Source organism: Aeromonas sp. 25-AL00135, from assembly GCF_054052385.1.
Map to the genome: position 1 here is coordinate 1 of NZ_JBSTYQ010000011.1, position 55,441 is coordinate 55,441.

The 55,441-nt window shown below is 59.3% G+C and carries 51 protein-coding genes and 7 tRNA genes; 29 read left to right on the forward strand and 29 right to left on the reverse strand.

Going from position 1 to position 55,441, the window contains the following annotated elements; translation table 11 throughout:
• Positions 1-11 precede the first annotated feature (11 nt).
• From ACW5XC_RS11645 to yjjG, 3 genes are all read left to right on the forward strand, one after another.
• Positions 12-88, forward strand: a tRNA-Met gene (locus ACW5XC_RS11645).
• A 171-nt stretch (positions 89-259) separates the two neighbouring features.
• Entirely contained in the window at positions 260-1,750 is a 1,491-nt protein-coding gene (locus ACW5XC_RS11650) for a M17 family metallopeptidase (RefSeq protein ID WP_042055445.1), read from the forward strand.
• Positions 1,751-1,773: 23 nt separating this feature from the next.
• Entirely contained in the window at positions 1,774-2,454 is a 681-nt protein-coding gene (yjjG, locus tag ACW5XC_RS11655; RefSeq protein WP_042055441.1) for a pyrimidine 5'-nucleotidase, read from the forward strand.
• Between the two features lie 116 nt (positions 2,455-2,570).
• Here the strand turns inward: yjjG and ACW5XC_RS11660 are convergent, their stop codons facing one another.
• The 3 genes from ACW5XC_RS11660 to dusC form a co-directional block, all read right to left on the reverse strand.
• Positions 2,571-3,290 carry a substrate-binding periplasmic protein gene (locus ACW5XC_RS11660; protein ID WP_080771411.1) on the reverse strand — a complete coding sequence of 240 codons (720 nt, stop codon included), beginning with the start codon at positions 3,288-3,290 and terminating at the stop codon, positions 2,571-2,573.
• A gap of 160 nt (positions 3,291-3,450) precedes the next feature.
• Positions 3,451-3,819, reverse strand: coding sequence for a TraR/DksA family transcriptional regulator (locus ACW5XC_RS11665; protein ID WP_019445807.1), 369 nt, complete (start codon positions 3,817-3,819; stop codon positions 3,451-3,453).
• A 97-nt stretch (positions 3,820-3,916) separates the two neighbouring features.
• Positions 3,917-4,861: a tRNA dihydrouridine(16) synthase DusC gene (gene dusC, locus ACW5XC_RS11670; protein ID WP_042055437.1), complete on the reverse strand. Its 945-nt coding sequence runs from the start codon at positions 4,859-4,861 to the stop codon at positions 3,917-3,919.
• Between the two features lie 123 nt (positions 4,862-4,984).
• Here dusC and ACW5XC_RS11675 point away from each other — a divergent pair, with 123 nt between their 5' ends.
• The 5 genes from ACW5XC_RS11675 to nfo all read left to right on the forward strand — a co-directional run bounded on the left by ACW5XC_RS11675 (position 4,985) and on the right by nfo (position 10,411).
• Positions 4,985-5,362 (forward strand): YbaN family protein, encoded by a 378-nt coding sequence (locus tag ACW5XC_RS11675; RefSeq protein ID WP_042055435.1) that lies wholly within the window; start codon positions 4,985-4,987, stop codon positions 5,360-5,362.
• A gap of 134 nt (positions 5,363-5,496) precedes the next feature.
• A complete protein-coding gene (gene apt / locus ACW5XC_RS11680; protein WP_005352403.1) occupies positions 5,497-6,042 on the forward strand; it encodes an adenine phosphoribosyltransferase in 546 nt (181 codons plus the stop codon).
• Positions 6,043-6,214: 172 nt separating this feature from the next.
• A complete protein-coding gene (gene dnaX, locus ACW5XC_RS11685) occupies positions 6,215-8,806 on the forward strand; it encodes a DNA polymerase III subunit gamma/tau (protein ID WP_042055431.1) in 2,592 nt (863 codons plus the stop codon).
• Between the two features lie 114 nt (positions 8,807-8,920).
• Positions 8,921-9,250 (forward strand): YbaB/EbfC family nucleoid-associated protein, encoded by a 330-nt coding sequence (locus ACW5XC_RS11690; protein ID WP_005333445.1) that lies wholly within the window; start codon positions 8,921-8,923, stop codon positions 9,248-9,250.
• A gap of 318 nt (positions 9,251-9,568) precedes the next feature.
• On the forward strand, positions 9,569-10,411 hold the full coding sequence (nfo, locus tag ACW5XC_RS11695) for a deoxyribonuclease IV (protein ID WP_042055429.1): 843 nt from the start codon (positions 9,569-9,571) through the stop codon (positions 10,409-10,411).
• Positions 10,412-10,504: 93 nt separating this feature from the next.
• Here the strand turns inward: nfo and ACW5XC_RS11700 are convergent, their stop codons facing one another.
• A complete protein-coding gene (locus tag ACW5XC_RS11700; protein ID WP_042055426.1) occupies positions 10,505-11,410 on the reverse strand; it encodes a LysR substrate-binding domain-containing protein in 906 nt (301 codons plus the stop codon).
• A 102-nt stretch (positions 11,411-11,512) separates the two neighbouring features.
• On the opposite strand from ACW5XC_RS11700, the gene ACW5XC_RS11705 reads away from it, so the two are divergent.
• The 4 genes from ACW5XC_RS11705 (at position 11,513) to ACW5XC_RS11720 (ending at position 15,955) form a co-directional block, all read left to right on the forward strand.
• Positions 11,513-12,505: a TDT family transporter gene (locus ACW5XC_RS11705; protein ID WP_042055422.1), complete on the forward strand. Its 993-nt coding sequence runs from the start codon at positions 11,513-11,515 to the stop codon at positions 12,503-12,505.
• 258 nt (positions 12,506-12,763) lie between these two features.
• The gene (gene lpxM / locus ACW5XC_RS11710) at positions 12,764-13,753 is read left to right on the forward strand and encodes a lauroyl-Kdo(2)-lipid IV(A) myristoyltransferase (RefSeq protein ID WP_042055448.1); all 990 of its coding nucleotides are present in this window, start codon (positions 12,764-12,766) and stop codon (positions 13,751-13,753) included.
• A 150-nt stretch (positions 13,754-13,903) separates the two neighbouring features.
• Complete coding sequence (locus tag ACW5XC_RS11715) at positions 13,904-14,899, forward strand: LpxL/LpxP family acyltransferase (RefSeq protein ID WP_042055420.1); 996 nt, start codon at positions 13,904-13,906, stop codon at positions 14,897-14,899.
• A 195-nt stretch (positions 14,900-15,094) separates the two neighbouring features.
• On the forward strand, positions 15,095-15,955 hold the full coding sequence (locus ACW5XC_RS11720) for a PA4780 family RIO1-like protein kinase (RefSeq protein ID WP_019445814.1): 861 nt from the start codon (positions 15,095-15,097) through the stop codon (positions 15,953-15,955).
• A 61-nt stretch (positions 15,956-16,016) separates the two neighbouring features.
• On the opposite strand, the gene ACW5XC_RS11725 is transcribed toward ACW5XC_RS11720, so the two are convergent.
• Both ACW5XC_RS11725 and ACW5XC_RS11730 read right to left on the reverse strand, forming a co-directional pair.
• Positions 16,017-16,541, reverse strand: a complete 525-nt coding sequence (locus ACW5XC_RS11725; RefSeq protein ID WP_042055417.1) for a GNAT family N-acetyltransferase — start codon at positions 16,539-16,541, stop codon at positions 16,017-16,019.
• A complete protein-coding gene (locus ACW5XC_RS11730) occupies positions 16,538-17,776 on the reverse strand; it encodes a GGDEF domain-containing protein (RefSeq protein WP_042055415.1) in 1,239 nt (412 codons plus the stop codon). The genes ACW5XC_RS11725 and ACW5XC_RS11730 overlap by 4 nt, the downstream gene beginning before the upstream one ends.
• A 25-nt stretch (positions 17,777-17,801) precedes the next feature.
• Between ACW5XC_RS11730 and ACW5XC_RS11735 the strand changes: the two genes are divergently transcribed.
• On the forward strand, positions 17,802-17,930 hold the full coding sequence (locus ACW5XC_RS11735) for a hypothetical protein (RefSeq protein ID WP_265339895.1): 129 nt from the start codon (positions 17,802-17,804) through the stop codon (positions 17,928-17,930).
• A gap of 109 nt (positions 17,931-18,039) precedes the next feature.
• On the opposite strand, the gene ACW5XC_RS11740 is transcribed toward ACW5XC_RS11735, so the two are convergent.
• Entirely contained in the window at positions 18,040-18,534 is a 495-nt protein-coding gene (locus tag ACW5XC_RS11740) for a prolyl-tRNA synthetase associated domain-containing protein (protein WP_042055413.1), read from the reverse strand.
• A gap of 166 nt (positions 18,535-18,700) precedes the next feature.
• Between ACW5XC_RS11740 and ACW5XC_RS11745 the strand changes: the two genes are divergently transcribed.
• Positions 18,701-21,127 (forward strand): DNA polymerase II, encoded by a 2,427-nt coding sequence (locus ACW5XC_RS11745; RefSeq protein ID WP_042055412.1) that lies wholly within the window; start codon positions 18,701-18,703, stop codon positions 21,125-21,127.
• 74 nt (positions 21,128-21,201) lie between these two features.
• Entirely contained in the window at positions 21,202-21,453 is a 252-nt protein-coding gene (locus ACW5XC_RS11750; protein ID WP_042055411.1) for a DinI family protein, read from the forward strand.
• 171 nt (positions 21,454-21,624) lie between these two features.
• On the opposite strand, the gene ACW5XC_RS11755 is transcribed toward ACW5XC_RS11750, so the two are convergent.
• The 5 genes from ACW5XC_RS11755 to dcuC all read right to left on the reverse strand — a co-directional run bounded on the left by ACW5XC_RS11755 (position 21,625) and on the right by dcuC (position 28,085).
• A complete protein-coding gene (locus ACW5XC_RS11755; RefSeq protein ID WP_042055410.1) occupies positions 21,625-22,488 on the reverse strand; it encodes a DUF2927 domain-containing protein in 864 nt (287 codons plus the stop codon).
• Between the two features lie 26 nt (positions 22,489-22,514).
• Entirely contained in the window at positions 22,515-23,018 is a 504-nt protein-coding gene (locus tag ACW5XC_RS11760) for a M48 family metallopeptidase (RefSeq protein ID WP_005333421.1), read from the reverse strand.
• Between the two features lie 144 nt (positions 23,019-23,162).
• On the reverse strand, positions 23,163-24,806 hold the full coding sequence (locus tag ACW5XC_RS11765) for a hypothetical protein (RefSeq protein WP_042055405.1): 1,644 nt from the start codon (positions 24,804-24,806) through the stop codon (positions 23,163-23,165).
• Between the two features lie 188 nt (positions 24,807-24,994).
• On the reverse strand, positions 24,995-26,641 hold the full coding sequence (locus ACW5XC_RS11770; protein ID WP_042055402.1) for a bifunctional metallophosphatase/5'-nucleotidase: 1,647 nt from the start codon (positions 26,639-26,641) through the stop codon (positions 24,995-24,997).
• A gap of 91 nt (positions 26,642-26,732) precedes the next feature.
• Positions 26,733-28,085 carry an anaerobic C4-dicarboxylate transporter DcuC gene (gene dcuC, locus ACW5XC_RS11775; RefSeq protein WP_042055401.1) on the reverse strand — a complete coding sequence of 451 codons (1,353 nt, stop codon included), beginning with the start codon at positions 28,083-28,085 and terminating at the stop codon, positions 26,733-26,735.
• Positions 28,086-28,280: 195 nt separating this feature from the next.
• Between dcuC and ACW5XC_RS11780 the strand changes: the two genes are divergently transcribed.
• A complete protein-coding gene (locus ACW5XC_RS11780; protein WP_042055399.1) occupies positions 28,281-28,745 on the forward strand; it encodes a hypothetical protein in 465 nt (154 codons plus the stop codon).
• Between the two features lie 183 nt (positions 28,746-28,928).
• Positions 28,929-29,525 (forward strand): DUF922 domain-containing protein, encoded by a 597-nt coding sequence (locus tag ACW5XC_RS11785; protein WP_042055397.1) that lies wholly within the window; start codon positions 28,929-28,931, stop codon positions 29,523-29,525.
• A 95-nt stretch (positions 29,526-29,620) separates the two neighbouring features.
• On the opposite strand, the gene mnmC is transcribed toward ACW5XC_RS11785, so the two are convergent.
• Entirely contained in the window at positions 29,621-31,639 is a 2,019-nt protein-coding gene (mnmC, locus tag ACW5XC_RS11790; protein ID WP_178378361.1) for a bifunctional tRNA (5-methylaminomethyl-2-thiouridine)(34)-methyltransferase MnmD/FAD-dependent 5-carboxymethylaminomethyl-2-thiouridine(34) oxidoreductase MnmC, read from the reverse strand.
• A 90-nt stretch (positions 31,640-31,729) separates the two neighbouring features.
• On the opposite strand from mnmC, the gene fabB reads away from it, so the two are divergent.
• Positions 31,730-32,941 carry a beta-ketoacyl-ACP synthase I gene (gene fabB, locus ACW5XC_RS11795; protein WP_005336905.1) on the forward strand — a complete coding sequence of 404 codons (1,212 nt, stop codon included), beginning with the start codon at positions 31,730-31,732 and terminating at the stop codon, positions 32,939-32,941.
• Positions 32,942-33,200: 259 nt separating this feature from the next.
• On the opposite strand, the gene ACW5XC_RS11800 is transcribed toward fabB, so the two are convergent.
• Positions 33,201-34,886, reverse strand: coding sequence for an aspartate:alanine antiporter (locus tag ACW5XC_RS11800; RefSeq protein ID WP_005336899.1), 1,686 nt, complete (start codon positions 34,884-34,886; stop codon positions 33,201-33,203).
• A gap of 137 nt (positions 34,887-35,023) precedes the next feature.
• On the opposite strand from ACW5XC_RS11800, the gene ACW5XC_RS11805 reads away from it, so the two are divergent.
• A complete protein-coding gene (locus tag ACW5XC_RS11805) occupies positions 35,024-35,188 on the forward strand; it encodes a hypothetical protein (RefSeq protein ID WP_155397229.1) in 165 nt (54 codons plus the stop codon).
• 471 nt (positions 35,189-35,659) lie between these two features.
• On the opposite strand, the gene ACW5XC_RS11810 is transcribed toward ACW5XC_RS11805, so the two are convergent.
• Positions 35,660-35,735, reverse strand: a tRNA-Asn gene (locus tag ACW5XC_RS11810).
• Between the two features lie 133 nt (positions 35,736-35,868).
• On the opposite strand from ACW5XC_RS11810, the gene uvrB reads away from it, so the two are divergent.
• The 3 genes from uvrB to ACW5XC_RS11825 all read left to right on the forward strand — a co-directional run bounded on the left by uvrB (position 35,869) and on the right by ACW5XC_RS11825 (position 38,962).
• Positions 35,869-37,881 carry an excinuclease ABC subunit UvrB gene (uvrB, locus tag ACW5XC_RS11815; RefSeq protein ID WP_019445830.1) on the forward strand — a complete coding sequence of 671 codons (2,013 nt, stop codon included), beginning with the start codon at positions 35,869-35,871 and terminating at the stop codon, positions 37,879-37,881.
• Positions 37,878-38,135 carry a YkvA family protein gene (locus ACW5XC_RS11820; RefSeq protein ID WP_005360976.1) on the forward strand — a complete coding sequence of 86 codons (258 nt, stop codon included), beginning with the start codon at positions 37,878-37,880 and terminating at the stop codon, positions 38,133-38,135. Before uvrB ends, ACW5XC_RS11820 begins: the two co-directional genes overlap by 4 nt.
• Positions 38,136-38,314: 179 nt before the next feature.
• Positions 38,315-38,962 (forward strand): DedA family protein, encoded by a 648-nt coding sequence (locus ACW5XC_RS11825; RefSeq protein ID WP_041202713.1) that lies wholly within the window; start codon positions 38,315-38,317, stop codon positions 38,960-38,962.
• Between the two features lie 70 nt (positions 38,963-39,032).
• On the opposite strand, the gene ACW5XC_RS11830 is transcribed toward ACW5XC_RS11825, so the two are convergent.
• The 3 genes from ACW5XC_RS11830 to nhaB all read right to left on the reverse strand — a co-directional run bounded on the left by ACW5XC_RS11830 (position 39,033) and on the right by nhaB (position 42,567).
• Positions 39,033-40,252, reverse strand: a protein-coding gene (locus tag ACW5XC_RS11830) for an IS3 family transposase (protein WP_456516098.1) whose coding sequence is annotated in 2 segments (ribosomal slippage) — positions 39,033-39,904 and positions 39,904-40,252 — 1,221 coding nt in all. Because the reading frame shifts where the segments join, the coding sequence is not laid out codon by codon here.
• A 114-nt stretch (positions 40,253-40,366) separates the two neighbouring features.
• Entirely contained in the window at positions 40,367-40,888 is a 522-nt protein-coding gene (gene dsbB, locus ACW5XC_RS11835; protein WP_005336895.1) for a disulfide bond formation protein DsbB, read from the reverse strand.
• 98 nt (positions 40,889-40,986) lie between these two features.
• Positions 40,987-42,567, reverse strand: coding sequence for a sodium/proton antiporter NhaB (gene nhaB, locus ACW5XC_RS11840; protein WP_042055887.1), 1,581 nt, complete (start codon positions 42,565-42,567; stop codon positions 40,987-40,989).
• A 333-nt stretch (positions 42,568-42,900) separates the two neighbouring features.
• Here nhaB and fadR point away from each other — a divergent pair, with 333 nt between their 5' ends.
• The 6 genes from fadR to ACW5XC_RS11870 all read left to right on the forward strand — a co-directional run bounded on the left by fadR (position 42,901) and on the right by ACW5XC_RS11870 (position 48,502).
• A complete protein-coding gene (gene fadR / locus ACW5XC_RS11845) occupies positions 42,901-43,614 on the forward strand; it encodes a fatty acid metabolism transcriptional regulator FadR (RefSeq protein WP_026034983.1) in 714 nt (237 codons plus the stop codon).
• A gap of 265 nt (positions 43,615-43,879) precedes the next feature.
• Complete coding sequence (locus ACW5XC_RS11850; RefSeq protein WP_005345965.1) at positions 43,880-44,020, forward strand: TIGR02808 family protein; 141 nt, start codon at positions 43,880-43,882, stop codon at positions 44,018-44,020.
• Between the two features lie 179 nt (positions 44,021-44,199).
• Positions 44,200-44,757 (forward strand): YaeQ family protein, encoded by a 558-nt coding sequence (locus ACW5XC_RS11855; RefSeq protein ID WP_042055890.1) that lies wholly within the window; start codon positions 44,200-44,202, stop codon positions 44,755-44,757.
• A gap of 12 nt (positions 44,758-44,769) precedes the next feature.
• Complete coding sequence (locus ACW5XC_RS11860) at positions 44,770-45,654, forward strand: AEC family transporter (RefSeq protein ID WP_042055891.1); 885 nt, start codon at positions 44,770-44,772, stop codon at positions 45,652-45,654.
• A gap of 264 nt (positions 45,655-45,918) precedes the next feature.
• The gene (locus ACW5XC_RS11865; protein ID WP_042055892.1) at positions 45,919-46,383 is read left to right on the forward strand and encodes a hypothetical protein; all 465 of its coding nucleotides are present in this window, start codon (positions 45,919-45,921) and stop codon (positions 46,381-46,383) included.
• Between the two features lie 283 nt (positions 46,384-46,666).
• Positions 46,667-48,502, forward strand: a complete 1,836-nt coding sequence (locus tag ACW5XC_RS11870) for a sigma 54-interacting transcriptional regulator (RefSeq protein ID WP_042055893.1) — start codon at positions 46,667-46,669, stop codon at positions 48,500-48,502.
• Between the two features lie 170 nt (positions 48,503-48,672).
• Here the strand turns inward: ACW5XC_RS11870 and ACW5XC_RS11875 are convergent.
• The 7 genes from ACW5XC_RS11875 to ACW5XC_RS11905 all read right to left on the reverse strand — a co-directional run bounded on the left by ACW5XC_RS11875 (position 48,673) and on the right by ACW5XC_RS11905 (position 51,043).
• Positions 48,673-48,749: transfer RNA gene (locus ACW5XC_RS11875), tRNA-Val, on the reverse strand.
• A 38-nt stretch (positions 48,750-48,787) separates the two neighbouring features.
• A tRNA-Val gene (locus ACW5XC_RS11880) sits at positions 48,788-48,864 on the reverse strand.
• 34 nt (positions 48,865-48,898) lie between these two features.
• Positions 48,899-48,975, reverse strand: a tRNA-Val gene (locus ACW5XC_RS11885).
• Positions 48,976-48,993: 18 nt separating this feature from the next.
• Positions 48,994-49,070: transfer RNA gene (locus ACW5XC_RS11890), tRNA-Val, on the reverse strand.
• A gap of 13 nt (positions 49,071-49,083) precedes the next feature.
• Positions 49,084-49,160 (reverse strand) — tRNA-Val (locus ACW5XC_RS11895).
• Positions 49,161-49,308: 148 nt separating this feature from the next.
• A complete protein-coding gene (locus ACW5XC_RS11900) occupies positions 49,309-50,688 on the reverse strand; it encodes an MATE family efflux transporter (protein ID WP_042055896.1) in 1,380 nt (459 codons plus the stop codon).
• Between the two features lie 148 nt (positions 50,689-50,836).
• Positions 50,837-51,043, reverse strand: a complete 207-nt coding sequence (locus ACW5XC_RS11905) for a YaeP family protein (RefSeq protein WP_005345813.1) — start codon at positions 51,041-51,043, stop codon at positions 50,837-50,839.
• Between the two features lie 133 nt (positions 51,044-51,176).
• On the opposite strand from ACW5XC_RS11905, the gene ACW5XC_RS11910 reads away from it, so the two are divergent.
• The gene (locus tag ACW5XC_RS11910) at positions 51,177-51,794 is read left to right on the forward strand and encodes a riboflavin synthase (RefSeq protein WP_042055897.1); all 618 of its coding nucleotides are present in this window, start codon (positions 51,177-51,179) and stop codon (positions 51,792-51,794) included.
• Positions 51,795-51,968: 174 nt separating this feature from the next.
• On the opposite strand, the gene ACW5XC_RS11915 is transcribed toward ACW5XC_RS11910, so the two are convergent.
• The 4 genes from ACW5XC_RS11915 to ACW5XC_RS11930 form a co-directional block, all read right to left on the reverse strand.
• A complete protein-coding gene (locus ACW5XC_RS11915; protein WP_005336871.1) occupies positions 51,969-52,172 on the reverse strand; it encodes a CPXCG motif-containing cysteine-rich protein in 204 nt (67 codons plus the stop codon).
• 262 nt (positions 52,173-52,434) lie between these two features.
• Entirely contained in the window at positions 52,435-53,094 is a 660-nt protein-coding gene (gene hxpB / locus ACW5XC_RS11920; RefSeq protein ID WP_042055900.1) for a hexitol phosphatase HxpB, read from the reverse strand.
• A 126-nt stretch (positions 53,095-53,220) separates the two neighbouring features.
• The gene (gene purT, locus ACW5XC_RS11925) at positions 53,221-54,399 is read right to left on the reverse strand and encodes a formate-dependent phosphoribosylglycinamide formyltransferase (protein WP_042055903.1); all 1,179 of its coding nucleotides are present in this window, start codon (positions 54,397-54,399) and stop codon (positions 53,221-53,223) included.
• An 85-nt stretch (positions 54,400-54,484) separates the two neighbouring features.
• Positions 54,485-55,375, reverse strand: coding sequence for a DMT family transporter (locus ACW5XC_RS11930; protein WP_042055905.1), 891 nt, complete (start codon positions 55,373-55,375; stop codon positions 54,485-54,487).
• Positions 55,376-55,441: the final 66 nt, after the last annotated feature.

Below are 55,441 nucleotides of genomic sequence, written 5' to 3' on the forward strand. Positions count from 1 at the left end.
GACAATTCGGACGCGGGGTGGAGCAGCTCGGTAGCTCGTCGGGCTCATAACCCGAAGGTCGTCGGTTCAAATCCGGCCCCCGCAACCAACTTTCTGAACGTTCCCTTCCTGTATCGCCAATCATTGAACAATCCTTCTTGATGCTCGTCACCATCTGGTGATTGCTGCTATTTCTGACGCTTTTTCAAGACCAAAACTGGTCGTATCAACCATTTGTTGGGTATCATCAGGTATCTCTTCATGGATGAGGCACGCGCCTGTGATCACTCCCTTCACCTATCTTCCTCCTGCTATTGAAAGCCGGGATGCCACGCTGGCCGAAGCCCTTGCCCAAGGGCTGCCGTTGCAACTGCTGCTGATCGCCGAAGAGCAGAAGGAGTCTTTGCTTTCGCTGCCCGCCCTTGCGGGTCTCCAGACCCAGCTTGCGTTGGGGAAAAAAGCGCCCTTTACCCTGATGCATGGCAATACCCTGTTGCAGGTGATGTTTGTGGCCGGCAGTGTGACGCGGGATCACCGCCCCTATAAACAGATCAGAGGCTGGATTGCTCCTCTTTCTGGGCTTAATGTGGAGCGGCTTGGGCTGCATCTGGAAGGTTTTTCTCCCTCCGAGCGAGTGATGCTGGCCGAAGTGATGTTGTCGGCCCTGCTTGCCGCCAATATTTCGTTGCCCACCAGCAAGCGACGCAGTGAAAGCAGCTGGAGCTATCAGCAGATCAAGGTTTCACCCGCAGTGGTGCTGGACTTGGCACGCCTTTACAGCGAAGCGGGGGGCAACGGGCTGGCTCGCCATCTGGCGGTGTTGCCTGCCTCCGAGCTTACGGCCGCCAGCTATCGCGAGTTTGTCAGCAAGCTGGCGCAAGATGAGGGGTGGCAGTGCCATCACTATGATCAGGCACAGCTGGCCGAGCTGGGGGCGGGGGCGTTTCTGGCCGTTGCTCGTGGCTCGGAAGACAATCAGGGGGCAATGGTCAAGCTCAGCTACTATCCACCCAAGCCGGTGCGCCGCATTGCGTTGGTGGGCAAGGGGATCTGCCACGACTCTGGCGGTTACAACCTCAAGGTCTCCGGCAGCATGTATGGCATGCATCTGGACATGGGGGGTAGCGCGGTGGCGCTCGGTACCCTCTACGCCATCAGCCGAGCTCAGCTACCCTACGAGGTACACTGCTGGCTGGCCATTGCCGAGAACCATATCGGCCCTCACGCCTATCGCCCCGGCGAGGTGGTGACTGCCATCAATGGCACCTCCATCGAGGTGGTCGATACCGATGCCGAAGGGCGAATGGTATTGGCCGATACACTGGCGATGGCGGTGCAGGATACCCCGGATCTGCTGCTCGATTACGCGACCCTGACCGGGGCCTGCAAACGGGCGCTGGGTAGCCGCTACAGCGGCGTCTTTACCAATCGCAGCGAATGGATGACATCGCTGGTCAATCTGGGTCAGCGCAGCGGCGAGCGGATCTGGCCCTTCCCGCTTGATGACGATTACGACGACAACATCGAAAGCGAGTGGGCCGATCTGTTGCAGTGTGCGCCGGGCAGTTCGCCGGATCACATCGATGCGGCCCGTTTCCTCGCCCACTTCGTGCCCGAGCAGACCCCCTGGCTGCACTTCGACCTGAGCGGTTTTCGCAACAAGGGGGGCAATGGGGTGGTCTCCAGCGAAGTGACCGGCTTCGGCGTGCGTCTCACGCTGGATCTGCTGGCCAGTCCACTTGGCAGAGTTGGTCGCCAAGCCTCTGAATAATCTGAATGATAACAAGGAGTTCTGTGAAAAAACCAAGTTATGACTGGGTGCTGTTCGATTTGGATGAAACCCTGCTCGATTTTCCGGTCGCCTCTGCGCTGACTCACACCTTGCAGATCTATGGCGTACAGGCTGATGACGCCAGCATGGCGCAGTACCACGCCCTCAACCACGGGCTCTGGCAGCAGTACAACGACGGCGAGATCGATGCAACGGCGTTGCAGCAGACCCGCTTCTCCCTCTTTGCCCAGCAGGTTGCCGCCGATCCCATGGCGATGAACAACACCTTTCTGGAGCAAATCATTGCCCTTAGCATGCCTCTCGAAGGAGTGGTCGAGACCCTGCAGCAGCTGCGCAGCAAGGTGCGGATGGGGATCATCACCAATGGTTTCAGCGTGCCCCAGCGGGGACGGCTCGGCAAACTGGGCTGGAGCGAGTGGTTCGAGCCGCTGGTGATCTCCGACGAGATCCGGGTGACCAAGCCGGCGCCAGCTATTTTCCAGCACACCCTCTCCCTGATGGGGCAGCCGGATCCTGCGCGGGTGCTGATGGTGGGGGATAATCCGAAAACCGATATTGCCGGGGCGGCGGCGCAGGGGCTGGCAACCTGCTGGTACAACCCGGCGCGGCAAGCGGGCGAGTGCGATGCCACCCACGAAATCCACCACTTCGCCCACCTTGCCGACATTGTGCTGGGACGCTGATAGCCAGGTTTAACCATCACGTTATCGGTGACCAAAACGTCCTGGCAAGTTGCAACCAGGGTTGTTTGAGACAGGATTGGGTTTGCTTGAGACAGTAAGGGGAGCTGATGCTCCCCTTACTTATGGGTGTTTTCCTGTGAATGCAGGGATCTGAACTGATAGCGATCGAGGATCTGCTGATAGTCGGGACTCTGTTTCAATTGATCGATAGCCTGATTGATCCGCTGCAGTTGCGCCTCAGTAGTGCTCTCTTTGCTCAGCATCAGGTGAACCGGCGTGACTTCGATACGCAGCAGGGTATGCAGCTGATCCTGCGCTTCATCCTTACCCTGCCACCCCTGCAGTCCGTGGGGATCCAGAATAAACCCCTGGATCCGACCCCCTTGCAGCATTTTCAGCAGCTGATCCAGCCGCAGGCGCATCTGCAGACGGGGCTGCAGCTCGGGCCTTGCCATCAACTGGCGGAAGGTATTGCCGTAATCAAAGCCCTTGAGCACCCCGATATGGAAGTCGGGGGTGTTGATCAACTGCTCCAGGGTGGTGATCCCGCGCCAGCGTTCAGCATCTTGCCGACGGATGATGATGGCCGTCTCCTCTTCCCGATAGGGGTGGCTGAAGCGGGCATATTGCTGCCGCTCGGCGGTGATATTGGCTGACATGGTCAGCTGAACTGTGCCGAATTTCAGCTCGTGCAGCACGCGAGCCCAGGGCATTTCATTGAATTTGGCCTGATAACCGGCCCGAAGGAAGATGGCGTTGAGCAGCTCCACATCCAGTCCGCGGAGCTGTTGCTGTTCATTGCGATAACTGAAGGGCTGCCAGTCGACCCAGCCCACGACCAATGACTCCTGTGCCGTAGCCTGGCAACACAAACACCATAACAACAAGAGTCTGTACACAACGCATACCCTCGAACAGGCTGATACGGTGAGTATTGGACAGGAACGACGGAGTAACCAGTGCTGAGGGTTGAGCGGATGCACAGATGTGCATCCATCACAGTTCGTGGGCGTGGAATCCCTTGCGATAGCGGGCTTCGCAGCGCGGGCAGCGTTGCAGGGTCGGATCCTGTTCCAGCTGTTCGATGGAAAGCGGCTCTTCACAATCGGAGCAGAGGCCATAGAGGCCAAGATCCATCTGGCAGAGTGCCGCATCGATCCGCTTGAGGCGGGCCACGCTCTGCTCTACCTTCGGCAGATCCAGCCGGCTGGTCAGTTCCACCAGTTGATCCTGCTCGCAGTGACCTACCTGCTCGGCCCACTCGTCACGGCGGCAGGCTTTGAGCTGACCGATCAGCGTTTCTCGTACTTGGGCCCAGTCTGACAGCAGGCGATTACGCCAGACAGTCAACTGTGCTTGCGTCATTTCACACACATTATCCCCCACAGGACAGACGACAGATTCGGGGCAGTATAGGGATCCGATAACTCTATCAAGATGATATGCGTCAAGTTAAACGTGGTTAGCCGTGGCTTTTGGCTGCCTGCAACAGGGCATCGCGGATGGGAGCCGTCTCTTTGAGCACCCGGATCTCCTGAAACAGCTGGTGCGCTTCGGGATATTCCCGCTTGAGATAGCTGAACCACTGTTTGATGCGGCTGGGGTAGTAGTCGGCTTTTTCGCTGGCCAGATCCTGCTCGGTATAGCTCACCATCAACTGCAGCACCTCGGCCCAGCTCATGTGCGGGCAGCCGGTTTTCATCACGTTGGCCAGATTGGGCAGGGAGATGGCGCCGCGCCCGACCATCAGGGCATCGCAACCCGAGACCCTGGCGCAGGCGAGGGCATCTTTATGATCCCAAATCTCGCCGTTGGCAGTGACGGGGATGGGCAGGGCGCGGCGAATGGCGTCCACATACTCCCAGTGGGCGGGGGCCTTGTACCCTTCGCGCTTGGTGCGCGCATGAACGGCCAGCTCGTTGGCGCCCCCCTGGAAGACCGCCTGGGCGTTCTCCAGATAGAGATCCTTGTCGTCGTAACCGAGGCGAATTTTGGCGCTCACCGTCAGATGGGCGGGCACTGCGTCACGTACCGCCTTGACGATGCGGTAGATGGTCTCGGGCTCTTTGAGCAGCACCGCACCGCCCTTGCTCTTGTTGACCGTAGGGGCGGGACAGCCGAAGTTGAGATCGACGCCGGGGGAGCCCAGCTCGATGGCGCGCACGGCGTTCTCGGCCAGCCACTCAGGGTGTTGCCCCAGCAGTTGCACCCGCACCGGGGTGCCTGCGCGGGTTTTGCCATCTTGCAGCAGTTCAGGGCAAAGGCGGTAGAACACCTTGGCGGGCAGCAGCTGATCGACGACCCGGATAAACTCGCTCACGCAGAGATCGTAATCATTGACGGAGGTGAGTACCTCCCGCATCAGGTGATCCAGTACCCCCTGCATGGGGGCCAAAATAACGCGCATAACGGCTTTCCGACGAGAGTGGCAAGAAAAAAGAGCGCAGATTGTAGTGGGGTTGCGGCCTGCTGTCAGCACCCGCTCAAACTCTGTTAGGCTAGAGGGAGATAAATCACGCAAGGAGAAGGAATGAAGCGTTGGTGTCTGATGGCGCTCGGGTGGCTGGCATTTGCCACCGGTATTGTGGGCATTGTGCTGCCGCTCTTGCCGACTACCCCCTTCATGTTGCTGGCCGCCGCCCTGTTTGCCCGCTCATCGCCCCGTTTTCATCGCTGGCTGCTGGCCCATCCCTGGTTTGGCCCGCCCATCGTGGATTGGCAACAGTATCGCGGCATTCGTCGTCAGGCCAGACGGCGCGCCATTATCTTCATTTTGCTCACCTTTTCGGTGTCGCTGGCGGTGGTGCCACTGCTGTGGGTCAAGGGGCTGCTGGTTATCATAATGGTGATCCTGCTCACCTGGTTAATGCGTCTGCCAGTGCTGGAGCCAGTTGCAATGGCGAAGTGAAGTCCCTAAGCTATTGCAGCAATAATGCTATGGAGTCGGCCTGTCATTTTTGCGTGACAGGCTTTTTTATTTCCCGCAGAAGGGAATTGAGAAAAAATGGCCACCCCTGGGTCAAAAAAATAAGCGGTCAACACATGAATCCGGAAACCCTGAAATTTATCGAAGCAAGCATCAAGACCATTCCCGACTATCCGAAGCCGGGCATTCTGTTTCGTGACATTACCAGCCTGATCGAGAACGCCGAGGCCTTCAAGGCCACCATCGATCTGCTGGCCAATCATTATCGTGATCAAGGGATCACCAAGATTGTTGGCACCGAAGCTCGCGGCTTCATCTTTGGCGCGCCGGTTGCCTATGCCATGGGGCTGGGCTTCGTGCCGGTCCGCAAGCCGGGCAAGCTGCCGCGCGAAGTGATCGAGGAGTCCTATGCCCTCGAGTACGGCACCGACACCCTGCAACTGCACACCGATGCCATCGTGCCTGGTGACAAGGTGCTGGTCGTGGACGATCTGCTGGCGACCGGTGGTACCGTTGATGCGACCGTCAAGCTGATCCGCCGTGCCGGTGGTGAAGTTGCTGATGCGGCCTTCATCATCTCCCTGCCGTCTCTGGGTGGCGATGCCCGCCTGACTGCCGCTGGCATCAAGGTAGTCTCACTGGTCGAGCTGGCCGGCGAGTAATGCCTCTTCGGCCCGATCCTCTGCATCGGGCCTGCATTGAACCGGTGCCCGTGCGGGCATCGGTTTGAAAATCAAGCGATCCCTCCCGCTCTGACCGATAGCCGATACAGCCAGCCCGCCATTTGTGTTAGCATCCGGCCTCAATGCCCTGTCTTCCCTGCATGATGGATTTATGAGCTATCAGGTTCTGGCGCGTAAATGGCGCCCCCATACGTTTGAACAAGTGGTAGGCCAGCAACATGTGCTGACCGCCTTGACCAACGCCCTGGATCAGGGACGGCTGCATCACGCCTATCTGCTGAGCGGTACCCGCGGGGTCGGCAAGACCACCATCGCCCGTATTCTGGCCAAGAGCCTCAACTGCGAGAAGGGGATCAGCAGCCACCCGTGCGGCGTCTGTGATACCTGCCGCGAGATCGATCAGGGCAACTTTGTCGACCTGCTGGAGATTGACGCGGCGTCGCGAACCAAGGTGGAAGATACCCGCGAGCTGCTCGACAACGTGCAGTACCGTCCGGCCCGCGGCCGCTTCAAGGTCTACCTCATCGATGAAGTGCACATGTTGTCGCGCCACAGCTTCAACGCGCTGCTGAAAACCCTGGAAGAGCCGCCCCCCTATGTGAAGTTTCTGCTGGCCACCACGGATCCGCAGAAGTTGCCCATTACCATTCTCTCGCGCTGCCTGCAGTTTCATCTGAAGAGTCTGGATCAGACCCAGATCGCCAAGCAGCTCGAATGGGTGCTGGATCAGGAAGGGCAGCCCTTCGAGCCACGCGCCCTGCTGGCTTTGGCCAAAGCCGCTGACGGCAGTATGCGCGATGCCCTGAGCTTGACCGATCAGGCGCTGGCCCACGGCAATGGTAGCGTGCGCCTCGACAGCGTGCTGGCGATGCTGGGCACGCTCGATCACCGCCATCTGCACCAGCTGCTGGAAGCCATTTTGCGGCAAGATGCCCCCGCGACCATGGCCAAGATCACCGAGATCGCTACCCTGGGCCCCGATTTTGATCAGCTCCACGCCGAGCTGGAAGGCTTGCTCCATCGCATCGCCATGGCGCAGCTGCTGCCTGCCAGCGTGCAGGAGCAGGGGGCGGATGCCGATGCCCTGCTGCAACTGGCCAAGGCGATGAGCCCGGAAGAGGTGCAGCTCTGCTACCAGATCGTGCTGGGTGGCCGTAAAGATCTGCCCTGGGCTCCCGATGGTCGCACCGCGCTGGAGATGACCTGCCTGCGGATGCTCGCCTTCTCGCCCCGGCGCGATGCCCTGCATCCGGCCAGCCTCACTGCGTTGCCCCCGTCAATGACGAGCAGTGCGGCGAGTAGTGCCACTCCGGTAGCCTCCTTGCCGGGAAAGCACCCGGCCGCTGAATCGGCCGCACTGGCATCGATCAGCGGCGCCGTGCCTGCACCGCTAGCCAGCCCTGTTGCCACCAGTGTCGTGCCCGCGGTTGATGTCTCCCTGCCTGCGATGACGGATGACATCGGCAACCCCGCCGACAGCGAGGAGGAGGCGCAAGCCGCCGAGCTGTTCAGCCAGCAGGATGAGCTGCTGCGCGAGGCTGCGGGCATGGGGTATCAACCCGAGCCCGCGTTGCCACATGCGCAGCCCGATGTGCCAGCGCACTCAGCCGAACAATCTGCTGATGCTGATGATCGAGCGCCTGCCGCAGCCGATATGGACTATTCCCGTGGCGAGCCGCTGACCGCCCCCTTCGAGCCCGCGCTCGAACCGACAACCGCGCCGGTTAGCGCACCTGAAGCCGTGTCTGCGGTATCGAGCATGCAAAGCCTGCTTGGTAAGCGAAACATGTTGCGCAGCCGCCAGCGTGGTCAGGATGCCCCGGCGGCGCCCGCGCCGCGCGCGGTGCCGGTTGCGCCAGCTCGTCCTGTCGCGCCCGCCGCCGCACCGACCGTAGCGCAACAGCCAGCTCCGGTCAGCCAACCGGCCGGGCAGGGGATGCCGGCGATGGGTCACTATGATGATCTGCCGCCAGTGGATCTCTATAACGACGGTTACGAGCCGCAGGGTGACAACGGGGAATACGAAGAGTACCTCAATCAGGGCTTTGCCGAGCAGACTCCGGTGATGAGCCACGCCCCCGTCACGGCTCCGGCCCAGCCAACCGATCTGCCCCCCTGGGATCTCGACGTACAGCCGAGCTATCGACCCGGTGAGCGCAGTGCTGGGGTGCCTGCGGTGACGCCCACCCCAGCGACCCAGCCGCCCGTTGCCATCACGGCAGTGGCTGCTGCCCCTGTGATACAGAGCGAGCCCGCTCAGCCGGTGATGGAGACCATCGACTGGGATGAGCTCGAGAGCGACAGCGAGCCGCAAGAGGGAGAGGCGACTCGCCTTATCCCCTCCTCGCTGCTCAATGGTTGCGGCGACCCTTGGGCCGAGTTGATCGCTCACACTCAGGTGGGAGGGCGGCTGCGCCAGTTGGCCATCAACTCGGTGATGACGCGGGAAGGGGACAAGGTACTGCTAACCCTCAAGCCTGAACAGCGCCATCTGGTGAGCGACAAGGCGCGCGCCGATCTGGCCGAGATCATTGGGCCAGCGCTGGGTCAACCGGTGCAGGTCGAGGTGACGCTTGGTGTGGTGCCTGACCAGGAGACCCCCCTCGAGATCGAACACCGCCTCTATCTCGGGGTGCGCGAGCAGGTGACCCGGGATCTGGAGCAGGATCCCAACGTACAGTTTTTAGTTCAGCGGTTTGGTGCCGTGCTTCATCACGAGAGCATCGAGCCCCTCAACCGCTAAATTCCGTGGCCGGGAGCTTGCTTCCGGTTGAAAAGCAGTTTGGCTGTCCCCATCTAGGACAGACAAGCCCACAGCCCGGCGCTGGATGCCGGATTTCAAGACGAGAGACGACATATGTTTGGTAAAGGTGGAATGGGGAACCTGATGAAACAGGCCCAACAGATGCAAGAGCGTATGCAGAAGGCGCAGGAGCAGCTGGCTCAGATGGAAGTGACCGGTGAAGCCGGTGCTGGCATGGTCAAGGTCACCATGACCGGTAGCCACAGCGTCCGTCGCATCGAGATCGACCCCTCCCTGATGGAAGATGACAAGGAGCTGCTGGAAGATCTGGTTGCCGCCGCTTGCAACGATGCCGTGCGTCGTGTGGAAGAGCAGAACAAGGCCAAGATGGGCGAACTGACCGGTGGCATGCAACTGCCGCCAGGCTTCAAGATGCCCTTCTAAGGCGACTCTCCCCGCGCATTCTTGCTCCCTTGTCGCTGGCCATTCGGGTCACGGCAAGGGGGACGGCCGAGAGACCCAAAGACGCAGCGTTATTGCTCAGGCGATACGCTGCGTTTTTTTATGGGCGCCATGCTGGCGTGGATGGGCTCTAACTATCCCTTCTGGGGAGAGGTTGCTACAGCGCAGGCCGATTGCGCCATGAAACGCAGCCGTCTTGCTAAGGCAGCACTTTTTGTCGATACCCGCTATCGGATATCCCGGTTTGGCGTGGCCGGGCTGGATCGGCATAATGGCGGCTTGCCGTATCGAGGAGATTGTATGAAATATATTGGAGCCCACGTCAGTGCGGCCGGCGGGGTGGAGAATACCATCGCCCGCGCCCAGGCCATCGGGGCCAACGCGTTTGCCCTCTTTACCAAGAATCAACGTCAGTGGCAGGCGGCCCCCTTGTCGGATGCCACCATCCGTGCCTTCAAGGCGGCTTGTGACAAGGCCGGTTTTCTGCCGGAGCAGATCCTGCCCCACGACAGCTATCTCATCAATCTGGGCCACCCGGATCCCGATGGTCTGGCCAAATCCCGCGATGCGTTTCTCGACGAGATGAAGCGCTGCGAGCAGCTGGGGCTTTGCTATCTGAACTTCCACCCCGGTAGCCATCTCAAGCAGATCCCTGAGGCGGCCAGCCTCAAGCTGGTGAGCGAGTCCATCAACTGGGCGCTGGAGCGCAGTGAAGGGGTGACGGCGGTGATCGAGAATACCGCCGGGCAGGGGACCAACCTCGGCTGGTCGTTCGAGCACCTCGCCACCATCATCGAGGGGGTGGAGGACAAGAGCCGGGTCGGGATCTGTTTCGATACTTGCCACGCCTTTGCCGCTGGCTACGATCTGCGCACTGCCGAGAGCTGCGCTGCCGTCTTTGCCGAGTTCGACCGCACGGTGGGTTTTCACTATCTCAAGGGGATGCATATCAACGGCGCCAAGTGCACCTTCGGTAGCCGGGTCGATCGCCACCACAGCTTGCGGGAGGGCAATCTGGGAGAGGCGGTATTCCACCACATCATGAATGATGATCGCTTCGATCGCATTCCGCTGATCCTCGAGACCATCGACGAGTCCATTTGGGGCGAGGAGATCAGCTGGTTGCGCAGTCTGGAAAAGTGATACTCAGAAGCGAATCAAAGAGAGGGAGCCGTGGCTCCCTCTCTGCTTTTTTCCATTGGGGTGCAGGTCTGCCAGCGGCGCTCCGAGCGCGCGTTACTCTGCGCGGCTCACCTCGGCATCCTTCACCTGAGCCCGGCAGAAGTGGATAAAGTGGCGCAGGGAGGTGGAGTGGTACTTCTGCTTGTGCCAGATAAGGGAGAGCTGGCGCGGGAAGCGGCGGGTGAGGGGCAGGGCGATCAGCCGCCCATCTGCCAGGCGATCCGAGGCTGCCAGCCGGGAGATAAAGGAGATACCAAGCCCTTTCTCCACCGCCAGCATCACCGCCTCCAAGGTGTTGAGTTCAAGCCCTGGTTGCCAGCGGGGCAGCTCGGGCTGGATCTGCTGGATAAACTGCTCGCGACTGCCCGATTGTGCTTCACGCAATACCCAGGTCTCGCCCCCCAGTCGGGAGAGGGTGAGCTCCTTCTTGTTGGCAAGCGGGTGACCGGGTGGGGCCACCACCAGCATCTCGTCCTGCAGCCAGGGTTCGGCGAGCAGGTCGGGGTGGTGGTTCTCCCCCTCAATCAACGCCATATCCAGCTCGAAGTTGGCCAGCGCATGGCAGAGCAGGTGAGTGTTGTTGATGGTCACCTTGGGGGGGAGCCCCAGCTCCTGTTTGCTGCTGGCGAGCAGGGTGGGGAGCAGGTAGTTGCCGATGGTCTGGCTGGCACCAAGGCGAAGCTGGCCGCTCGGCTCGGCATCGGGGCTGAACAGGTTCTCGATATCCTGCATCCGGGTCAGCAGCTCTTCGGCGGCCGGTTGCAGCAGGCGCCCCTCGTTGTTGAGCTGCAATCTGGGGTGAATGCGGTCAAACAGCGGGGTAGAGAGCTGGCGCTCCAGCTCCTGCAGCGACTGGGAGACGGCCCCCTTGCTCAGGCATAGCTCGTTGGCGGCAAGGCCAAGATTGCCGTAGCGGGCAATGGTGGCGAACACTTTCAGCTGCTGCAGGGTCAGTTTCATCGTGTTTGGTTTTCCTGAATGATTGATTTAATTCATTTAGATATCGTAAACGATAAGGGACCATTATCCTATCGCCATAGTCATCAATAGAAAGGTGTCATCATGATCGCAAGAACCCGTAAATCACTGGCTGCCGCCCCAACCCCCATGGCGGGTTTGGCGCTGGGCATCGCCAGCCTTGGTTGGTGTTGGGAAAATGCCGGTCACTTCGATGGCCGGATGCAACTGCTGGGCGCTGCCATTGCTGCCGTGCTGCTGGTGATCCTGACCTTCAAGTTTCTGCTTCACCCCCGCCTGCTGTTGCAGGATCTCGCTCACCCCGTAGTCGGCAGTGTGGTACCGACCTATGCCATGGGTACCATGGTGGTCTCCAAAGCGCTCGGTATGATTGCGCCGCAAGCGGGCGAGGCCCTCTGGCTGTTTGCCGTGGCTGTTCACCTGCTGTTCCTGGCCACTTTTATCTGGCATCGCGCCAAAGAGTTTGAAATTCACCACATGGTGCCGAGCTGGTTCGTGCCACCGGTGGGGATCATTGTGGCTGACGTCGCCTTCCCGGGTGGTCAGTTTGCCCCGCTGGCCAACGGTCTGCTCTGGTTCGGGATCATCTGCTACGGCCTGATGCTGCCGCTGATGCTCTATCGCCTGATCTTCAGCCATGAAGTGCCGGATGCCGCCAAACCGACCATCGCCATTCTGGCTGCCCCTGCCAGCCTCTCTCTGGCCGGTTACCTGACCGTCAGCCAGGAGCCGTCACTGCTGCTGGTGGCCGTGCTGTTGGGGATCGCCATCCTGATGACCGGCATCATCTATCTGGCCTTTATCAAACTGCTGCGTCTGCCTTTCTCGCCCGGTTATGCCGCCTTCACCTTCCCGCTGGTGATCGGTGCCACCGCTCTGTTCAAAGTGGCTCATCTGGTGGAAGGGTTTGCGCAAGGGAGTCACTACGTCGAGCAGATCAGCCTGCTGGCCCACTTCGAGCTGGGGGTGGCTACCGTGATCGTCGGGTATGTGGCACTGCGTTACCTGATGTTTTTTCTGCCGCAGCGTAATACCGAAATGAATAACGGCATGGCCCGCCAGGGTGCTCACCGTTAAATCTTGAAGAAGATGTGACATCGGGAAATGGATAAGCAGTGCGCTCCGAGAGCGACGGGATAAACGACCAGTCATACGATGGATGGACAAAGAGCCTCCACCCTGGTTGTGTAACGAGCAAAATGCCCCGCGGTGCGGGGCATTTTTTTATGGTTTTTTGATGTGGCGCTCGTGGCGGGCTATTTGCCATGGATTTAACTGGTATTACCTGTCAGGACGACTACAATGCAGCACCACTTTTTCGCTCGACCCCAATACATGTCGTCCCAAGATCCCGTATTTGACTCCTCTTTTGAAGCCCGTTTTCTGCATCCCCGCTACTGGTTCAGCTGGCTGGCGCTCGGCGTGCTGATGTTGCTCGCCTTTGTGCCGGTGCGATTGCGCGACCGTTTGGCCGAAGCCTTGGCACCGCTGGTGTTTCGTATCTCGAAAAAACAGATCTATATCGCCAGAACCAATCTGGAGATCTGCTTCCCGGACAAGAGCCCGGAAGAGCGGGATACCATTGCACTGACCTCGATCCGGGTCGGCCTCAAGAGTCTGTTGGGATTTGGCGAGTTCACCATGCGCAGTCAGCGTTATTTGATGAGCCGGATGCAGGTGATCGGTTGGGAGCATATCGAGGCGGAGCGGGCTGCCGGTCGTCCGGTGATCCTGGTAGTGCCCCATACTTGGCCGGTGGATGCAGCCGGTTACTGCTTTACCCAGCGCGGGGTGCCCATGTGCACCATGATGAAACGGGCGCGCAATCCGGTGTTTGACTGGCACCTCAACCGGGCACGAGCCAAGAACGGTTGCCGTGTTTATGAGCGCAGCGCTGGGATCAAGGCGGTGATCAGGACCATCAAGAGCGGTCGCAGCTTCTTCTATCTGCCGGATCAGGATCATGGCCGCGAGAAGAGCATCTTCGCCCCCTTCTTTGGCTATCCCAAAGCGACCCTGCCTGCTTTGCCCCGTCTGGTGCAGGTCAGCGGCGCCAAGGCGGTGCCGCTGCTCGCCTGCTATGACGAAGAGAACCACTGCTACCGGCTGGAGATTGAGGCACCGTTCGACAACTATCCCACCGAGGATGTGATGGCCGATACCTGTCGTATGAATGACATGGTGCAACAGCAGCTGATGCGCCATCCGGGTCAATACATGTGGTTCCTCAAGATCTTCGATACCCGTGAAGATCAGGAGGGGCTGGATGGCCTTTACGAGGCGGGGATCCAGCGGATCCGCAAGGGATTGTCGCCCCACGGCTGACCCAGAATTTGCGTTGATTGAAATGGCCCCAGGTGGGCCATTTTTTATGATAACTAGTCTGATCAGTGCCTTGCAGGTCGATGGCCTGTCTCCCCAGGGTAGAAAAAAATGTCAGGATAACTACAATAACCGTTTGTTTTTGATGACTTGATGGCCGCCATGTCTGCGTTAGATCCGGTATTTGATACCTCATTTCATAGCCGCCTGCTGCATCCCAAATGGTGGGGTAGCTGGTGTGCGCTGGGCCTGCTTTCCCTGCTGGCATTTACCCCCGCGAGACTGCGGGATCGCTTTGCCGATCTGGTCTCTCCAACCCTGCTGCGTTTTTCGAAAAAGCAGGCCTATATCGCCGATACCAACCTCAAGATCTGCTTTCCCGAGCTGGATGCCGCTGCACGGCAGGCGCTGCTGCTCAAATCGATCCGGGTCGGGCTCAAGACCTTTATGGGCTTTGGCGAGCTCAGCTGGCGCAGCAAGGCGCGGCTGACCCGTCGCATCAAGGTCACCGGCTGGGAGCATGTGCAAACCGAGCAGGCAGAAGGCCGTCCGGTGATCCTGGTGGTGCCTCACACCTGGGCGGTCGACATGATTGGCCGCTACTTCTCCATGATGGGCATCGAGATGTGCACCATGATGAAGAGCCCGAAAGATCAGGTGTTCGACTGGTACATCAACCGCGAGCGGGCCAAAGGAGGTAAAGTGTACGAGCGCAGCGCCGGCATCAAACCGGCGATCAAGTCGATCCGCGCCGGTGCCAGTTTCTTCTATCTACCGGATCAGGATCACGGCCGCGAGGCGAGCGTGTTTGTTCCCTTCTTTGGCCGCCCCAAGGCAACCCTGCCAGCCTTGCCCAAGCTGGTGAAGCTGACTGGTGCAAGAGCGGTGCCCATCTTCGCAAGCTATGACGAGGATGCGGGACGCTATCTGCTGGAGATCGAGCCGCCGTTTGACCCTTATCCCACCGCCGATCTGCTGGCAGACGTCAATGCCATGAACCGGGTGGTGGAGATGCAGGTGGCCCGCCATCCCGAGCAGTACATGTGGTTTCTCAAGATCTTCGAAACCCTGGAGCATCAGGAGGGGGATGACGGCCTCTATGAAGCGGGGATCCAGCGCATTCGTCAGGGTTTGCCGCCCGAACCTTGAAAATTGGCCCGCTTGCGGGCCATTTTTGTTGGTGCAGGGGCCTTTCGTATTTGGTCTGCTGCTGGTGGTTTTTAAGGCGAACAGGTGGACAAAAACAGCGCAAACAGGGGATAACAGGGTGTCTTATGAAAGGGAGAGGCAGGTGAGCGTGCGCGGAGCTATCTTCGAGAGCGGAAATAGGGTAAAAGGGCGGCCATGAAAATTCCAAATCGAATCCAACCTCTGGTTGATGACGGCCTGGTCGATGAGGTCGTCAGCCGGTTGATGAGCGGCAAAGAGGCCGACGTCTATGTGGTGCGCTGCGGCGACGAGATCCGCTGCGCCAAAGTCTATAAAGAGGCGTCCAAGCGCAGCTTCAAGCAGGCCGTGGTCTATCAGGAGGGGCGCAAGGTGCGTAACAGCCGCAGCGCTCGCGCCATGGAGAAGGGCTCCAAGTACGGCCGCAAACAGCATGAAGAGGTGTGGCAGAACACCGAGGTCGACGCCCTGTTCAAGCTGGCGGCGGCCGGTGTGCGGGTGCCGCAGCCCTATGTCTGCCTCGATGGTGTCCTCTTGATGGAACTTATCACCGATGAGGATGGCAATGTCGCGCCGCGCCTCAACGATGTGGCTCTCACCCCTGAGCAAGCGGTCATCGATCACCACAAGGTGATCCGCTATGTGGTGCGCATGCTCTGCGCCGGTCTTATCCACGGCGATCTCTCCGAGTTCAATGTGCTGGTGGATGAACAGGGCCCTGTCATCATCGACCTGCCCCAGGTGGTGGATGCCGCCGCCAACAACCAGGCCAAGGCGATGCTGGAGCGGGACGTCAACAATATGCGCAACTACTACGGTATGTATGCCCCCGAGCTGCTCAAGACCCGTTATGCCCAGGAAATGTGGGCGCTGTTTGAAGATGGCAAACTCACCCCCGATAGCGAACTGACCGGTCACTTTGAAGAGAGTCGCGCCGCCATCGATCTCGATTCGGTGCTGCAGGAGATTGAGAGCGCCGAGGAGGAGGCCTATGCCCGTCAGGCCCGGATGAAGGCGGAGCAGGAAGACAGCTACTAACGGTCTTGCCACGTTCGCAAAAAGGAGCGCCTTCGGGGCGCTCTTTTTATTACTGCTGCGGCTATGCTCGGCTGGGGCAGGGGGCTAGCTGATACATCTCCAGCCAGTTGCGATCCCCCGGATGGAAGCGCCGCCCCAGCAACACGCCCCCGGCGGCCGTAATGACCTTGCGGGAAGCCAGATTGTCTAGGTCACAGCAGATCAGCACCGGCGCCGCCAGTACCTGTTGTTGCACCCAGCGCAGCAGCACGGTCGCGGTCCCTTCGCCACGGCGAGAGGGGCGAGTTTCGTAACCGATATGACCCAGCCACTGGCGGGTTGCCTCATTGTCACCGTGACGCAGACGCAGGGTGGCGATGATCTCCTCGCCATCGAGGGCAAAATAGGTGGTGGTCGGCAGGTATCCACTGGGCAAGTTGCGCCCTTCGGCGTGATCCAGCAGGCTCTGTAGCCAGCCCTCCGGGTCAAATTGTGCCACCTGATAGAGCGGCTGTCCGTCTTTGGCGCATTCGGTGACATAGCGCCGGTAAGCCGGGGCATCTGCCAGCCTGGCCGGTCGGCACTGCAGAGCGAGCACTGCGCTCATGACAGGAGCGCACAGGGCGGCAGCGGTTGCGGCTCGTTGTGGTGGAGCTCCTGCACGCAGGCCCGTTGCCTTCCAGCCTGTTTGGCGGCGTAAAGGGCCCGATCCGCGCGCAGGTAGGCCGCTTCAAACCCCTCGTCAGGGTGCAGCGAGGTGAGGCCGATGCTGAGGCTGATGGGGCCACCGGCCAGCGCCCGGGTCGCCTCGGCGATCTGCTGTTGCAGGCTGTGGCAGTAGTCGGGCAGGGTCTGCGGGTCCGCCATCAACAGCAGGGCCAGCTCATCGCCGCCAAGCCGACCGGCCATGCCCTCAGAAGGCAGGGTATTGGTGATCACCCGACCCACGGCCCGCAGCATGGCATCACCGGCGGGGTGGCCGTGGCGGTCGTTGATCTGCTTGAAGTTGTCCAGATCGATCAGCAGCAGCTGGCCGGGGCTCCTCACCTCGCGGGCACGCAGGGCCACCTGGCGTTCGAAATAGTGGCGGCTGAACAGGCCAGTCAGCTCGTCCTGATTGGCGCGCCGCTCCAGCTTGCGCTGGGTGGCCAGCAGGGCTTGCTGTTGGCGGGTGTGGACCAAACTCAGCAGCAGATAACTGCGAGCGATGGTAAAGAGCAGGCTGAGCAGGATCACAGGCCCGAGCAGCGGATCGGTGAAGGAGTTGGCCGCCAGCTCCGGCTGCCAGAGGTGTTTGGCGATCCGCAGTAGTTGCAACAGCAGTTGCAGGCCGAGCAGCAGAATGGCAAAGCGCAGCACCCGATAGACGGGGGCCAGCCGCTGGTAGCGCCAGAGCTGCCAGATAAGCAGCGCAATCTGCAGCGAGAGTACGCCGGAGAGCACGATGATCCGGCTGTGCACATCAAAGAGGGGTTGCTGCAGGGCGGTCATGGCAAACAGAACGAAACCGCCGAGGGTAACGGCGGGCAGCAGCCAGCCCAGTTGGTCGGCTTCACGGCGAAAGAAGTGGCGCATCCCCCGTTCATAGAGCAGGGTGGTCGACATCAACAGCAGGTTGGTGCAGAGAATATTGGCAAGGGATGCATTTCCCTCAAGAGGGCGCAGCAGCAGGCAGCAAAAAGCCCCCGCGATAACCAGTTCCCCCGCTGACCAGTAGATCAATGCCCTGATCTGGCGATGGGTGTGCCACATGGCGGCGAAAATGGTGGCGACCCCCACATGTGACAGCGTGACGAATAGTACCAGACTCAACAACTGGGCTGAGGAAAACAGACTTGGCATCAAGGGGCTCTCTGGGAAGTCACCTGTGAACGAACAGGCGATGGGGTATCGCCCGCTGGCAGTGGCCGATCACAACATGAATCCAGCCTATTATCAATTGGTTAAATGGCCGAATGTGCTCACCTCCGACTTCTTGCACGATGGCAACTACTGACTCGATTTATCAGCGCACAAGAAGCCATTTTATTGTCTTGTCAGTCAATTTCGCTGCGTGAAAGGTGGTTGTGTTGGCGACAAGGTGAACCCAACCGCCAGACGTTGTGCTAATTGCAGGTTGCAGCAGGCAGCCGCATGACGTTGGCCTCCCGACCGAGGTGGGCCAGCAGACGGCGCACGTCGTCGAGGCGGATGATCAGAGTCGCGGTGTTGACCAGCGGATGGCACTGCACCTGTTCGGCCTGCCAGATGGCCTCGTCCACCACCAGCTCTACCGCTTTTTCCCTGTCGCGCACCATGGCGAGCAGGGTCACCGATCCCGGGGTGAGGCCGAGCACCGCATCGAGCCGCTCGGGGGAACCAAAACTCAGCCGCTTGACGCCAAGGGCGGTTGCCAGCGCCTTGAGATCGACCCGCCTCTCCTCCGGTGTTACCACCAGAAACAGCCGATCGCTTTTCGGGTCGCGCAAAAAGAGGTTCTTGGTCTTGGCGGCGGGCAGGTCGGGCAGCAGCCTGCTCGCTTCCTCACAGGTAAACACCGGGGGATGGTCAACACGCTGGTAGGGGATAGCCAGCTGATCCAGCAGGGAATAGATTGCCACAAAGACTCCTTTCGTCGGCGAAGAGTGGTCAGAACGGGATGGGCGGGAATAACGACCGGATCGAGCTTACCAGTTTGACTCCCGCCTCGCAGCCAGCGTGACGATTGCGAGCAGGCACTGTATGAACGTACAATAGTCCCATTCTCGGACAGCCCCTTTACGCTTCATGACTGCAACCCAGCCCTCCGTACCCGCCACTCCGCCCCTCGACGGTTTTATCCTGACCCGCCACGGTCGGGACGTGCGCGGTCGCAACGGGCTGCCTGCCACCACCGAAATCGTGATGTGGCTCTGGAGCGCGCAGGGGCCGGTGCGGGTGGTGGTGCCGGGGCAGGAGCCGGTGTTCTTTTTGCCACAGAGCCACATGGCAGAAGCCGCCGAGCTGTTCAAGGGGGCCGGGGTGAGCGGGCGGTTTCGCCGCCTGCCGATGCACACCTTCGATGGTCGCCCTGTGGTGGGCTGCTATTTCGCTACCCTGAGCGCCTTTCACCGCGCCATCGAGCTGCTGCTTATTCGCGGTCTGGAGCACTTCGAGGCGGATATCCGGCTGCCGGAGCGCTTCCTGATGGAGCGTTTCATCACCGCTGGCGTGCGCTTCGATGGCCGGGCGGTGAAGAAGGGGGGCAAGCAGGGCTACTGGGAGGTGAACGAGGCACGCTGCGCGCCCCAGGCGGTGACGCCAACCCTCTCCTGGGTGTCACTGGATGTGGAGTGCGCCATGGACGGGGCCCTCTTCTCGGTCGGTCTTTACAGCGAGCAGGACGCGCGGGTCATCATGATCGGCACCCCGGAAGCGGATGCCGAGAGTTGGGGCACCCAAGTCCAGTGGGTAGAGGACGAGAGCGCCCTGCTGAGTGCGCTGGAGAGCTGGTTCAGCCTGCATGACCCCGATCTGGTCATCGGCTGGAACGTGGTCAACTTCGATTTTCGCCTGCTGCTGCGCCGCGCCGAGCTCAACAAGCGGCGGCTGCGGCTGGGTCGTGGCCACGAGCTCTGCTTCTGGCGCTCGTCACGGGGCGATCCCCAAACCGGCAACGTCATTATCCCCGGGCGCATGGTGCTCGACGGCATCGATACCCTCAAAAGCGCCACCTGGCAGTTTGCCAGCTACAGCCTGGATGCGGTGGCGAGCGAACTGCTTGGCCGTGGCAAGGATATCGAGGACGTGGCCAATCGGGGGGAGAAGATCACCGAGCTGTTCCACTCCGACAAGGAGGCGCTCGCCCGCTACAACCTGGAAGATTGCAAGCTGGTGTGGGAGATCTTCGACTACTGCCACCTTATCCCGTTTGCCATCGAGCGAGCCTCCCTCACTGGCCTTGAGCTGGACAGGGTAGGGGGCTCGGTGGCGGCCTTTACCAACCTCTATCTGCCGCGGCTCCATCGTGGCGGCTACGTGGCCCCCAATCTGCCGGCCGACGGTGGGTTGGCAAGCCCCGGCGGTTATGTGATGGACTCCAAACCCGGTCTCTATCGCCATGTGCTGGTGCTCGATTTCAAGAGCCTCTATCCCAGCATCATCCGAACCTTCTGCATCGACCCCATGGGGCTCATCGAAGGGCTGCAGCATCCCGAGCACGCGATTCCCGGCTTTCGCGGCGCCATGTTTTCCCGCGAACGGCACTTCTTGCCGGATCTCATCGCTACCTTGTGGGCGGCACGGGACAGAGCCAAGTCTGCCAGCAACAAGGCACTCTCCCAGGCCATCAAAATCATCATGAACTCTTTCTACGGCGTGCTGGGTTCAGGGGGCTGCCGTTTCTATGATCCGCGCCTAGCCTCGTCCATTACCCTGCGTGGCCACAGCATCATGCAGCAGACCCGCGAGTGGATTGAGGCGAAGGGGTTCGAGGTGATCTATGGCGACACCGACTCCACCTTTGTCCATCTGGGGCGCGAGACCAGCCCCGATGAGGCGGACGAGATCGGCCAGCGACTGGCTCAAATGATCAACGATAACTGGGCTGCACTGATCAGGCGCGAGTTCGACCTGCCGAGTTATCTCGAGATCCAGTACGAGACCCACTATCGCCGCTTTCTGATGCCCACCATCCGCGGGCTGGAGAAGGGCAGCAAGAAGCGCTATGCGGGGCTGGTTGGCAAGGCCAGTGAGGGGAGTGAACAGCTGGTGTTCAAGGGGCTCGAATCGGTGCGCACCGACTGGACCATGCTGGCCAAGCAGTTCCAGACCCGCCTCTATGAGCTGGTGTTTCACGATGAAGATCCCAGCGGCTACGTGCGCACCATGGTGGATGAGACTCGCGCCGGTCGCCACGACGATCTGCTTATCTACCGCAAACGGCTGCGCCAGAAGCTGGAAGAGTACCAGAAGAATGTGCCGCCCCATGTGCGAGCGGCGCGGCTGGCTGATGAGGAGAACCTGCGCCGCGGTCTGCCCCAGCGCTATCAGCATCGGGGCTCTATTGCCTATCTGATGACCCTCAATGGCCCAGAACCGCTGGAGTACCGGCGCAGTGCCATCGATTACGAACACTATATCGACAAGCAGTTGCGGCCCATTGCCGATGCCATCCTGCCCTTTATCGGCGAGTCGTTCGACCGGATCTGCGGTCAGCAGCTGGATCTTTTCTGATTGGTGCAAGATGGCACTTTACTTCCCATAAATACTGTATAAAAATACAGTTATAAATCATGGAGAAGTTTCCTATGCGTCTTGAAATCATCATCGACAGAAAACATCAGATCCCGACCTCGACCATGGAGGCGCTGCGTCAGGAGCTGCTCAAGCAGCTTGGCGAAAAATTCCCCGACATCCATGTGCGGGTCGCGCCGGGCAGTGCCATGGCCCTGACCGTCAGCCGTGCCAGCAAGGAAGACAAAGAGCTGGCCGAAGCCATGGTGCAGGAGGTGTGGGAGAACGCCGACAGCTGGATGCCGGAAGAGAACGTCGTCTCCTGATCCCGCACGGTCTGTCGATAATTCTGGCGTTGGATAAATGGGGTGCGGATAAACGGGCATGCCCGCGAATGATCCGCCGATCCCCGGACAACAAAAACGCAGCCACTTGGCTGCGTTTTTGTGGGTGGTGAGAGGCTCGCGATGGTTTCTGGCTCTGGTTGAGCTAGCCCGTTACAGCCCCGCCCAGCTTTTCAGGCTCTGCTGTTGCACCCGGCGGTTGGCTTCGCGGATCTCCCCCCTAGCGCGCAGGTCGGCCAGCGCAATGGGCAGTGCGGCGCGGATCTCGTCACTGCTCATTCCGGCTTTGAGGGCCGGGTGATAGGCCATCTTGAGCAGCACATAGTCCAGCCCGGTCAAAAAGCTGTCGATGCTGTTGTCATTGAAGATGGAGGGAAACACCTTGTCCGAGTCGTTGGGCAGCCCCATCACCTGGGTGAACTCCTCCACCACGCAGTCGAGAAAGCGTCCCTTGGCCCGGCTGTAGTCTACCGGAATGATGATGGTGGCACGGCTGATCTCGTGTTTCGCATTGGTTGCGAAGTTGGCAAGGCAGAGCCCCTCCTTGAGCGCCATCTTGACCGATGGATCGCCCCCCATGGTGCGGTTGGCCCAGCTCTTCATCTTGCTGTAGTCGGTCATGATCAGGGTGAGGTTGGGCTTTGCGGCCACCATGCTGATGGAGTGGCCGGTGATGCGGGCCAGATGGGCCGCCTGTACCTTCACCACGTCGGCCTGCAGCGGCTTGTCACCCGATTCGTTGATAAGTTGCAGCCGGATCGGCTGCTGCCAGCGGGCAAAACGGGTCTGCCTGGCTTCGCCATACTCCCGCTCCATGGCGATGGCCATAAAGCTCTCGACCAGATAGCTGTCGCTCTGCCAGTGCTCATCGGCACGGGCGCCGTGGCCCGCGAGCAGAAGCAGCAGCGCCAGCAGCCCGCGTGACGCGCGGCGGGGACTGGTAGCGCGGCCCAAGCTGGTCATTACCAAAGTGGCAATAAAGCGGGTGGCACCAAAGGGGGTTGCGGCAAATGACATGTTTCCTCCCTGAAACGGTTGTCAGCCTAGCGGTTGGCCTTGTCGATATCGCGCCAGGTGAGCCAGAGCCTGAGATCAAACTCCAGTTGATGATAGTCGGGCTCCATGTGCTGGCAGAGCTGGTAGAAGCTCTTGTTGTGATCCTTCTCTTTGATATGGGCCAGCTCGTGCACCACGATCATTTTCAGGAACGGGGGCGGTGCCTCCTTGAACAGGGCGGCGATGCGGATCTCGTTCTTGGCCTTGAGCTTGCTGCCCTGCACCCGGCTGACGTAGGTGTGCAGGCCGAGGGCATCTTTGATCACGTTGATCTTGCCATCGAACACCACCTTTGACAGGGGCGCCGAGCTCTTGAGGTAGCGGTTCTTCAGCTCCATGGTGTAGGCAAGCAGCGCCTTGTCGCTCTGGATTTGGTGGCTCTCCGGATAGCGTTTGGCCAGCATTTCCCCCAGCTTGCCTGCTGCAATCAGCTGCTGTACCTGTGCCTTGAGGGGGTCTGGATAGCCGCCCAGATAAGTCAGTTCCGCCATGGTGTCACTCGTTACATCAAAAAGAGCGTCATTGTAGTTATCTCGGGCGGGCTTGCCTACTGCGGGCCGCCGCTGCAAGGCGATCTGGCGCAATAAAAAGGGCGGCCATTGCAACAATGGCCGCCCTGCGGGGCGTATTGACGATCAGCGTCGGCGATAGAGACCCGGATCCACCTCTTCGTAGTGGCTGGTCAGGTATTGATAGAAGGCGAGATGGGAAGGGGAGCTCGGCTTTTTCAGCTCCTCACTCACCCGATCCGGCTTGGCGATGATGAATTTGGGGTTCTGGCGCTGGATATCGGCCAGCACCCGCTCGCGTACGTCATAGGGCGGATTGACGTTGGCAAAGAAGAGATAGGCAGAGGCCGGCTGACGATCGGTCCAGAGATAATATTGCGGCTGGATACCGTCGACCCAGATCTTGTCGCTCGGGCTGGTCTCGGCCTTGATGCGATCGACCCGCACCTGCGCGGCCGGATTGAAAGGGCGCCCCTTGAGGGTCCCTTCCCAGGCGTTGTTGATCATCAGCAGCAGCATGGCCAGCGTTGCCAGCCAGGGTGTGGCACTGCGCACATCCCAGGCGCGCCAGAGGGGGATGAGGATCAGCACCGGCAGCGCCCACAGCAGGCTGGTGCCGAGCACCTCGTTGACCCGCTCGAGGGACCACTCCTTGGTGCTCCAGCCAAAGGCGAGCTGCTGGGCCAGCAGCCAGCTGGCGGTGAGTACCACCAGCGAGATGCAGAGCAGGCCGATCGCATCAGCCTGCTGTTCGCTGCGATCCAGCAATACCGCCAGCGGCAGCACCGCCAGTTGCAGATAGAGCACGTCGTAGTGATCGAACACATGGCCGGAGACCGAGTTGGCGATCAGGGTAAACAGCACTCCAAACAGGGTCGCCAGCAGGGCGGGCAGATACCACTCCTGACGGCGGCTCAGCATCAGAATGATAAAGGCGGGCAGCAGCATGATAAGGCCGGTGCGCAGCAGGCCGACGGCGCCCACCATGGGGGAGAAGCCATTGCCGTAGCTCCCCTCGAAGAAGATGTCGAAGGCGTAGTATTTGAAGGCCGCCAGCAGATCATGCTGCTGGAAGTAGGCGTAAAGCGGGCCGCCAATCAGCGCCAGTCCCAGCAGGCTGGAGATGAGCAGCAAGATGGCGTCACGCCACTTCTCGTGCAGACACCAGTGGCAGAACAGCACCAGATACCAGGCCCCCCAGAAGGCGCCGTTGTTGGTGCGCATCCAGGCGACGATGGCGAAGGTGAGGGCCGCCACCAGCGCGGGCCACCAGCGAAATCCCTTGTCCAGCAGCAGGGTAATGAAGGCCCACTGGGCGATGAGGGCGAGGTGGAAGGTCCAGTCCTCAGTCATGTTGCCGTAGTAGTAACGGGTGCCGTAGAGAGCCAGCACCGCCAGCATGGCGCCGAGACGCGCCTTGAACGAGAGGCCAAGTTGGGCAAAGGCTTGCCAGCTGGCCAGCAGTCCGAGCCAGCAGAGCACCCACTCCAGCGCCCAGATCCCGACAAAACCCCCCATTCCATAGCCCAGCGCGTCGAGAGCGAAGATCATCGGCCCCTTGATGTCGATCATGTCGCGATAGAGCACGCCCCCTTCGCTCCACATCTTGCCCATCACCGCAAACAGCGAGGCATCAAAGCCCGGCGCCATGGCGTGGAAGAGCGGGTTGCGCAGACAGAAGAGCAGCGCCAGCAGGGCGGTCAACAGCACGATGGCTGGCTTGATACCCGGGTTGACGCGAGGGGGAGTGAAGCGGATGGAGTGATTCATGAAGTCGCCTGTTCCTGCAGCTGGTCTTGAAAGCGGGCCTATCTTGCCGAGCTAGTGAGTGCGATGCAATGGGGCGGGCCCGTGTGGGGCAAATATTCTCGAAAAAGCCCGGTTCTTGCAGGGAACCGGGCGCTGGCTGCGGCAATTTTGGCCGTCAGGGGATGTGGCAAAGCCATACCCTCTCTGCATCAACTGATGTACTCAACCAGGGGGGGCTGCGCTTCAAGTGTGGGCAAGTGGCGAGCCCAGCGGATAAAAGCGTCGGCCAGGGTGATGCCGAGCTCCTGATTGTGCTGGGTCAGGGTGCGCGCCAGTGCGGTGTAACCCTCCTTGCCGGAGGCGGTATAGGCGCTAGACACTCCGCGATAGACCTGTTCGGCATTGACCGCTTGCCACTGGCCGGGGGCGGCTTCCCACTCCAGTCGGGTGATGCGTTGACCCTTGGGCCGATCGGCCTGATAGGTGAATCGCACCCCTGCGGTGTAGGGGAAGCTGCCGTTGCCATTGCCGACCACGCCGTTGTTGGTGGCGTTGTCGATGGCATTCTCCAGCGCTTCCGCCAACTCGTGACCGTGCACCCGATAGAGGGTGAGGGGAATGGCAAACGGCAGCAGGCGACCGGCGATATCTGCTTCGCTCAGGGGGCCCGGCTCCAGCGAGCAGCGCACGCCGCCAGCATTGTGCAGGGCAAAGTCCACCTCGCCTACCTGTTCACGAGCGGCGGTAAGCATGGCGCGGGCCACCAGCGGGGCGAGCTGGCTGCCGTGGGGCAGGGTGGCATCCGGCAGCCGCTGATGGGGCAGTGGCGCCGCCAGTCGGGTGACGATGCGCTGGCTCATGGTTTCAATCTCCGGCCGGTAGCGTTTGGCCAGATGTTGTTCCAGTTGTGGATCCGGCTCGCAGAAGGTGAGCCCGACAGGTGGCGTGGAGGCAAATGGCCAGGGCTGCCAAGGGAGCCACTCCAGCTGCCCCTTACTTTGCACGACGCGGCCTGTCTCATCGAAGGTGAGCTCGCACACACCGAGGCAGAGGGCGCTGTGGCCAGCGTGCAAAATGGCCACCCGGTTGTTCATCAGGGGGTAGGTACCTTCGCTTGGCAGACCCAGCGGCGCGAGATCGCCGAGCAGGCTGTGGGTATGGCCGCCAATGATGAGGCTGAGCTCGGGGAAGCGCTCGGCCAGCAGCTTGTCCTGATCCAGCCCGAGGTGGCTCAGCAGCACGATATGCTGGATCCCTTCGCGCTTGATCTCCCGCAACACCCGGGTGAGGGTCTCGGCGACCGCGTGGAAACGGGTGTGGGGATCCGGGTTGGCGATGGCAGCCATCTGGGCGAGTGTGATGCCGAGCAGCGCAAAGGGAACCCCGTCGATCACCCGACGATGCCAGGGCTGATGGGCGTCGTAGAGGTGGGGAATATCCCACAGCCCCAGCGGCGTGTCGGCTGGCTCCTGACTGTTGTCCAGATTGGCGGCCAGCACCGGAAAATCGAGCTGGCGCAAGAACTCCACCAGTGGGCCGTTGCCCAGATCGAACTCGTGGTTGCCAAGTACCATGGCATCGGGGGCCAGCATGGCGAGCAGGTCGGCGTTGGCGCGCCCTTTGAAGCGGTTGAAATAGAGCGAGCCCTGAAAGGAGTCGCCACCGTGCAGAAACAGAAAACGCTGGCCGGCAGCTGCGGCTTTTGCACGCAGTTGGGTCAGTCGGGTCAGGATCCGGGCATAACCGCCGCACTGGGTGCGCCATTGGCCTTCACCGACAGGGGAGAAGCTCATGGGCGCGCCATCGAAGTGGGAGTGGCAATCACTGAAATGGGCAAGTTGAACCGTAATACTCATCTCGGTCCTCCTTAGGGGGAAAATGAGCACCGAGTCTACTGCAAAGGGGGGGGAGGATACCAGCCCGGCAGGGTGCCGGGCTGGTCAACGATTAGGCGGGTACCATGATCTGGGTGGCGACAATCACCACCAGCAGGCCGACGGCGACCGGCATACTGGTGCGCTTGACCACCTCGAACGGCGAGAGCTTGCCCATCCCGGCACAGGCGACCACCACCCCGGAGACCGGAGAAATGGTGCGACCCAGGTTGGAGGCTTGCAGCATCGGGATCACCAGATAGGCCGGGTTGATGCCAAGGCTGCTGGCCAGGTTGGGGATCAGCTCCACGAAGGCGTAGAAGGGGGCATTACCCGAACCGGTGGTGAAGGCGGCCAGGGTGGTGATCACCACCAGTGACAGCATCATGATCAGGCCGCCGGAACCGAGATCCTGCGCGTGAGCCAGCAGGGTGTCGATAAAGCCGATGGTCATCAGACCCTGGGCGAAGACACCGGCACCGACCAGCAGCATGACCACACCGGCAAAGGCGTCAGCCATGTTGCGCCAGCAGACTTGCAGACCATCCAGCAGCTCCTTGCCATTGCGGATCCGCACCAGCTCCAGCAGGCTGGCCAACACCATGCACATGACGATGATGGTGACGATATCCAGTTGTGGGCCCCATTTGCCGTCAAACACCAGCACCCCGATGATGGGGGTAAAGGGCAGGATGGCGTAGAAGGCTGGCGCAGTCGTCACCAGATCACCCGGTGCGACCGGCTCGTTGTGTTCACCGGATGTTTGGTCAAGGTAGCGCTGCCAGAAGAAGTGGGTCACCGCCATGCAGGCGATCGCCACCAGCGAGATGGGCAGGGTCAGCTTGAAGGCAAAATCCAGCAGTGGCATGTTGGCGGCCTGAGCGGCCATCACCACGTCCCCTGAGGTCGGTGCCAGAATGATGGCGGCTGGCGAGGCGCACACGGCCGCAGCCGCGCCACGGGAGATCCCCATGTTGACCATCAGCGGGAACAGGGTGGCCATCAGCAGCACGCCGAGGCCGGTAGCGGAGCTCACCGCCAGCGACATGGCGCAGGCCACCAGATAGGCAGCCACCAGCAGGATATAGGGGGACTTGATGATGCCGAGCGGTTTGCTGGCCAGCTTGACCAGAATGGTGTTGGCGCCGATATGGCTCATGTAGCCGGCGAAGCCGCACAGCACCATGATCAGCATCCCCAGTCCACCGCCACGGTCATTGAGCAGGAAGCGGACGTATTCGAAGATATCGGTAGCGATATAACCGGTGCTGACCACCTTGCTCGGCAGTACCGGCTTGCCCATCATGGCGGTGATGACCAGTAGCAGCAAGCCGCCGCTCAGCAGCACCCCGGTCGCGGAGTATCCTTTGAAAATGGCACGGCCCACCACCAGGGTGATCAGGGTGCCAACGATGAGTTCCAGCATATGTTGCCTTCTGATTGGATGAGAGTGGAGGGAGTCTATTCCGATAGGGGTAGAGTGGCGACTGGAAACAGGATGTTGTGTGAGCTAAATCAACGTTTAACCCCATGAACAGAATTAAAGAAAGGTAAAGGTACTTTACCCCGCGGGTTTGGCTACCTACCCTTGCCAGCCTTGGTTGTCTTTTGAGGCTTTTATATGGTGGTTGGTGATTTTTTAGGCATTAAACGCTCTCTTTTTCTGCTTGCAATGCTATTTTCACCTACTTGCGTGTTTGCGGTAACCAATGACGGTTTTCATCAAACCGGTCCTCATCAGGCGGTCGCCATGCGGCGTCTCATGGCTCCTCACTCTTACGGCGTACTGGTGGTTGCCGAGGGGAACAGACCCCGTTTTGCCGCGCTGGCATCCAAAACCACCGAAGCAAACTGCCTGGCCCGTCATGCCATCCGGGTAGATGGGGTTGCGCTGCTGGTCACCCCGAGATTCTATGCCAGAGAGGGAAAACGGGGACTTTGCGAGCTGTGGCTCAATGAGGGGGCAGATCAGGACTTTTTTGCCAACCGCCTTAAAAATGATCATTTTATTCAGATAGATGGTCATGACATCAATGTGAAAAACTATCACCTCGACTGGCAGCGCATCAGCCGTCATGCTCAATAAAAATACAGTTTTGGCCTTGTGCCATACTCTGCTCACGCAACCTGTGAGCGTGCTCTGATTTCTGGGCGCATCATTGTATTGCGCCGCCTCGTCGTCACACATAGGCTATACCCGTCATCTGTGTGGCGGTGGGTTTCACCAAGGTTGGTACTCCGCCCGTGCAATCAAGGAAGGTAGTCTGGCATGGTCAGCAAGGTTTATGGAGTAGTGGGGGTCGGGTTGTTGCTGTTGCCCCTGATGAGTCAGGCTCAGCCGAGCCGGCCGCAAGTGGTGCCAGAGTCCCGCATCAATGTCCGTTTTTATGAGGTCAATGCAACCAGTCCGGAGCAGCTTGCCCGGGCGATTGCCCAGAGTGCTCCCAAGGTGAATGGCAAGCCCGTACTCGGCAAGGCGAGTTATCAAGTGGACTGGCAGCTGGATACCGAGCAGTTGCCGGGGCGCTGCCAGCTCAACCGGGTGACGGTGACCACCAACGCCACTGTGTTGCTGCCCCGCTGGCGTCAGAGTGCTAACAGTAACGATCCTGCCCGTCAGCGCTGGGGGCGGCTGCTCTCCAGCATGTTTGACTACGAATCCCGCTTCAAGGAGATGGTGCTGCAAGGGGCCAATCAGGTGGGGGGCGCCATTGTGGGATTACCCGGTCATGCAGATTGTCAGGCGCTGCGCTATGCCGCGTGGGCAGCAGGTAGTGGCGAGCTGAGCAAGGTCAAGGGACGGCTCGACGGATTCCAGCGTCAGACAGGTTACGGCGAACAACTCGGAGTGCACTGGCCCAAGTAAGCGCTATCTCAAGACGCAATATCCAGCATCGCACGATTTGATAAATAGAATGGCCGCCCGATGGGCGGCCATTCTGTTTGCTTGCAGAGTCCGGTTTAGACCAGCGCCTTGCCTTTGAGCAGTTTGCGCACCCAGTAACGGGCTGGGTGGAGCGCTTCCAGCAGATCGGCGGCCATCGGCAGGGGATCGCCGCAGATCTCGCTGGCGAGCAGCTCGCCACAGAGCGGCGCCGAGCAGAGACCCCGAGAACCGAGCGCCCCCAGCACATAGAGGCCGGGGTGAAGGGGGAGTGGCTGGGCGTTGTGCTGATCATGCTGCAGCTGCGCATAGTGATCCGCCAGACCTTGCAATCTGGCCACTGGCCCCACCACCGGAAGGTGATCCCGACTGGCACAACGCACCCCTACGCGCGCCTCGTTGCCGCTCACATCCACTTCGGCGGGCCAGGTTTGCTCCGGCAAGCAGGCTTGCAACCGCACCTGATTCTGGATTTGCTCCTCGGCACGAAACTCAAGGCTGCTCTGGTTACGGCCATAGCTGGCACCAATACAGTGTTGATCGTTGTGCATAGGTGTGAGGTAGCCATCGTAGCAGAGCACGGTCTTGAGCTGACGCAAGCTGGCTGAGGTTAGCACATGACTCACCTGACCGCGCACCGGATAGAGCGGCAGCTCGGCAAAGGGGAGCAGTGCTGGCAACTGGTGACCGGCGGCGACCACCAGATTGGGGGCCTGCCAGTGGCGGCCATCCTGGCTTTCTACTTGCCAGCCATCGGCCTGCTCGGCAATGGCGATTACCTCGGTCTTGAACACGACCTCCAGCAGCCCGCTGGCTTGTGCTTCTTTGATAGCTGCGCGGGTGAAATCGGCCGGACAGAGCCAGCCCCCCTGCGGGTAACTGACGCCGCAGTGGCCACAGGGCAGGCCAACCACCTGCTCTACCTCTGCTGTAGAGAGGGAATGCATCAGTTCGGACGGGAAGGGGCCCTGGCTCATTTTCGCCAACTTGGCTGCCGATTTGTCGTCATAACTGAGCTGTGTCACTCCACATAATTCGAAAGCGATAGGATGGCGTTCGGCCAACGCCAGCAGCCGTTGGCGGGCATAGCCAAAAGCGAGCGAATAGAAGCGTGACAGCGCATCGTGCTCGCCGTTAAGCAGGGGATAGAGGGCACCCTGGCGGTTGCCCGAGGCGCCGGTGGCCGGTTCGCTATCTGCACACAGCAACGTCACCTTGCGACCCCGCTCCACCAGAGAGAGCGCCGTCATTGCCGAGGCGATGCCGCCGCCGATGATCACCACCTCGCCAGCGCGTCCGGCAGGACGGGCATACCAGGGGACTATGGTATGCTGCGGCTGCTTGTCGGTGCGATCCCCCACCAGCATCTCCCGCTTGCTACCGTGGCCCTTCACCTTCTTCATTGCAAAACCGGCGGCAATCAGGCCGCGACGGACAAAACCGGCACAGGTAAAGGTGGCGATGGAGCAATCGGGACGGGCGAGGCGAGCGAGACCGTCAAACAGCTCCTGTGTCCACATCTCCGGGTTCTTGGCCGGGGAGAAACCATCCAGATACCAGGCATCCACCAGACCTTCTGCCCGATGAGGCACCTGCGGCAGCATATCCTTGATATCGCCAAACCAGAGATCGAGGCGAATGCGGCCACCCGCAAAATGCAGGCGGTGGCAACCGGAAACCGGCAGCGGCCATTGGGCGACAAGATCCTGACTCAAGTGGCCAAGTTCAGGCCAGGCGGCCAGCGCCTTGCGCAGATCGTCTTGGGTCAGGGGGTATTTCTCGAAACTGATGAAGTGCAGACGGGAGCCGTTGCCGGATTGAGGCGCCTGTTCCAGGAAGGCTTGCATTGTCGCCAGAAAGTTAAGGCCTGTGCCGAAACCTGTTTCACCTATCACGAAACTGTCACTATCGTGGTGCGAAAATCGCGCAGGTAGCCGGTTTTGCTGCAAAAAGACGTAGCGGGTTTCACTTAGACCGTTATCATTGGAAAAGTACACATCCCCGAAGTCACTGGAGACAGGAGTTCCCGCTTCATTCCAGTCCAATCGGGCATGATGTAAGGATGTTTGACTCACGTTTTCCTCGGCTCGCGTCACAAAATCGCGGGCATTCTACGTGAAAGCAGACCAGTTTGGCAGCCGAAAGCGGGTAGACTTGGCGCCAGTTTTTCCAGACGAGATGAATTAATGAGAAGAGCAGTGATCACCGGTATCGGCGTCATCTCCAGTATCGGCAACAACAAGGAAGAAGTGCTGGCCTCCCTGAAAGCAGGTAAATCCGGCATCACCTATTCCGAGCAGTTCGAGCAGCACAACCTGCGCAGCCGTGTCTGGGGTAACATCAAACTCGATCCGTCTGAACTGATCGACCGTAAAGTCATGCGTTTCATGGGCGACGCTGCGGCCTACGCCTACCTCTCCATGCAGCAGGCCATTGAAGATGCCGGTCTGGCGGAAGATCAGGTCTCCAACGAGCGTACCGGCCTGGTGGTCGGTTCAGGTGGTGCCTCCGGAAAGAACACCTCGGAATCTGTGGATATCGCCCGTGAGAAAGGGGTCAAGCGTGTGGGCCCTTACATGGTGCCGCGCACCATGTCTTCCACCACCTCTGCTTGCCTCGCGACCCCGTTCCAGATCAAGGGTGTCAACTACTCCATCAGCTCCGCCTGCGCGACCTCTGCTCATTGCATCGGTCACGCGCTTGAGCTGATCCAGCTTGGCAAACAGGACGTGGTCTTCGCCGGTGGTGGTGAAGAGCTGGACTGGTCCTCTACCATCCAGTTTGACGCCATGGGCGCGCTCTCCACCAAGTACAACGACACGCCGGAAAAAGCGTCCCGTACCTATGATGCGAACCGCGACGGTTTCGTTATCTCCGGTGGCGGCGGTATTCTGGTAATTGAAGAGCTGGAACATGCGCTGGCCCGTGGTGCTCACATCTATGCCGAGTTGACCGGTTACGGTGCCACCTCCGATGGCTATGACATGGTCGCGCCGAGCGGTGAAGGCGCGGTGCGTTGCATGAAGATGGCGATGCAGGGTGTGGGCAAGGTTGATTACATCAACACCCACGGTACCTCCACCCCGGTTGGCGATACCAAGGAGCTGGAGGCCATCCAGACTCTGTTTGGCGCCAACGGTCCCAAGATCTCTGCCACCAAGGCGATGACCGGCCATGCGCTGGGCGCTGCGGGCGTGCACGAGGCTGTCTACTCCCTGCTGATGATGGAACACGGCTTTATCGCCCCCAGCATCAACATCGAGACTCTGGACGAGAAGGCTGAAGGTCTGCCCATCGTGCGCGAGTACGAAGCGGCCGAGCTCAACACCGTCATGTCCAACAGCTTCGGCTTTGGCGGTACCAACGCCTCACTGGTGTTCAGCAAGTTCAAAGCTTGATCATCCGGTTGATATGAAAAAAGCGCCTCAGGGCGCTTTTTTTGTCTTCGAGATCTGCCATCACTCATTGCACAAAGCAAAGCAGAGCATCGGCCATTGCGGAATAGGAAGAGTGGGTTGGCGGCAGAGTTCAGAGCAGATGGTGGGGGGTATGTGACGTCACACCCATAAGGCTGCTCTACATCTCTCTAGTGGAGTAGATAGCAAGAAGGGAGCCTGAGGCTCCCTTCTTTGTTAGCGGTAATGTGATGGGTACTGGCTAGAACCAGAAGCCGATGATAAAGGAGCCCGCCAGGGTCAGCATCACGTTGGCCACCGCATAGGTACCGGCATAACCGAGCGCCGGAATGGAGCTGTTGGCTGCCTCGTTGACCACATCCATCGCCGGGGCACAGGTACGGGCTCCTGTGATGGCACCGAGCAGCAGCGCCGGGTTCATCTTGAGCACCCAGACCCCGAACAGGTAGCCGACCAGCACCGGCAAGGTGGTCACCAGCATGCCGGAGAAGAGCACTACCGTACCCACCTCGCTGAGGTGGTCGAGGATGCCGCCACCGGCTTTCAGGCCCGTGCTTACCATAAAGACCGCCAGACCGAGATCCTTGGCCAATCTGAGCGCGCCGGGCGGCACATAGCCTACCGTCGGGTGGTTGGCCCGCAGGTAACCCATCAGAATGCCCGCCAGCAGCAGGCCGACGGCGTTGCCGAGACCGAATTCGATCTGACCGAACACCAGCGAAACGGAGCCGATCAGCAGGCCAAGCACAAAGAAGGTGGTGAAAGCCACCAAGTCCGTGGTCTGGCTGTGGATGCTGATAAAGCCGATCTTGTTGGCCAGCAGTTTGACCCGTTGCTTCTCGCCGCTGATCTGCAGCACGTCGCCCTTTTGCAGCATGATGTTGCGATCGAACGGCATCTCGATTTGGGAGCGCACTACCCGGTTGAGGAAGCACCCTTTCTCGGTGAGGTTGAGCTCCACCAGATGGCGGCCGACCACTGAGTCGTTTTTCACCACTATCTCTTCGGTGACGATCTGCAGGTCGAGCAGGTTGCGATCAAATACCTCTTTACCGTTGCGGTAGTTGACGTCCAGCTTCTCGTGGCTCTCGGGATAGCCCACCAGGGCGATCTCGTCCCCTTCCTGAATGACGGCATCTCCATCGGGGCTTGCGAGAATGCCGTTGCGGCGGATCCGCTCTACATAGCAGCCGGTATGGGGATAGATGCCGGTCTCCCGCAGGGTACGACCACCTATCCATGCCGCCAGCTCGGGGCCAACCCGATAGGCGCGGATGATGGGCAGATAGGTCTTGCGACTCTCGCTGTCGGAGAGCCCCCGCTCGCGGGCGATTTTTTGTGCCTCGGTATTGAGGTCGAGGCGAGCCAGTGAGGGGAGGTAGCGCACCACCAGCATCAGACCCACCAGACCCACCAGATAGGTCAGGGCGTAGCCGATGCCCATATTGTCCAGCACCGCCTGCATATCAGTTTGATGGGGCAGGTTGAGCAGACCACTGCGCAAGGCATCCTGGGCACCTACCAGCGCCGGGGTCGAGGTGAGGGAACCCGCCAGGATCCCCGCCGCCATGCCCGGCCCCAGATTAAAGAACTTGGCCAGCCCCACCGTCAGCAGCAGGGCGGTCAGCAAGATCACCAGGGTCAGGGTGATGTAGTGGATGCCGTCGCGCAGGAATACGCTGAAGAAGTGAGGGCCCGCCTCGATCCCCACACAGAAGATGAACAGCATAAAGCCGACGTTTTCAGTGGTGGCCGCAAATTCGAAGCCCATCTGGCCGAACAGCAGGGCGGTAAACAACACACCTATGGTGTTGCCAATCTGAAAGTTGCCAATTCGCACCTTGCCAAGCAGCAGGCCGAAGGCCAATACCACGAACAGCAGCAGGGAGTCGCTTTGATGTAGCAGTGTCACGAAATCTATGGTCATGCCCGGAAAAACCGAGGAAAAAAGTGGGGTCGATATTGTGCCGGATCTATCCCCAATAAAGAAGCGCAAGGGATCGATTAATCGGACGTTATCGGACGCTATTTGTGGAACCGGCGGCGTGATAGGGAGACAAGCGGATGAAATCTGGCAATTTTTGCTGTAACCGTCGTTGTCAATTAGTGAAATCTGCTGCCCGCGACCGAAGTGCTCTGGCGCAGGCCGATATTTTAGATTCTGCTGTCCGGCCGCTTGGCGGGGATCAGTTTCAGCAGATTCAACCGATGGCCACCATGGTTGGCTGAGGGGCAAATCAGCTTGATATTTACCCGTTCGCCCACGGGAAAAGGGTTGGCCAAAAGATGCCTCTGAAAAGTGCCAATAGAGCCTGTCACCCCGCTATTCCTGAGGGAGCAAAAAAACAGCATAAAATCAGGTTGGCCAGTAAAATGACTCTTCGCCGGGGGCCATCAAGGGCAATCCCGCGTCCTGACAGGGCTTGCTGCACTTACCCACAGAATCTGTGGATAACCCTGTTTATGAAACTTGTTCATCGCCCTGAAAGCCGCGCCAGTACTGGGATGCAAGAGCTGTTCAAAAAATACCGGAAGAAAAATGTTTGTATAAAAATCAAATAGTTAGATGCGACAGGAGAAAACTCTGTCGAGCCGGGACGGGTAACAAAAGGGAGCGTCAGCAGCAAGAAGGATCTTGTGCATTAAAATTGGCAGGAGAGGGCACTAAAGTGGATAACTTGCACCGAGATGGTGAGGAATTGGCTCCCCCGACTGGACTTGAACCAGTGACATACGGATTAACAGTCCGCCGTTCTACCGACTGAACTACGGGGGAACATCAGGCAAGGAGGAACATCATACAGAAGGTGTCCTGGGTGGTCAAGCCATTCGCGGGATGATGGCACGGGTGTACCGCTGCCAAACCCTCGGTTACACTGCTCCTCTGCTGTTTTGTGTCGGGAGTGTTCATGAGCAAATTGTTCAAGTTAGCCAGCCAGTTTCAACCCGCCGGGGATCAGCCCACGGCGATTGCCCAACTGCTGGATGGCATCGAGTCGGGGCTGGCCCACCAGACCCTGCTCGGGGTGACCGGTTCGGGCAAGACCTTCACCATGGCCAACGTCATTGCCACCCTGAACCGCCCGACCATGATCCTGGCTCCCAACAAGACCCTGGCCGCCCAGCTCTATGGCGAGATGAAGGAGTTCTTCCCCGACAATGCGGTGGAGTATTTCGTCTCCTACTACGACTACTACCAGCCCGAAGCCTATGTGCCGACCACCGACACCTTTATAGAGAAGGATGCCTCGATCAACGATCACATCGAGCAGATGCGATTGTCCGCCACCAAGGCGCTGCTGGAGCGGCGCGACGTGGTGATCGTTGCTTCGGTGTCGGCCATCTATGGTCTGGGGGATCCCCAAGCTTATCTGAGCATGATGTTGCATCTCAAAGTGGGGGATGTGATCAACCAGCGGGATATCCTGCGTCGCCTCGCCGAGCTGCAGTACACCCGTAACGACATGGCGTTTCAACGTGGTACCTTCCGGGTGCGCGGTGAAGTGATCGACATCTACCCCGCCGAATCGGACAAGTTGGCCCTGCGGGTAGAGCTGTTTGATGAAGAGGTGGAGCGCCTCTCCCAGTTCGATCCCCTGACCGGCGCCATCGAGCAGACGGTAGTGCGCTACACCATCTATCCCAAGACCCACTACGCCACCCCGCGCGAAACCATTCTGGGGGCTATCGAGCATATCAAGGAGGAGCTGCGCAGCCGCCGCGAGCAGCTGTTGTCTCTCAACAAGCTGGTGGAAGAGCAGCGCATCAGCCAGCGCACCCAGTTTGATATGGAGATGATGCAGGAGCTGGGTTATTGCTCCGGCATCGAGAACTACAGCCGCTACCTCTCCGGCCGTGCGCCGGGGGAGCCGCCGCCCACCCTGTTTGACTACCTGCCGGGGGATGGTTTGCTCATCATCGATGAATCCCACGTCACGGTGCCGCAGATTGGCGCCATGTTCAAAGGGGACCGCTCCCGCAAGGAGACCCTGGTGGAGTACGGCTTCCGGCTCCCCTCGGCGCTGGACAACCGGCCGCTCAAGTTCGACGAATTTGAAGCGCTGATGCCGCAGACGGTGTTTGTCTCGGCGACTCCCGGCCCCTACGAGCTGGAGAAGTCCGGCGGCGATGTGGTGCAGCAGGTGGTGCGCCCAACCGGCCTGCTCGATCCGGAGATCGAGGTGCGTCCGGTGACCACTCAGGTGGACGATCTGCTCTCCGAGATCCGCAAGCGGGTGGCGGTGGAGGAGCGGGTGCTGGTCACGACCCTGACCAAGCGGATGGCGGAAGACTTGACCGAGTATCTGGCGGAGCACGACGTCAAGGTGCGCTACCTCCACTCCGATATCGACACGGTCGAGCGGGTGGAGATCATTCGCGATCTGCGCCTTGGCAAGTTCGATGTGCTGGTGGGTATCAACCTGCTGCGGGAAGGTCTCGATATGCCGGAGGTGTCGCTGGTGGCGATTCTGGATGCGGATAAAGAGGGCTTCCTGCGCTCGACCCGCTCGCTGATCCAGACCATCGGCCGGGCGGCGCGTAACCTCAACGGCAAGGTCATTCTCTACGGCGATACCATCACCAACTCGATGAAGGTCGCCATTGAGGAGACCGAGCGGCGCCGCGCCTTGCAGCATGCCCATAACCTCAAGCATGGGATCACCCCCAAAGGGCTCAACAAATCCATTGGCGATGTGATGGATATGGGGGGCAGCCGTACGGCAGGCAAACCAGGCAAGGGGATGCGCAAGGCAGCCGAGCCGCAAGGGGAATACCATGTCCGCTCTGCCAGCGAGATTGCCAAAGAGATCAAGCGGATGGAGGAGCAGATGTTCCAGCATGCCCGGGATCTGGAGTTCGAACAGGCGGCGGCACTGCGGGATCAGATCCAGCGGCTGCGCAGCGAGTTGATCGAATCATGAGCCGCAAACGCTGGCTGATTTGGCAACGACTTCGTCGTCTCTATCAGGGCTTTCGCCATCCCGGTACCCCCTGGTGGGCGAGGGGCCTGGTGATCCTTATTCTGCTCTATGGCATCAGTCCAGTGGATCTTATCCCCGACGTGGTGCCCTTGCTGGGTTGGTTCGATGATGTGACCCTGCTGCTGGTGTTGCTATGGGGTTGGGAGCGTTGTTTGCCCCCCGCAGTGCGCAGCGATCTGGAACAGGCCTCCTAGTTCACCTTTTCAACACCACGCTCGACATAACTCTTTGTGCCCCCACCCTCGAAGGAAGCGGAAAAACGGTTTCATTTGAAGGTGGGCGCTGCGGGATGAAAAAGAGGCTGGCCCGGTGATTGTCGCCCGGATGGCATTGGCGTAGACTCCACGCCGTTCACTTTATGGGTATGGAAAAAATGGATCTGATCCTCTTTGCAATCGACTTTATCCTGCACGTTGACGTGCACTTGAAAGAGCTGTTCGAGAACTATGGCGTCTGGGTTTACGCCATCCTGTTTCTGATCATCTTCTGTGAAACCGGGTTGGTAGTGACGCCGTTCCTGCCGGGTGACTCCCTGCTGTTTGCCGCCGGTGCGCTTACTGTGGGCAGCGTGCTGGACGTCCATACCCTGGCGGCCGTGCTGATCATCGCTGCCGTGCTGGGCAACGTGGTCAACTACACCATTGGTCACTTCTTCGGCGAGCAGCTGTTCCGCAACCCGGACTCCAAAATCTTCCGCCGGGATTATCTGGAGAAGACCCACGCCTTCTATGCCAAGCATGGTGGCAAGACCATCATCATCACCCGTTTCCTGCCTATCGTGCGTACCTTTGCGCCGTTCGTGGCAGGGATGGGGGCCATGACCTATCCGCGCTTCCTGGCGTTCAACCTGGTTGGCGGCCTGCTGTGGGTGCTGTCGTTCGTCTATGCGGGCCACTTCTTTGGCAATCTGCCGGTGGTGCGTCACAACTTTACCCTGCTGATCTTCGGCATCATCGGTATCTCCCTGTTGCCCATGGTAATCGGCGCGGTCAAGGCCAAGATGAGTACAGCCAAGGCATAACCAGAAATACGGTCAACCAGGTGTCTAGTCCTGAAATAGGTTTACACATTTTCAACTAGCATTTCTCTACTCAGAACCCCCTATGTACCGCATCGGGGGTTCTGTATTTCAACGCATGATGCGGCCGCTCCGCGTTGTAAATATCCACCGCTTCACGCACCATTTCCCGCGCTTGCGTCAAATCCTGCGGGCTTTGCAACAATAACTCTCCTTTCAAAATCCCGTTCACCCGCTCCGCCAACGCATTCTGGTAACCGTCATACCCATCCGTCATCGAGCATTTCACCCCGTACCGTTCATGTAATGACTGATACAGTCCCGAGCAATACTGCACGCCGCGGTCTGAGTGATGGATGAGTTCACCGCCGCCACGCCGTTGCTTCAGTGCTTTCTTGAACGCCATCGCCACCGACTTGGCGTGCATCCCTTCGTGCACGTGATGGCCCATTATCTTGCGTGAGTACGCATCCGTCACCAGGCTTAGGTACAGCGGCCCGCTCCTGGCTGGCAGATAGGTGATATCTGCGACCCAGACCTGCTCCGGGGCCACCGGCGTGACCTGCTCTGGCCCCGCCTTGAGCAAGTTGGGATGACGGTAGAAACGGTGAAAACTGTGGGTGGTCTTGTGATACGCCCGTCTGGGCTGCACCAGCAGACGGTGCTCGGCCAATATCTGAAACAGCCTGTCCCGCCCGACCTTGAGCCCGTCATCATCCTGACCCTGCAGCAGATAATGCAGCTTGCGGGTGCCGACCCGCGGTTGTCGCAGTCGAACCTGACGCACAAAGCGCACCACCTGTAGCCCTTGTGCATGGCGCTCGTCGGCGACCCGATTGCGCTTGTAGTAAGCCTGCCGGCTTATCCCGAGAAACAGGCAAGCCCTGACAATGGTCAGTCTCTCGACTTGCCGCTGCGAGAGGACTTGCCGGGTCGCTTTTTTACGATGGAGACGCCGTAGTCATTCTTCAGTACATCGACGACGGCCTCAAAGAACTGGGCTTTCTGACTCATCCGCGCCAGCTGTTGCTCGAGTTCCTTGATACGCTGCTCGGGCGTCTGGTTGTCGGGGTCAGGCATGGTGATGCTCCTGCCGGCACGTACAGAAGCCCCCTGGCTCCAATCTTGCCGACCATGTTTACGTAACCATACCAGAATGGTCGAATTGCCCTGAATGCCATATCGGGCTTGTGCTTGCTGGCAACTGAGCTCGCCTTTTTCAATCTGCTCGACCAGTGCCAGTTTAAAAGTCAGTGAGTAATCGCGCTGTGTCCGTTTCACACCTTGTCCCATCGGGTTCTCTATTTATTGGGGGGGAAAGGTGTAAACCATATTCAGGACGGCACAAGGACGAGAAAGAGGGAGCCATAATGGCTCCCCCTTTTTATCTTCACGCGGGCATGACACTCAGTTGCAGCAACGCCCTTTCACCAGATTGCCGATGGCCACCACGGTGAAGACCAACAGGTAAGCGGCGAAGATGACAACCAGCCACTGGGGCATGGAGTAACCGAAGAACTGCCAGGTGATCTGGGCACAATCCCCTTCTGGCATAAAAAGCCAGGGGAGCCACTGATCGAGCGGAGCCCAGCTCGGGAAGTCGGCAAACGGGCTGCAGACGTTGAACGGGGAGGGGTTGACCTGATAGTCCACATGCTTGAGGGCCAGCTGGAAGCCGCGGAAGGCACTGTAGCCCCATAGCAACATGGCACTCCAGCGAACATACCACTTATCCGGCGCCACCATGCCGAGCAGACCGGCGGCCAGCACACCCAGGGTCGCCAACCGTTCGTAAACGCACATCACGCACGGGGAGAGGCCCAGCACATGCTGGAAGAAGAGGGCGCACAACTCGAGGAACAGGGCTGATGCTGCCAACAGGCCCCAAGCCAGCCGATGGGCGGCGATACGGCGGAGAAACTCGATCATCTCATTGATCTCTCAGAAAAAACAGTGGCTGAATTAGAGCAGAGCGGAACCGAAAAGAAAAGGGCCCTGAAAGGGCCCTCGGAAACCGTCGCAATGGATTAATGCAGCGCCGGCTGTACCGCTGGCAGCGCACTCTCCATCACCAGCCATCCGTGCTGATAGAACCACTCTGTGGCAGGGCCAAGCAGTAATTCGACAGAGAAAAAGCCGACCAGCCCCAGCACCAATGTGTAGGGCAGCGCCATCCAGACCATGCGGCCATAGGAGAGGCGCAGCAGCGGAGCCAATGCCGAAGTGAGCATAAACAGGAATGCGGCCTGACCATTGGGGGTGGCGACCGACGGCAGGTTGGTACCTGTGTTGATGGCTACCGCCAGCAGATCGAACTGGGCGCGGTCGATGGCTCCATTGAGCAGGGCAGTCTTGACTTCGTTGATGTAGACGGTCCCGACAAAGACGTTGTCACTGACCATGGAGAGTAGACCGTTGGCTACATAGAAAAGCGCCAATTGTTGCTCTTGTTCCGCCGAAAGAACCCACTGGATCACCGGCTTGAACAACTGCTGATCGATGATGACGGCGACCACGCTGAAAAACACAGCCAGCAGGGCGGTAAAGGGCAGCGCCTCTTCAAAGGCCTTGCCCAGAGCATGCTCTTCGGTAATACCGGTGAACGAGGTTGCCAGCACGATAACCGAGAGGCCAATCAATCCTACCGCTGCAAGATGCAGAGCCAGGCCGACGATCAACCAGATGGCGATCAGAGCCTGTACCATCAGCTTGGCCTTGTCCTGCTGGGTGCGTTTGGCATTCTCATGCAGGTTGTACTCCTCCATGATGGCGCGCACCGACTCCGGCAATTTGGCGCCATAACCGAACCATCCCATCTTCTCGACCAGCACACAAGTAAGCAAACCGCAAATAAAGACGGGGAGCGAGACGGGGGACATACGAATGGCAAACTCGCCAAAGTGCCAGCCAGCCTGCTCGCCGATGATGAGGTTTTGCGGCTCGCCCACCAGGGTGCAGACACCACCCAGCGCGGTACCGATGGCGGCATGCATCATCAGGCTGCGCAGGAAGGCGCGGAACTGCTCGAGAGCCTGATAGTGGTCTTCCTTTACTTCCTGATCATGGGTGTGGTCATGTGTATGCCCAAATCCCTTGCCGGAAGAGACCTTGTGATAGATGGCATAGAAACCGGTGGCAACGCTGATCACCACGGCAATGACCGTCAGTGCATCGAGAAAAGCTGACAGGAAGGCGGAGACCAGACAGAAGGAGAGGGAGAGCAGGATCTTGGAGCGTACGCCGATTAGCAGCTTGGTGAAGACATAGAGCAGCAACTGCTTCATGAAATAGATACCTGCCACCATAAACACCAGCAGCAGCAGCACTTCGATATTGGCGACCAGCTCGTGTTTGACCTGATCGGCGGAGGTCATGCCGATCAACACGGCTTCGATCGCGAGCAGACCACCCGGTTGCAGAGGGTAGCACTTGAGGGCCATGGCCAGGGTGAAGATAAATTCAACGACCAGTAACCAGCCCGCAATGAAAGGATCAAGGTGGAAGGCGATCGGATTGATCACCAGAAATAGCAAGATGGCGTTTTTGTACCACTGTGGTGCATTGCCCAAGAAGTTCTTGGCGAATGCCTGCCCTAGGCTTATTGGCATGATAATGGGTCTCAACTTTGTTGTTAGGATCTGCTTCTATGCAGTCAAGGATGATTCGACCTGTGCCTCCGGATGTTGGCCTTTATCTGTCTGATTCCTCGTGATTTTAATCAAAAAGCGTGACGATTATAAATGATAGCCGATGGATCTTTGCCCATGTGTCTGTTTTATAACCACCTTGTCGGGGTTGGCTGGCTCCCTCGTGGCGATTAGATATATATTCCCAACACTATATTTGCCATATGTGAGCAGAGGACTGACCTTATGCTTGCCAGCCATCATCGCTTTGATATCATTCGTCAGCCTTTTTACGCATTACAACAGAGTCAATTCATGGTTATAAAAGCGCAGAGCCCAGCTGGGTTTGCCGAGGAATACATCATCGAGTCCATCTGGAACAATCGCTTTCCTCCCGGATCTATTCTGCCCGCCGAGCGTGAATTATCCGAGTTGATCGGTGTGACGCGGACGACCTTGCGCGAAGTGCTGCAGCGACTGGCCCGTGATGGCTGGTTGACCATACAGCATGGCAAGCCGACCAAGGTGAACAATTTCTGGGAAACCTCCGGCCTCAATATTCTGGAGACGTTGGCTCGTCTGGATCAGGACAAGGTACCTGATCTGATAGCTCAGCTGCTCTCAGCCCGTACCCACATCTGCACCATCTTTATCCGCGGGGCGATCCGTCACAATCCGGAGCAGGCCGCCGAGATCCTGCGTGGTGCCGATGGGGTCGAGAACAACGCCCAGGCTTATGCCGAGTTCGATTATCGCCTGCACCACCAGCTGGCGTTTGCTTCCGGCAATCCGATCTACGCTTTGATCCTGAACGGTTTCAAAGGGTTGTACAGCCGGGTCGGCAGCTACTACTTCTCCGACAAGCAGGCTCGCGAGACCGCAGATGCCTACTACAAGACCCTGCTCAATCTGGCGGAGACCAAGAACCACGAAGCCGTGTTCATGACGGTGCGTCAGTACGGTATCGAGTCCGGCAAGCTGTGGACCCGCCTGCGTCAGGACATGCCAAGCGATCTGTGCGACAACTGATCCCTTGCCTGTGCTGTCCAAGAAACGCGCCATCCGGCGCGTTTTTTTATTCTGCCGAGTTTGTGTCTATCCTTGATTGGCGGTGGTAATTGCTTGAACTGCATGGATATTTGGCCAAAAAGCTTGATCCAGCGCAAATGAACCCTGCATTTATCACTTTGGTGGCATAGGACCCAACCGCTGATTGAGGTCAAATGGAGTCATCAAGAGCGGAGCCAATATCCGCCAGAAGGAACACACCTTTCACCGGATGAAGGACACAACAATGAGTCTTCTTGAACACACCATCTGGACAGTACTGGGATATGGGGCCATGCCCTTTATCTTTCTGAGCGGATTCGTGGCGGTGGCAGTGACCTGTTGCATGCTGCTGAACGCGTTCGGGGTACAGTCCGCCGAGAAGTGAGTCGCTTCTCCATGCCGCCAAATGCCAGTCTTCGGACTGGCATTTGTTTTTTGTGTCTTTTAAAGCACTTATCCCGGCAGGGAAGGGGAAATCTTTGGTCAGGATGGTCGAACCTGCCGCCGATTTTGATTACACTGGCGCCCGTATTTCCCACTCACCATAGGTGTTCAAGGTTTTCTATGGCTCTCAAGGCAACCGTATTCAAGGCCCAGATCAGTTTGTCTGATATGGATCGCAATCTTTATCAGGACTTCTCCCTCACGCTGGCGCGCCACCCCTCCGAAACCGATGAGCGGATGATGATCCGGCTGGCGGCCTTTGCCTGGCACGCTGCCGAGCGACTGGAATTCACCAAGGGATTGAGCGCCGATGACGAACCCGAGCTCTGGTGCAAGAACTACTCGGACGACATAGAGCTCTGGATCGAGCTGGGCCAACCCGATGAAAAACGGCTGAAAAAGGCCTGTAACCGTGCCCGTCAGGTGGTGCTCTACCTCTACGGTGGTCGTGGCACCAGCGTCTGGTGGAAGCAGAACCAGGGCAAGCTGAGCCAGCATGACAACCTCAGCATCATCGAACTCTCCGACAGCCAGACTCTGCCGCTGACCGCCATGGTCGAGCGCACCATGCAACTCACTTGCACCATTTCCGATGGTCAGCTCTGGGTCAGTAACGGCGCACTGGAAGTGACGCTGGATCCGGTGGTGCTGATGGGCAAACCGGCCCGCGAACTGTAACGGACGCAGCCCATGTTCAGCGCCTTGCTCAATATCGTCATTCCGGTGTTCGGTGTGGTCGGGCTCGGTGCACTCTACGGGCGATTGCGACCGGGGGCTGCGCTCGGTTACGTCAATCGGGCCAATATCGAGCTGTTTACCCCTGCGCTGGTCTTCTCCGCGCTGGTCAAGTATCCGCTGGCGCTGGCGGAGCATCTGCCGCTGATTGCGGCGGGGGCGCTGGTTATTCTGTTACCCGGTCTGCTGCTCGCGCTGCTCAAACTCAAAGGAATTGAGCAGGCAGCGCTGATCTTGCCCGCCATGTTCCGAAATACCGGCAATCTCGGTATCCCCTTGATGGTGCTGGCGTTTGGCGAGCAGCAACTGGGGGCCATCGTGATCCTCTTTGTGCTCTCCAATCTGCTGCACTTTTCGGTCGGCATGTTTATCCTCTCGGCAAATACCTCCCGCTGGCTGTGGCTGCGAAGCCCGGTGCTGTGGGCCGCGCTGGCCGGTTTGCTGGTGGCCAACCTGCATATCACGTTGCCGGAATATGTGGTGACCACGGCCTCGCTGCTCGGCCAGATCTCGGTGCCCCTGATGCTCTTTGCGCTGGGTATTCGCCTGATGGAGGGGGAGCTTGATCACCTGGGCCTCGCGCTCAAGTGCAACCTGCTCTATCTGCTGGCGGGGGGATTGTCGCTGCTGCTGGCGATCTGGCTGTTGCCCCTCAAGACGGAGTGGATCCCGCTGTTGATGTTGTCGGTTTCCTTGCCCCCTGCGGTCTTGAATTACATGCTCTGCGAGCAGTATCACTGTCAGCCGGACAAGGTGGCCAGTATCGTGCTCGGCGGCAATGCCCTCTCTGTGCTGGTGATCCCGCTAGCGGTTTGGTTGGCACTTCATCTGCCTGGCTAAGTCAGATTGCATCGCTGCGGCGGTGCGACTCACTGGTCAATTGCTTGATCGAACCGAGTCACAGTCGTTCGCATCTCATCCTTGCAGGGGAAAGTTAGCCTATCAGGATCAGCAAGCTCTTCCATGCCATCTCTGTCCATCATTGCCTCCGTAATATATCTGTCGTCCCCGTATCCGACCCTGAGCCCCGGGCCTAACGGCGACAGCTATAGTTGAAAAAGAGCTGACTGACACTGTTTAACCAATGCCAGTGAGGGAAACCGGATGGGCACAAGTGAGCAATCTGATCCTGTGGGGCAGGCAAAATCGCGCTATGACCCGGCATTGCCTACCGGTTATGACTGGCGCAGACACCGCCGTTTTATCCTCAGTGGCGGTGGTTACAAGGCGGAATGTCGCCGTCGCAACTGGTTTCTGGAGTTGCTCAATCCGGTGCCCTATGTGGTGGTGCGAGACATAGCCATCGGCGGCATCGGCATTCTTGGGGCCATACGGTTGAAAGAGGGGGATGAGCTGGTGATTGCCATTCCCTCTGGCGAGAAACTGCGCGGTCTGGTCGTGAGATCCCAGCCTGACCCACTCTTTCCCAAACTCTATCGCACCGGTATTCGTCTGCATCGTTATCCAACGGCCGAGCTGTTTGCCCGCTGGCAAAGTTACATTCAGCCGCAAGATAAAGCGGATTTCGACCATGAGTGCCAAGTCTTGAAACAGGTACGTGGCGCGTGAGCCAAATGCCATTTCAGTGGTTGTTTTCCCCATAGTCAGCATGATCTGTCGCTGGACTTTGCGGATCAGCAGGCTTGGCTGGCCCAAGTGATTAATCTCGCTGCATGTGTTTTCATCTTTATGTTTTTATTGAATTTTATCTGTACCTCTGAAGTCGCGGAGGATGCGGATCATTTTCCCTTTTCGTGATCCCCCCCGAAGTAGTTCCCCCTGATATCCCTTAGTATCTGGCCAGCATGACTCCCTTTAGGGGGAGGATAACAAGAACAAAAAGGAATGATGGATGAGATCCGTGAGCAACCAGTGTCTGTTGATGCAGATCCAGCCGACTATCTTGCGCTTTGCCAAGATGCTGGCGAGTGTGCTACAGCTTGAGGTCGAGATTGTGGATGCCGATATGGTTCGGGTGGCTGGCACCGGGCCCTATGGCAAGTTTTTCGGACGTCAGCTGGAGGGCGACTCCCGCCTGCTGCGCTATGTGATTGATAACCAGCGGGAGAAGATCGTTACCCACACCAGCGATGATCCGGTGTGTGACGGCTGTACCTGCAAGGAGAGCTGCCGTGAGCGCGCCTTCCTCGGGGTTCCCATCATGGTGGACGAGCGCTGCATCGGGGTGATCAGTCTGGTGGCCTTCAGCGACGAGCAGCAGGCGCGCCTCAACAACAATCTGCAGGATGTGTGTGACTATGTGCGCCACATCTCCACCATCTTTGTGGCCAAGTTGCTCGATTCACGCGGGCTGTCGGACGGGGTCAACAAGGTGTTCCTCAATCTGATGACCAACATGGATCAGGGTTGCCTGCTGCTCGATGACAAGAGTCAACTGCTCTACGCCAACGAGGTGGCACTCCATCATCTGGGTTGCCAGCAGGAACAGCTGCAGGGGCGTGAAGTGGGGATCCGCCCGCTCACCTTCTCCCAACAGGGGCTCAGTGGTCATCTTCAGCACATCATCACCTTTGAAGGTCGTCAGGAGCTGATCATCGGCCAGCTACATCATGTGCAGGGCCAGCAGCTCTTTCTGATGGCGTTTCACCAGTCCCACTCCGGTCAGGTTCAGGAGCCGGATCCGGATGTGCGGATCGATCAGCTGATCGGCGAGAGCAAGCCGATGCGCACCCTCAAACGACTGCTGCACCGCATCGCCCAGAGTCCTTCCAGCGTGCTGATTTGTGGCGAGAGCGGCACCGGTAAAGAGGTGGTGGCCCGCGCTGTCCATCGCCTGAGTCCGCGGCAGGACAAGCCTTTTATCGCCATCAACTGTGCCGCCATTCCCGAACAACTGCTGGAGAGCGAGCTGTTTGGCTATGTGAAGGGCTCCTTTACCGGTGCTTCCAGCGGTGGCAAGCAGGGCCTGATCCAGGCGGCCCATCAGGGCACCCTGTTCCTTGACGAGATTGGCGACATGCCGCTCACCATGCAGGCCAAGCTGCTGCGGGTGCTGGAGCTGCGGGAGGTGACCCCCATCGGGGCCAGCCGACCGGTGCCGGTGGATATTCGCATCATCGCCGCCACCCACCAGCATCTAGATCAATACATCGCCGAGGGGAAGTTTCGTGAAGATCTCTACTACCGCATCAACGTCATCCCCCTAAACCTGCCGCCGCTGCGGGAGCGGGAAGGGGACGTGGAGCTGCTGACCCACTACTTCCTCAACCTGCACACCAGCCGCATCGGCATCGTCTATCCCGGTCTGGCGCCCGAGGTAATGGCGCTGCTCAAGGGGTATCGCTGGCCGGGCAACGTCCGTGAGCTCAGCAACCTCATCGAATATCTGGTCAACGTCAGCCAGGCGGGCGAGGTGATTGACGCCAGCCTGCTGCCCCCCAACATCATCCGCAATCAGGAGCCCCATCGCGTCACCGCCCAGTCGATCCCGGTGACCAATCTGGATGCGGCGTTCAATGTGCCTGCCACTGCTCCGCTCGCCACCACGCCGGAGACGCTGCCTGAGCCCGTTCCGGGTGAGAGCGGCCTTGAGAGCATGGAGAAACAGATGATAGAAGAGACCCTGCAGCGGCTTGGCAACAAGAAACTGGCCGCACAGGCGCTGGGGATTGGGATTGCCACCCTCTATCGCAAGATAAAGAAGTACGAGATTGCCGTGCAGAGCTGAGGCGCTGGCGGCGTTTATCCGGCCCGTGTCATTCATCGGATGGCACGGGTTTTTTTATGGGAACAAGGCTCTGCGTCATTGCCGAATTGTGCTGAACGGATTGGTGGGGCAGGGGAGTGGCTAAATGGCAGAATGCAAAAAGCCCGCTCGATGAGCGGGCTTTTTTAATCTGGTGCGTCCTAGTGGATTCGAACCACCGACCCCCACCATGTCAAGGTGATGCTCTAACCAGCTGAGCTAAGGACGCAGGGTGCGCAATGCGGCTTTTATTTCTTTATGCAGAAGTGGTGGGTTTAATTGGATTCGAACCAACGACCCCTACCATGTCAAGGTAGTGCTCTAACCAACTGAGCTATAAACCCACATCTGGAATAACTGCAAAGTATTTAAACTGAATGGTGCGTCCTAGTGGATTCGAACCACCGACCCCCACCATGTCAAGGTGATGCTCTAACCAGCTGAGCTAAGGACGCATAATCAGTGTTCTGTAATGGTGCGTCCTAGTGGATTCGAACCACCGACCCCCACCATGTCAAGGTGGTGCTCTAACCAGCTGAGCTAAGGACGCATCACAGAAAAAGTGGTGGGTTTAATTGGATTCGAACCAACGACCCCTACCATGTCAAGGTAGTGCTCTAACCAACTGAGCTATAAACCCACTTTCTATCACTTCACTACGCCAGCGCTGCTGACGTGGTCGGCATACTACCCATGCCCCCCAAGGCTGTCAACAGGCCATACGCACAAAGGAGACTGTTTGCCCAGTTCTTGCGCAGCCTGTTGATTTTGCAGGCGAGTTGCCGCTTTTACTGGGCCCGCGACAGGGTGGTACACGCCTCCGGCGTCGCGAAGCGGCCATAGATATGGCGCAGGCGAGCCCCCAGCATCAGCGCGGCACTGGTGAGGCCGACGATAAAGCCAATCCAGAAGCCCTGCGGCCCCATCCGCGGTACCACCCAGTCGGTGAGACCCAGGATCATGCCGGTCGGCAGCCCCAGTCCCCAGTAGGCGACGATGGTGACGTAGAAGATCGCCTGGGTATCCTTGTAACCGCGCAGCGCGGCGGCCGCGACCACCTGCACCGAGTCGGAGATTTGATAGATGGCGGCGAAGAACAGCAAAATGGCCGCCAGGACGATCACCTGCTGATCATCGGTATAGATGGAGGCGATCTGCTCGCGCAGTAACACCGTCATGGCGGCAGTGGCAGCGGCAATGGCCATCCCCAGCATCAAGCCGGTGCGAGCCGCCACCCGAGCATTATGGGGCTGCCCTTCGCCGATGCTGTGACCGACCCGGATGGTGACACCCACCCCGATGGAGAGGGGCAGCATAAAGACCAGGCTGGAGAAGTTCAGCGCAATCTGGTGGCTCGCCACCGTTTCGGCGCCGAAGGGGGCCAGCATCAGGGCCACTACGGTAAACAGGGTCACCTCGCAGAAGATCGCCATGGCGATGGGGAACCCTAAGCGGAACAAGCGCCAGATCCGGCTGCCGTTGGGGCGAGCCAGCTGGGAGAAAAGCCGGATCTCGGTGAAGTGACGGGAGAGCTTCACATAGAGGATCATCGCCAGCAGCATGGCCCACAGCACGATGGCCGTGGCCACGCCACAGCCGACCCCGCCGAGCTTGGGCATGCCGAAGTGGCCGTGAATGAAGATGTAGTTGGCGGGAATATTGACCGCCAGCCCGACAAAGCCGATCACCATGGTGGGCATGGTGTGGGAGAGCCCCTCACTGAAGTTGCGCAGCACCTGGAACAGCACGAACGCGGGCAGGCCCCACAGGATGGCGTGCAGATAGCCGGTGGTCTTGGCAGCCATCACCGGCTCCACATCCATGAACTGCAACGCCAGCGGGCTGTAATAAAGCGCAATCATCGCCAGCGGGGTGACGATCAGTGCCAGCCAGAAACCCTGATGAACGGCCGGGCGAATTGCCTCCCGTTTACGGGCACCATTGAGCTGGGAGACGATGGGGGTGAGCGCCATGATGATCCCCTGCACCAGCAGGATCACCGGTAGCCAGAAGCTGGACGCCACCGACACGGCGGCCAGATCGACCGCACTCACCTGACCCGCCATCACGGTATCGACGAAGTTCATGGCGACCTGAGCCACCTGGGCGACCAGAATGGGGCTGGCTAGACGGACGAGCTGCTTCGCCTCGGACCAATAACGTTGCACTGACACCTCCGAGTGGATCAGATAAGAGTAAAAAAGAGCGGAAATCGGGAAGAGCCTTTGCACTTTCGGACGAAAGTGCAAAGGGTGGGGGAGGCATTCTAGCCTGAAATTCAGCCAGGACGAAATAGTTGCCGCCCCGGGGGCAGGATCAGGCGTCTTCGTGATCGCTGATCAGCAGGTTGGCTGCCGCATAGGCGGCCTGTTCACGCAGTTCGGCGGGTACCCGCTCATCGGCGGCGACCGCGTTGAGGGCGCGGATAGTAGCGGCGATGGCGTTTGGCACATAGCCCTGCTCGCCGGAGCCAATCTGGTTATAGGCGATACGGATCGCTTCACAACATTGATATACCTGCATTTCTTTTTTCCTTGTTTACCCGGATGTGAACGGCGTCACTATAGCGATCGGGCGCAAGCTTGTCAGCCTGTACCCTTGTCTCACCCTCTGCCCGAGGTTAACCTGCCCTTTTTGCCGTAGCAGGAGACGAGAGATGTTCACTGGCATAGTGCAGGGGACCGCCGAACTGGTGGCCATCGAAGAGCAACCCAACTTCCGTACCCATGTGATCCGCATGCCCAGCCGGGTGTGGGGCGAGGGATTGGCCCTGGGTGCCTCGGTGGCTCACAACGGCTGCTGTCTCACCGTGACCCGGATTGCAGGGGATCTGGTCAGCTTCGATCTGATGCAGGAGACCCTGCGTCTCACCAACCTCGGTCTGTTGCAGGTGGGGGACAAGGTCAATGTGGAGCGGGCCGCCCGCTTTGGCGACGAGATCGGCGGTCATGCCATGTCTGGCCATATCATCGGCATGGCAGAGGTCACCTCGGTGATCGATACACCCAACAACCGTCAGGTGTGGTATCGCCTCGCCCCTGAGCTGATGAAATATGTGCTGACCAAGGGGTACATCGGCATCGACGGCATCAGTCTGACCATAGGTGAGGTGCGCGAGCGGGAGTTCTGCGTCCACCTGATCCCCGAGACCCTGGCCCGCACTAATCTGGGTTGGGTCAAGGCTGGCTGGCAGACCAATATCGAGATCGATCCCCAGACCCAGGCCATCGTCGATACCGTGGAGCGGGTGCTGGCGTCACGCGGGGGTAACTGAAAGGAAACGGCTCGGTGTCAATCGCCTCATAAGCAAGGGCCTGCAGTGTGCAGGCCCTTGTTATTTACATGGTGAAAATATCCACTCAACTTTTTATGGCTCGCAGTCACAACATCTGCTCAAATCTTTGCGACTTGCAGGCAAAACAGCTGCTCGGCCTTTTGTGACTCGCAATCAAAACAGTTGCTCGTCATCCGCATCCACAAACAACTGCAAACAGTCGCGTGCTTCGTCGCGGTGAAGCCGCAGATGGATCGGATTGCAACAGGCCATGCAATCTTCGTAAAACTCCTGATCACCCTGACTGGCATCCAGCTCGACCCGGGTATGGTGGCCACAGTGAGGGCAGACGATGCGCTTGCTGGTGTACTCGATCATGATAACCTCCTCGGGCCCTGGGGCCGCCTATCTACCCTGATTCTAGTCGGGCTGCAGGGGGTTAACCGCGAGCAAACGCACGTTTATGACAGAGATCAGGCCTTAGAAATGGCAAGGCCCAACTAGTTGCGTGGGCCGTTCAGGATAAGAGCCGTCTGGTTGCTGATCGCGGGTGACAAGAGGGGGATTGCCAACGGTTGTTTGGCAATAACAGGGGGTCAGCTGCCCCCTGCGAGTAGGAGATGGGGTGCGTAACGAGGCGTTACGCGACCCAGCTGGCCAACATGTCGGCATTCAGCTCGGCCAGCGAGCTTAGCTGGTAGTTGGCGATGGCCAAACGTGGGTCACCCACTAAAGCGGGATCCGGCACGATCAGCGCGGTCATGGAGGCCGCCTTGGCCGCCAGCAGGCCGGTAAAGCTATCTTCGATGGCCAGACAATGAACCGGCTCTACCCCCAGCTTTTCGGCGGCGTGGATATAGACATCCGGGTGCGGTTTGCCGAAACGCTCTACTTCAGCGGAGTGAACCGCCATAAAGCGATCGCGAATGCCGAGTTTGCCGAGCACTGCTTCTACCATCGCAAAGGGTGATGAGGTAGCCAGACCCACTTTCAGGCCGCGCGCTTCGATAAGGTCGAGCGCCTCCAGCACGCCGGCTTTGGCCTGACCTTCGGAGAGGATCAGGGCATTGACCCGATCCAGAATGCGCTGTACCACCTCTTCCTGAGTTGGGCCGCTCCACGGGCGCAGACGATACCAGTGGGCGACCAGCTGATCGATGCGCACGCCGATGGTCGATTCACAATCCTCGACGGTGTGGGGGTGACCCAGTTCGGAGAAAACGGCGATCTGGGCCCGTTGCCAAAAGGGTTCCGAGTCAATCAGAACACCATCCATATCGAAGATCACGGCAGCTAACATCTTGTACTCCTGACAAATTTGAAGAGGGGATTATAAGCCTGACGGGGAAATGCAAAAGGGGCATTGCCATGCCCCTTGCGCCCGATCACATCGGCAAACGTTTGTTTTGCTATGGCAAAAAAGCCCTTAGAACAGTACATCGACCTTGGCGGCCACGGCTTTGGCTTTCTCTACCGCATCCTGGCAATCCGCTGCGCGGGCCAGCGCCACGCCAAGACGGCGGCGACCGGCGATCTCCGGCTTGCCAAACAGCCGCAGCTGGGCGCCCGGCACCAGCGCCAATGCCTCACCAATCCCCTGATAGCGGATATTCTGGCTGTGCCCTTCGCGCAGTACCACGGCGGAGGCGCTCGGTCCGTACTGGGTGATGGTGCCGACCGGCAGCCCCAGAATGGCGCGTACATGCAGGGCGAACTCGGAGAGATCCTGCGAGATCAGAGTCACCATGCCGGTATCGTGGGGACGCGGCGAGACCTCGCTGAACCACACCTCATCGCCCCTGATAAAGAGCTCGACTCCGAACAGGCCGTAACCACCGAGGGCCTCGACCACCTTGGCCGCTACCTCTTTGGAGCGGGCCAGCGCCAGCTCGCTCATCACCTGCGGCTGCCAGGATTCGCGGTAGTCGCCATCTTCCTGCCGGTGGCCGATAGGGTCGCAGAAGTGAATGCCATCGACGGCGCGTACCGTGAGCAGGGTGATTTCGTACTCGAAGGGAACGAAGCCCTCGACGATCACCTTGCCACGGCCGGCGCGGCCACCCTCCTGGGCGTAGGTCCAGCTCTCATCCAGCTTGGCGAGATCGCGCAGCACGCTCTGTCCCTTGCCGGACGAACTCATCACAGGTTTCACCACGCAGGGCAGGCCGATAGCCTCGACGGCGGCGACAAACTCCTCTTTGCTTTGGGCAAAGCGGTAGGGTGAGGTGGGCAGGCCCAGGGTCTCGGCGGCGAGACGGCGGATCCCTTCCCGGTTCATGGTGAGTTGGGTGGCGCGGGCGTTGGGCACTACCTTGACCCCTTCTTGCTCAAGGGCAGCAAGGGTATCGGTGGCAATCGCTTCAATCTCGGGGATGATGAGGTCGGGTTTAACCTCGGCGACCAGGGCACGCAGGGCGTTGCCATCGAGCATATCCAGCACGTGGGCTTTGTGCGCCACCTGCATGGCGGGGGCATTGGGGTAGCGGTCGGCGGCGATCACTTCGATCCCGAACCGTTGCAACTCGATGGCGACCTCCTTGCCAAGTTCGCCGGAGCCCAGCAGCAGGGCACGGGTGGCGCCGGGGCGGGTTGCGGTTCCAAACATACGATCTCTCCTGATGTCGATGGTCATTGTTGATGATCGCTATCGCACGAATAGCGGACAAAAAAAGAGGCACGCATGGCGTACCTCAGGAAACGGGTTTGTGAGCGCGCTGCTCCAGATGGGTCAGCAAGGTAATGGCGCCAATGATGATGGCGGCGCCAAGCCACAGGCGGCCGGGAGGCGCCCAGCCAAACACCAGCCAGCCCGCCAGCACGTTCATCGGCAGTTTGGCAAAATCGAAAGGCTGAACGAAGGAGGCCTCTGCCACGCTGTAAGCGCGAGCGATGGACATCTGGGCCAGTGCCGTCAACACGCCGGAGGCGGCTACCAGCAGCCACTGGCTCTCGCTCGGCCACTGCCACTCCGGCAGGGCCAGCATGACGTTGAACGGGGTACTGAAGATAAGCAGATACACCACTATGGTGTGGGATGATTCGTTGGCTGCCTGATAGCGCACCATCAGGGAGTAGCCGGCCCAGAACAGCGCCGCCGCCACCGGCAGCAGGGAGGCCCAGTTGAATTCGTCAGTCCAAGGGGCGAGGATCACCATGGCGCCGGCAAAGCCCGCCAGGGTGGCCAGAATGCGGGCGCGGCTCACCTGCTCCTTGAGCAGCAGGGCGGAGCCCAGAGTGGCAAACAGCGGTGAGGTCATCAGCAGAGCGATCCCCTGCCAGATGGGGACGGGGTACGCCAGTGCCCAGAGCCAGAGCTGGATGCCGATCACTGCCAGCAATACCCGCAACAGGTGCAACCGGAACTGATTGGTCATCAGGGATTGGCGCAGGCCGTGACGAACCAGCCAGGGCAGCAGGCAGATCAGGGCGATCAGGTATTGATGGAAAGCGACCTGGGTCGATGGGAGGCCAAGCTTGAAGCTGACATACTGGCTCAGGCTGTTGACGGCGGCGAAGCAGAGTCCTGCCACCATCATCCAGACTGCACCGGCCAAAGGAGAGTGCCTGCGCGAGGGTATCATGGGATCCGGGTCGCTGGAAAAAAGTGCGGCGGATCATAACGGCAATCGTTTGTTCTGCCAAGGGTT

What these genes read in the sequence shown, in the direction of transcription:
- ACW5XC_RS11665 (WP_019445807.1), bottom strand. Translation starts at nt 3,819, where the DNA reads ATGACGCAAGCACAGTTGACTGTCTGGCGTAATCGCCTGCTGTCAGAC.
- dusC (WP_042055437.1), bottom strand. Translation starts at nt 4,861, where the DNA reads ATGCGCGTTATTTTGGCCCCCATGCAGGGGGTACTGGATCACCTGATG.
- ACW5XC_RS11675 (WP_042055435.1), top strand. Translation starts at nt 4,985, where the DNA reads ATGAAGCGTTGGTGTCTGATGGCGCTCGGGTGGCTGGCATTTGCCACC.
- apt (WP_005352403.1), top strand. Translation starts at nt 5,497, where the DNA reads ATGAATCCGGAAACCCTGAAATTTATCGAAGCAAGCATCAAGACCATT.
- dnaX (WP_042055431.1), top strand. Translation starts at nt 6,215, where the DNA reads ATGAGCTATCAGGTTCTGGCGCGTAAATGGCGCCCCCATACGTTTGAA.
- ACW5XC_RS11690 (WP_005333445.1), top strand. Translation starts at nt 8,921, where the DNA reads ATGTTTGGTAAAGGTGGAATGGGGAACCTGATGAAACAGGCCCAACAG.
- nfo (WP_042055429.1), top strand. Translation starts at nt 9,569, where the DNA reads ATGAAATATATTGGAGCCCACGTCAGTGCGGCCGGCGGGGTGGAGAAT.
- ACW5XC_RS11700 (WP_042055426.1), bottom strand. Translation starts at nt 11,410, where the DNA reads ATGAAACTGACCCTGCAGCAGCTGAAAGTGTTCGCCACCATTGCCCGC.
- ACW5XC_RS11705 (WP_042055422.1), top strand. Translation starts at nt 11,513, where the DNA reads ATGATCGCAAGAACCCGTAAATCACTGGCTGCCGCCCCAACCCCCATG.
- lpxM (WP_042055448.1), top strand. Translation starts at nt 12,764, where the DNA reads ATGTCGTCCCAAGATCCCGTATTTGACTCCTCTTTTGAAGCCCGTTTT.
- ACW5XC_RS11715 (WP_042055420.1), top strand. Translation starts at nt 13,904, where the DNA reads ATGGCCGCCATGTCTGCGTTAGATCCGGTATTTGATACCTCATTTCAT.
- ACW5XC_RS11720 (WP_019445814.1), top strand. Translation starts at nt 15,095, where the DNA reads ATGAAAATTCCAAATCGAATCCAACCTCTGGTTGATGACGGCCTGGTC.
- ACW5XC_RS11725 (WP_042055417.1), bottom strand. Translation starts at nt 16,541, where the DNA reads ATGAGCGCAGTGCTCGCTCTGCAGTGCCGACCGGCCAGGCTGGCAGAT.
- ACW5XC_RS11730 (WP_042055415.1), bottom strand. Translation starts at nt 17,776, where the DNA reads ATGCCAAGTCTGTTTTCCTCAGCCCAGTTGTTGAGTCTGGTACTATTC.
- ACW5XC_RS11745 (WP_042055412.1), top strand. Translation starts at nt 18,701, where the DNA reads ATGACTGCAACCCAGCCCTCCGTACCCGCCACTCCGCCCCTCGACGGT.
- ACW5XC_RS11750 (WP_042055411.1), top strand. Translation starts at nt 21,202, where the DNA reads ATGCGTCTTGAAATCATCATCGACAGAAAACATCAGATCCCGACCTCG.
- ACW5XC_RS11755 (WP_042055410.1), bottom strand. Translation starts at nt 22,488, where the DNA reads ATGTCATTTGCCGCAACCCCCTTTGGTGCCACCCGCTTTATTGCCACT.
- ACW5XC_RS11760 (WP_005333421.1), bottom strand. Translation starts at nt 23,018, where the DNA reads ATGGCGGAACTGACTTATCTGGGCGGCTATCCAGACCCCCTCAAGGCA.
- ACW5XC_RS11765 (WP_042055405.1), bottom strand. Translation starts at nt 24,806, where the DNA reads ATGAATCACTCCATCCGCTTCACTCCCCCTCGCGTCAACCCGGGTATC.
- ACW5XC_RS11770 (WP_042055402.1), bottom strand. Translation starts at nt 26,641, where the DNA reads ATGAGTATTACGGTTCAACTTGCCCATTTCAGTGATTGCCACTCCCAC.
- dcuC (WP_042055401.1), bottom strand. Translation starts at nt 28,085, where the DNA reads ATGCTGGAACTCATCGTTGGCACCCTGATCACCCTGGTGGTGGGCCGT.
- ACW5XC_RS11780 (WP_042055399.1), top strand. Translation starts at nt 28,281, where the DNA reads ATGGTGGTTGGTGATTTTTTAGGCATTAAACGCTCTCTTTTTCTGCTT.
- ACW5XC_RS11785 (WP_042055397.1), top strand. Translation starts at nt 28,929, where the DNA reads ATGGTCAGCAAGGTTTATGGAGTAGTGGGGGTCGGGTTGTTGCTGTTG.
- fabB (WP_005336905.1), top strand. Translation starts at nt 31,730, where the DNA reads ATGAGAAGAGCAGTGATCACCGGTATCGGCGTCATCTCCAGTATCGGC.
- ACW5XC_RS11800 (WP_005336899.1), bottom strand. Translation starts at nt 34,886, where the DNA reads ATGACCATAGATTTCGTGACACTGCTACATCAAAGCGACTCCCTGCTG.
- ACW5XC_RS11805 (WP_155397229.1), top strand. Translation starts at nt 35,024, where the DNA reads ATGAAATCTGGCAATTTTTGCTGTAACCGTCGTTGTCAATTAGTGAAA.
- uvrB (WP_019445830.1), top strand. Translation starts at nt 35,869, where the DNA reads ATGAGCAAATTGTTCAAGTTAGCCAGCCAGTTTCAACCCGCCGGGGAT.
- ACW5XC_RS11820 (WP_005360976.1), top strand. Translation starts at nt 37,878, where the DNA reads ATGAGCCGCAAACGCTGGCTGATTTGGCAACGACTTCGTCGTCTCTAT.
- ACW5XC_RS11825 (WP_041202713.1), top strand. Translation starts at nt 38,315, where the DNA reads ATGGATCTGATCCTCTTTGCAATCGACTTTATCCTGCACGTTGACGTG.
- dsbB (WP_005336895.1), bottom strand. Translation starts at nt 40,888, where the DNA reads ATGATCGAGTTTCTCCGCCGTATCGCCGCCCATCGGCTGGCTTGGGGC.
- nhaB (WP_042055887.1), bottom strand. Translation starts at nt 42,567, where the DNA reads ATGCCAATAAGCCTAGGGCAGGCATTCGCCAAGAACTTCTTGGGCAAT.
- fadR (WP_026034983.1), top strand. Translation starts at nt 42,901, where the DNA reads ATGGTTATAAAAGCGCAGAGCCCAGCTGGGTTTGCCGAGGAATACATC.
- ACW5XC_RS11850 (WP_005345965.1), top strand. Translation starts at nt 43,880, where the DNA reads ATGAGTCTTCTTGAACACACCATCTGGACAGTACTGGGATATGGGGCC.
- ACW5XC_RS11855 (WP_042055890.1), top strand. Translation starts at nt 44,200, where the DNA reads ATGGCTCTCAAGGCAACCGTATTCAAGGCCCAGATCAGTTTGTCTGAT.
- ACW5XC_RS11860 (WP_042055891.1), top strand. Translation starts at nt 44,770, where the DNA reads ATGTTCAGCGCCTTGCTCAATATCGTCATTCCGGTGTTCGGTGTGGTC.
- ACW5XC_RS11865 (WP_042055892.1), top strand. Translation starts at nt 45,919, where the DNA reads ATGGGCACAAGTGAGCAATCTGATCCTGTGGGGCAGGCAAAATCGCGC.
- ACW5XC_RS11870 (WP_042055893.1), top strand. Translation starts at nt 46,667, where the DNA reads ATGAGATCCGTGAGCAACCAGTGTCTGTTGATGCAGATCCAGCCGACT.
- ACW5XC_RS11905 (WP_005345813.1), bottom strand. Translation starts at nt 51,043, where the DNA reads ATGCAGGTATATCAATGTTGTGAAGCGATCCGTATCGCCTATAACCAG.
- ACW5XC_RS11910 (WP_042055897.1), top strand. Translation starts at nt 51,177, where the DNA reads ATGTTCACTGGCATAGTGCAGGGGACCGCCGAACTGGTGGCCATCGAA.
- ACW5XC_RS11915 (WP_005336871.1), bottom strand. Translation starts at nt 52,172, where the DNA reads ATGATCGAGTACACCAGCAAGCGCATCGTCTGCCCTCACTGTGGCCAC.
- hxpB (WP_042055900.1), bottom strand. Translation starts at nt 53,094, where the DNA reads ATGTTAGCTGCCGTGATCTTCGATATGGATGGTGTTCTGATTGACTCG.
- purT (WP_042055903.1), bottom strand. Translation starts at nt 54,399, where the DNA reads ATGTTTGGAACCGCAACCCGCCCCGGCGCCACCCGTGCCCTGCTGCTG.
- ACW5XC_RS11930 (WP_042055905.1), bottom strand. Translation starts at nt 55,375, where the DNA reads ATGATACCCTCGCGCAGGCACTCTCCTTTGGCCGGTGCAGTCTGGATG.